The sequence below is a fragment of the Micromonospora sp. NPDC047548 genome, assembly GCF_040642975.1.
Lineage (GTDB): Bacteria > Actinomycetota > Actinomycetes > Mycobacteriales > Micromonosporaceae > Micromonospora.
In genome coordinates this window covers 339657-380347 of the sequence record NZ_JBEYTI010000001.1, presented here as the reverse complement: position 1 = coordinate 380347, position 40691 = coordinate 339657, and the positions used below count along the sequence as shown (strand labels likewise).

The 40691-nt window shown below is 74.0% G+C and carries 41 protein-coding genes and 2 pseudogenes (1 of these 43 only partly in view); 20 read left to right on the top strand and 23 right to left on the bottom strand.

Annotated elements, in window-relative coordinates; all coding sequences use genetic code 11:
* Window positions 1-246: 246 nt before the first annotated feature.
* Window positions 247-519: pseudogene (locus tag ABZ807_RS01805) on the top strand (AAC(3) family N-acetyltransferase); the annotation flags it as partial.
* A 571-nt stretch (window positions 520-1090) separates the two neighbouring features.
* The gene (locus tag ABZ807_RS01800; protein ID WP_357151445.1) at window positions 1091-1684 is read left to right on the top strand and encodes a hypothetical protein; all 594 of its coding nucleotides are present in this window, start codon (window positions 1091-1093) and stop codon (window positions 1682-1684) included.
* Window positions 1685-2392: 708 nt separating this feature from the next.
* Here the strand turns inward: ABZ807_RS01800 and ABZ807_RS01795 are convergent.
* Window positions 2393-2908, bottom strand: coding sequence for a hypothetical protein (locus tag ABZ807_RS01795; protein WP_357151443.1), 516 nt, complete (start codon window positions 2906-2908; stop codon window positions 2393-2395).
* Between the two features lie 99 nt (window positions 2909-3007).
* On the opposite strand from ABZ807_RS01795, the gene ABZ807_RS01790 reads away from it, so the two are divergent.
* Window positions 3008-3139, top strand: coding sequence for a hypothetical protein (locus tag ABZ807_RS01790; RefSeq protein WP_357151441.1), 132 nt, complete (start codon window positions 3008-3010; stop codon window positions 3137-3139).
* 16 nt (window positions 3140-3155) lie between these two features.
* Here ABZ807_RS01790 and ABZ807_RS01785 read toward each other — a convergent pair whose 3' ends face one another.
* From ABZ807_RS01785 to ABZ807_RS01745, 9 genes are all read right to left on the bottom strand, one after another.
* Complete coding sequence (locus ABZ807_RS01785; RefSeq protein ID WP_357151439.1) at window positions 3156-4415, bottom strand: MFS transporter; 1260 nt, start codon at window positions 4413-4415, stop codon at window positions 3156-3158.
* 138 nt (window positions 4416-4553) lie between these two features.
* Entirely contained in the window at window positions 4554-5432 is an 879-nt protein-coding gene (gene htpX, locus ABZ807_RS01780; protein ID WP_357151437.1) for a zinc metalloprotease HtpX, read from the bottom strand.
* Between the two features lie 276 nt (window positions 5433-5708).
* A complete protein-coding gene (locus ABZ807_RS01775; RefSeq protein ID WP_357151435.1) occupies window positions 5709-7184 on the bottom strand; it encodes an NADH-quinone oxidoreductase subunit N in 1476 nt (491 codons plus the stop codon).
* A gap of 133 nt (window positions 7185-7317) precedes the next feature.
* Window positions 7318-8820, bottom strand: a complete 1503-nt coding sequence (locus tag ABZ807_RS01770) for an NADH-quinone oxidoreductase subunit M (RefSeq protein ID WP_357151433.1) — start codon at window positions 8818-8820, stop codon at window positions 7318-7320.
* A gap of 114 nt (window positions 8821-8934) precedes the next feature.
* Window positions 8935-10860, bottom strand: coding sequence for an NADH-quinone oxidoreductase subunit L (locus ABZ807_RS01765; RefSeq protein ID WP_357151431.1), 1926 nt, complete (start codon window positions 10858-10860; stop codon window positions 8935-8937).
* Complete coding sequence (nuoK, locus tag ABZ807_RS01760; protein ID WP_357151429.1) at window positions 10857-11237, bottom strand: NADH-quinone oxidoreductase subunit NuoK; 381 nt, start codon at window positions 11235-11237, stop codon at window positions 10857-10859. The genes ABZ807_RS01765 and nuoK overlap by 4 nt, the downstream gene beginning before the upstream one ends.
* On the bottom strand, window positions 11234-11770 hold the full coding sequence (locus ABZ807_RS01755; RefSeq protein ID WP_357151427.1) for an NADH-quinone oxidoreductase subunit J: 537 nt from the start codon (window positions 11768-11770) through the stop codon (window positions 11234-11236). Before ABZ807_RS01755 ends, nuoK begins: the two co-directional genes overlap by 4 nt.
* Window positions 11770-12369 (bottom strand): NADH-quinone oxidoreductase subunit I, encoded by a 600-nt coding sequence (locus ABZ807_RS01750; RefSeq protein ID WP_357151425.1) that lies wholly within the window; start codon window positions 12367-12369, stop codon window positions 11770-11772. The genes ABZ807_RS01755 and ABZ807_RS01750 overlap by 1 nt, the downstream gene beginning before the upstream one ends.
* Before the next feature lie 145 nt (window positions 12370-12514).
* On the bottom strand, window positions 12515-12922 hold the full coding sequence (locus ABZ807_RS01745) for an ester cyclase (protein WP_357151423.1): 408 nt from the start codon (window positions 12920-12922) through the stop codon (window positions 12515-12517).
* A gap of 130 nt (window positions 12923-13052) precedes the next feature.
* On the opposite strand from ABZ807_RS01745, the gene ABZ807_RS01740 reads away from it, so the two are divergent.
* Window positions 13053-14084, top strand: coding sequence for a glutathione S-transferase C-terminal domain-containing protein (locus ABZ807_RS01740; RefSeq protein WP_357151421.1), 1032 nt, complete (start codon window positions 13053-13055; stop codon window positions 14082-14084).
* Window positions 14085-14196: 112 nt separating this feature from the next.
* On the opposite strand, the gene nuoH is transcribed toward ABZ807_RS01740, so the two are convergent.
* Together nuoH and ABZ807_RS01730 are read right to left on the bottom strand one after the other, a co-directional pair.
* Window positions 14197-15159, bottom strand: coding sequence for an NADH-quinone oxidoreductase subunit NuoH (gene nuoH, locus ABZ807_RS01735; protein WP_357106321.1), 963 nt, complete (start codon window positions 15157-15159; stop codon window positions 14197-14199).
* Window positions 15159-15920, bottom strand: coding sequence for an NADH-quinone oxidoreductase subunit C (locus ABZ807_RS01730; protein WP_357151419.1), 762 nt, complete (start codon window positions 15918-15920; stop codon window positions 15159-15161). The genes nuoH and ABZ807_RS01730 overlap by 1 nt, the downstream gene beginning before the upstream one ends.
* A gap of 107 nt (window positions 15921-16027) precedes the next feature.
* On the opposite strand from ABZ807_RS01730, the gene ABZ807_RS01725 reads away from it, so the two are divergent.
* On the top strand, window positions 16028-17074 hold the full coding sequence (locus ABZ807_RS01725) for a glucose 1-dehydrogenase (RefSeq protein WP_357151417.1): 1047 nt from the start codon (window positions 16028-16030) through the stop codon (window positions 17072-17074).
* Window positions 17075-17092: 18 nt separating this feature from the next.
* On the opposite strand, the gene ABZ807_RS01720 is transcribed toward ABZ807_RS01725, so the two are convergent.
* Together ABZ807_RS01720 and ABZ807_RS01715 are read right to left on the bottom strand one after the other, a co-directional pair.
* Complete coding sequence (locus tag ABZ807_RS01720; protein ID WP_357151415.1) at window positions 17093-18409, bottom strand: DUF2252 domain-containing protein; 1317 nt, start codon at window positions 18407-18409, stop codon at window positions 17093-17095.
* 157 nt (window positions 18410-18566) lie between these two features.
* Entirely contained in the window at window positions 18567-19145 is a 579-nt protein-coding gene (locus ABZ807_RS01715) for an NADH-quinone oxidoreductase subunit B family protein (protein ID WP_357151413.1), read from the bottom strand.
* Window positions 19146-19283: 138 nt separating this feature from the next.
* Between ABZ807_RS01715 and ABZ807_RS01710 the strand changes: the two genes are divergently transcribed.
* Both ABZ807_RS01710 and ABZ807_RS01705 read left to right on the top strand, forming a co-directional pair.
* A complete protein-coding gene (locus ABZ807_RS01710; RefSeq protein WP_357151411.1) occupies window positions 19284-19853 on the top strand; it encodes a SigE family RNA polymerase sigma factor in 570 nt (189 codons plus the stop codon).
* Window positions 19846-21036, top strand: a complete 1191-nt coding sequence (locus ABZ807_RS01705; protein ID WP_357151409.1) for a hypothetical protein — start codon at window positions 19846-19848, stop codon at window positions 21034-21036. Before ABZ807_RS01710 ends, ABZ807_RS01705 begins: the two co-directional genes overlap by 8 nt.
* Window positions 21037-21157: 121 nt before the next feature.
* Here ABZ807_RS01705 and ABZ807_RS01700 read toward each other — a convergent pair whose 3' ends face one another.
* Both ABZ807_RS01700 and ABZ807_RS01695 read right to left on the bottom strand, forming a co-directional pair.
* A complete protein-coding gene (locus ABZ807_RS01700; protein ID WP_357151498.1) occupies window positions 21158-21349 on the bottom strand; it encodes a hypothetical protein in 192 nt (63 codons plus the stop codon).
* 22 nt (window positions 21350-21371) lie between these two features.
* A complete protein-coding gene (locus ABZ807_RS01695) occupies window positions 21372-21686 on the bottom strand; it encodes an MGMT family protein (protein ID WP_357151407.1) in 315 nt (104 codons plus the stop codon).
* 13 nt (window positions 21687-21699) lie between these two features.
* Here ABZ807_RS01695 and proB point away from each other — a divergent pair, with 13 nt between their 5' ends.
* The 8 genes from proB (at window position 21700) to ABZ807_RS01655 (ending at window position 27216) form a co-directional block, all read left to right on the top strand.
* Window positions 21700-22857, top strand: coding sequence for a glutamate 5-kinase (proB, locus tag ABZ807_RS01690; RefSeq protein ID WP_357151405.1), 1158 nt, complete (start codon window positions 21700-21702; stop codon window positions 22855-22857).
* Between the two features lie 10 nt (window positions 22858-22867).
* Complete coding sequence (locus ABZ807_RS01685) at window positions 22868-24112, top strand: glutamate-5-semialdehyde dehydrogenase (protein ID WP_357151403.1); 1245 nt, start codon at window positions 22868-22870, stop codon at window positions 24110-24112.
* Between the two features lie 81 nt (window positions 24113-24193).
* On the top strand, window positions 24194-24592 hold the full coding sequence (locus tag ABZ807_RS01680) for a YbaB/EbfC family nucleoid-associated protein (RefSeq protein ID WP_357151401.1): 399 nt from the start codon (window positions 24194-24196) through the stop codon (window positions 24590-24592).
* Window positions 24593-24594: 2 nt separating this feature from the next.
* On the top strand, window positions 24595-24921 hold the full coding sequence (locus ABZ807_RS01675) for a PE domain-containing protein (RefSeq protein WP_357151399.1): 327 nt from the start codon (window positions 24595-24597) through the stop codon (window positions 24919-24921).
* A 28-nt stretch (window positions 24922-24949) separates the two neighbouring features.
* Entirely contained in the window at window positions 24950-25444 is a 495-nt protein-coding gene (locus ABZ807_RS01670; RefSeq protein ID WP_357151397.1) for a hypothetical protein, read from the top strand.
* Entirely contained in the window at window positions 25437-26054 is a 618-nt protein-coding gene (locus ABZ807_RS01665) for a hypothetical protein (protein WP_357151395.1), read from the top strand. The genes ABZ807_RS01670 and ABZ807_RS01665 overlap by 8 nt, the downstream gene beginning before the upstream one ends.
* Window positions 26051-26671: a hypothetical protein gene (locus tag ABZ807_RS01660; protein ID WP_357151393.1), complete on the top strand. Its 621-nt coding sequence runs from the start codon at window positions 26051-26053 to the stop codon at window positions 26669-26671. Before ABZ807_RS01665 ends, ABZ807_RS01660 begins: the two co-directional genes overlap by 4 nt.
* A gap of 29 nt (window positions 26672-26700) precedes the next feature.
* Window positions 26701-27216 carry an SUKH-4 family immunity protein gene (locus ABZ807_RS01655; RefSeq protein WP_357151391.1) on the top strand — a complete coding sequence of 172 codons (516 nt, stop codon included), beginning with the start codon at window positions 26701-26703 and terminating at the stop codon, window positions 27214-27216.
* Here the strand turns inward: ABZ807_RS01655 and ABZ807_RS01650 are convergent.
* The 6 genes and pseudogenes from ABZ807_RS01650 to ABZ807_RS01625 form a co-directional block, all read right to left on the bottom strand.
* Window positions 27200-28033 (bottom strand): squalene--hopene cyclase, encoded by an 834-nt coding sequence (locus ABZ807_RS01650; RefSeq protein ID WP_357151496.1) that lies wholly within the window; start codon window positions 28031-28033, stop codon window positions 27200-27202. The genes ABZ807_RS01655 and ABZ807_RS01650 overlap by 17 nt on opposite strands.
* A 98-nt stretch (window positions 28034-28131) precedes the next feature.
* Window positions 28132-29382 carry an adenylyltransferase/sulfurtransferase MoeZ gene (moeZ, locus tag ABZ807_RS01645; protein WP_357151494.1) on the bottom strand — a complete coding sequence of 417 codons (1251 nt, stop codon included), beginning with the start codon at window positions 29380-29382 and terminating at the stop codon, window positions 28132-28134.
* Window positions 29383-29423: 41 nt separating this feature from the next.
* The gene (locus ABZ807_RS01640) at window positions 29424-30257 is read right to left on the bottom strand and encodes a DUF3152 domain-containing protein (protein WP_357151389.1); all 834 of its coding nucleotides are present in this window, start codon (window positions 30255-30257) and stop codon (window positions 29424-29426) included.
* A gap of 83 nt (window positions 30258-30340) precedes the next feature.
* Window positions 30341-31210 carry a DUF3152 domain-containing protein gene (locus ABZ807_RS01635; protein ID WP_357151387.1) on the bottom strand — a complete coding sequence of 290 codons (870 nt, stop codon included), beginning with the start codon at window positions 31208-31210 and terminating at the stop codon, window positions 30341-30343.
* A 5-nt stretch (window positions 31211-31215) separates the two neighbouring features.
* Window positions 31216-32190, bottom strand: a complete 975-nt coding sequence (locus ABZ807_RS01630; protein WP_357151385.1) for an alpha/beta hydrolase — start codon at window positions 32188-32190, stop codon at window positions 31216-31218.
* 43 nt (window positions 32191-32233) lie between these two features.
* Window positions 32234-33613 (bottom strand): annotated as a pseudogene (locus ABZ807_RS01625) (hypothetical protein); the annotation flags it as partial.
* A gap of 1857 nt (window positions 33614-35470) precedes the next feature.
* Here ABZ807_RS01625 and ABZ807_RS01620 point away from each other — a divergent pair.
* Entirely contained in the window at window positions 35471-36109 is a 639-nt protein-coding gene (locus ABZ807_RS01620) for a TetR/AcrR family transcriptional regulator (RefSeq protein ID WP_357151383.1), read from the top strand.
* Between the two features lie 65 nt (window positions 36110-36174).
* Entirely contained in the window at window positions 36175-36402 is a 228-nt protein-coding gene (locus ABZ807_RS01615; RefSeq protein ID WP_088960194.1) for a DUF3107 domain-containing protein, read from the top strand.
* A gap of 57 nt (window positions 36403-36459) precedes the next feature.
* On the opposite strand, the gene ABZ807_RS01610 is transcribed toward ABZ807_RS01615, so the two are convergent.
* Window positions 36460-37107: a ferritin-like fold-containing protein gene (locus ABZ807_RS01610; RefSeq protein WP_357151382.1), complete on the bottom strand. Its 648-nt coding sequence runs from the start codon at window positions 37105-37107 to the stop codon at window positions 36460-36462.
* Between the two features lie 292 nt (window positions 37108-37399).
* Here ABZ807_RS01610 and ABZ807_RS01605 point away from each other — a divergent pair, with 292 nt between their 5' ends.
* From ABZ807_RS01605 to ABZ807_RS01595, 3 genes are all read left to right on the top strand, one after another.
* Window positions 37400-39061 carry a DEAD/DEAH box helicase gene (locus ABZ807_RS01605; protein WP_357151380.1) on the top strand — a complete coding sequence of 554 codons (1662 nt, stop codon included), beginning with the start codon at window positions 37400-37402 and terminating at the stop codon, window positions 39059-39061.
* Window positions 39062-39264: 203 nt separating this feature from the next.
* Entirely contained in the window at window positions 39265-40422 is a 1158-nt protein-coding gene (locus tag ABZ807_RS01600) for an SAM-dependent methyltransferase (protein ID WP_357151378.1), read from the top strand.
* Window positions 40423-40657: 235 nt separating this feature from the next.
* On the top strand, window positions 40658-40691 hold the start of the coding sequence (locus ABZ807_RS01595; protein ID WP_357151376.1) for a helix-turn-helix domain-containing protein. The gene runs 383 nt beyond the window's last position; only the first 34 of its 417 coding nucleotides appear in the window; the start codon lies at window positions 40658-40660; the stop codon falls past the right edge of the window.

Genomic DNA, 40691 nt, shown 5'->3' with positions numbered 1-40691 from the left:
CAGGATCGCCGCGCCCTCGCCCGAGGCCTTCGCCGCGTCGTACTCCGCCACGATGCGTAGTTTGTACTCCGCCGTGAACGTCCGCCGTTTCGGCCGTCCGCCCTGCTCACCAGGCGTACTGGGTAGTGTCACGATGATCCTCTTCCTGTCTCCCGGCAAGCCTATCCGCACCGAGAAGGCTGCCTCACCTCAGCCTGACAGACAGGGGAGTGGCGACAGGGGTCGCCGCCGCGTGCAGTCACAGGCTCGTCAGTGCGACAGCCAGACGGAACAAGCCAATGGATCACGTGGGTTGACGTCGTCACAAATGAGAGCGACTTCGATCGGCTGGGTGCCGATTTCGAGGCCACCGCTGCCGCAGTAATCGGTCAAGTTGGCGGTGCAAGGGCCCATCTGATGTCCCAGCCAGTTCTAGTCGACTTCGCGACCGCCTGGATGGCCGCCAACCGTCTCCCAAAGGACAGCGTGAGCAAGGAGCCCCTGGCTAGCGGTGAGGAGCCTGTGCTCGCATCCTCCTGAAGACAAGGACTGAAGTTGCGGCTCAATGGGCGGATCTCCTCGTCGGGCAGTCGTAGACCTTCCAGCCTCCTCGGACGGGGACAAGGTGGAGCGCCCTACCGGACGAACGACCTTGGCCCCGTCCGGGAAGGCTGGTAGCCCTCGTGGTGCCCGGCGAGGTGATCCGCGGCGGCATCTCTGAGGAGGGTCGGGGTTCGGGACAGAGCCCGAGGTCTTCGAGTCCTGGTCGTCCCCAAGCGTGGCCGGCCGGCCCGGCCGATGCCGGCCGGAGGTCGCCAGCAGGCCGGGGCCGGGCCGGCGCGGCCCGCTTTGCGGGTCGCCTTGACGATTCAAGAGCCGAACTCGTCAACCGCCGCTGTTAAGCCTTGCGACGCGTTCGGTGTGAACGAATGATCACTGTCGGCGGAGCTGGACCATCAAGCGGGCTGAGCTGCTGGAACACTCCGTGGCTGTCCGTCTACGTCCGCTGGCGTCCACATCCGTTGTCACTCAGTTCGTCACACCCATCAGGCAGGCTGGCAGTTCTGACTCAGGCCGGTGCAGCATCGGCCTCGCAAACCTGGAGGGAATCGTGGCGGTCACCGCCGATGATCTCGACGCAGCGATGTCCAGCGTTGTTGCCAGCCTACGACCAGCGACCGGCCTGGACTGGTCCGCGCGGGCAGGCAGCCTGGAGTGGGACTGCTGGCACACCGCCGAGCACATCGGTGACTGCCTGATGTCGTTCGCGGGCCAACTCGTGGCCCGGCCGGAGACGCGGTTTGTGCGCTTCATGGCAAACGCCGACAAGGACGCCTCCCCGGAAGAGGTACTGGAGTTCGCCGAGGCCGGTGGCCGTATTTTGGCAGCCACGGTACGCACGTCCGGACCGGATGTTCGGGCCTACCACCCCACGGGCCAAGCCGATCCGGTGGGCTTCGCCGCGATGGGGTGCGTGGAGACGTTGCTGCACGGCGAGGACATCGCCCAGGGCCTCGGCCTCGCCATCGATCCACCACGTGACGTATGCACCCGGGTGCTCGCTCGGCTGTTTCCCGAAGCGGCGCAGGAACTGGCCGGGGTGGACCCGTGGGCGGCACTGCGGTGGTCCACCGGCCGGATCGAGCTGCCAGGACGTCCCCAGATGAAGGAATGGCGCTGGCGGGGTGCTCCGCTGGGCGAATGACCCATGAGACGCGATGCCATCCCGTCTGCCGCCGACCCGCCCGTCTGGGGAGCGGGCCGCCGCCCGGTCCGCCACGTCAAGCGGACCTTTGTCGCACATACGGACGCTGGCGGGCCGGGCGGTGGTCTGCTCGGCTCGCCCGGGTCGTCGGCTGGCGGGATGGCCCTGCGCAACCACCCACGGACCGCAACGCGCGGACGGAGCCCCGGCCATCCTGGAGTCGTTGCGCCCCCGCCAGAGGCGCAGTGACCACACCCGGTCTGTCGCCGTGGCCCCGCCGCGCAGACCTGGCGTGCCTTTCCCTGCGCCGCGTCGCTCGGGCGCGGCGCGGCCGGCTGCCGGCCCGCGAACCTCAACCACTCTCGGCGCTACCGTCTGCGGCGGCCCCCGGGCTCCCCGCTATCCGCGCCGGCCGCCGGGCGTGTTGGGTGGCCGGCGTGGAGCGACAGCGGAGCGTCGGACGCGCGCCCAGGTGGTGGCGCATGCGGCCCGTCAAGGGCCGCCTCGAAGACGTACAGAAACTTTGAACCACTTCGCCGGCAGCCGGCTGTCCTGCGCCGGGTGATGGTTGACACCGCGACCTCGGATGATGCTTTACATGATCGCGTCGACCGTGCGACTCGCGGCGGATCCAGATGTTCTAACCATGGTCGGGAGCCTCATTGTCGGCCCGCAGCCCGAGGTAAGGTGCGGGAGCCAACTCCGTGCTTATCCCTGGCCTGACGAGACGATGCGCCACGGGCCATGGAGGCCCTGACGGTGCAGGTAGTAGTTCCTCCCGGTGCGGCCATCAAGCTGACCGGCTGCTGCCTCGTCGAATACGTGGATCGTGAACTGGGCGTCGACCCGAACAGTGCCATTGCCAGCCTGCGCCTCAGCACTGGGGACTCCGGACGTGACACTCACACCGTCGATGGCACGTACGTTGCAAGCAACCGAACGCGGGCCGTTCGGCGGCGGATACAGCTCGGCTGCAGCATCCCCATCGTGGGCGTCGAGTGCGCGCAGGTACGTTCGGACGACATCCTCCGGGGTCGCACCGTCGGGCGGAACGTCCACAGATGCGAACGACACCGCGCCCACCACGCAGTCCCACTTCTCGGGGAACGCGACCCGTATCCCGGCCAGTATCGCCGCTGCGGCGAGTACCAGGAACAGCGCGAACGCGCCGATACGTCGGCGAGGCGACGACAGGGAACGCAGGCCTGAGGTATCGATCGGCATGCCGGATCGTACGACCAATTGCCATTGCGAAGGACCGGCCAACGCTTCAGGCCAACGCACGCACATCGGGCATGCGCGGACGTCTCGCAGCGCCATGTCATGGCAGTCTCCGGAGCAGTTGCCGGAGGGTTCGGGGCCGTCCTCCCCGAGTACGACAGCTTCGACGTCGTACGCGACCGGCTGGAGCTGCTGCCGGGAGTGGACGTGGTGGTGGCGCCGCGCCAGCGGTGATCGTCCGGAGCGCCGGTCAGACCAGGCTGGGCTGCTCGGCGCGTACCGCTGTCGCCTCGGCCCGGGCGATCGGCCCGGCCGGCATCGCGGCCACCGCGGCCCCGACGGCGACGGCGGCCCCCGCGAAGAGGAACGCCCACGGCACGCCGCCGGTGTGGTCGACGATCAGCCCGGCCACCGCGCCACCGGCGGCGCTCGCCGCCACCGACATGGTCACCACCCAGGTGTACGCCTCGTTCAGCATGCCGCTCGGGGCGATCCGCCCGACCAGGGTGTTCTCCAGGGTGAGGGCGGGCGCGATGGTGGCCCCGCCGACCACCAGCGCGACGCCCAGCGCCGCTGGGGTGGGCATCAGGGCGAAGACGGCGAAGCTGCCGGCCACCGCGCACAGCAGCCAGGCGAACTGGCGGGTCATGTTCGCCGACGGCTTGCGTACGCCGAACCAGAGGCCTCCGACGGCGCTGCCGACGCCCCAGACGGCGAGCAGGATGCCGGCGAGGCTCTCCGGGTCGTCGGTGGCCTGGTTGCCGGCGAAGGCCGGCACGATCACCCCGGCAGCGCCGAACGCGATGCCGAGGCTGGCGACGCAGAGCAGCAGCGCGGGAAAGCCGCCCACCCGCAGCGGGCCGAGCCCCTTCGCGTGGTGCTCGCGCGGGTGCGGCTGCCAGCCGCGCATCACCCGCCCCAGCGCCACCGCCGTGGTGCCGACCAGGGTGACCACCGCGGCGCCGACCAGCGCGGCGGCGGCGTCGGCGACCAGCACGAAGCCGGCCACCAGCAGCGGGCCGAGCACGAAGACGATCTCGAAGAGCGAGGTCTCGGCGGCCAGCGCGGTGTTGCGCAGGTGGTATCGCCCGGAGTTCGGGCCGGTGAGGTCGTTCCAGGCGCCCCGGAGCGCGGCGGTCAGCGGCGGGTACGTGGCACCGGCGACCCCGGCGGCCAGGTAGATCAGGCCGAGGCTGCCGGCCTCGGAGCGGCTCGCCCAGAGCAGCCCAAAGAGCGCGAACGGGTGGGCGACGGCAGTGGTCAGCAGCACCGGGGTGGGACCGATCCGGTCGGCGATCCGGCCGGCCACGGGGCTGAGTGCGGCGCCGGATAGGGCGTAGATGCCCCCGGCGACCGCGGCGAGCGAGTAGCGCCCGGTGACCTGCTCCACCACCAACAGCAGCGCCAGCGGCGTCATGCCGATCCCGAGCCGACCGATGATGCCGAGGACCAGCAGCATCGGCGCGCCGGGGATCCGCCAGACGCCCAGGTACTGGCGCAGTGCGGCCACGCTCTACCTCCAGAAGGTGTAATGGGTGGGAGACGTTTCGACCCTAACGCCGGCCACCGCCTGACGGAAACGGTTAGTGCCCCCGGACACGGCTCCGCCCGCGTCCGGCGGACCGGACGCGGGCGGAGGTGTCGGACGTCAGCGCTGGAACTGCACCGGGCCGCTGTTGGCGGCCATCTGCTCCAGCCGGGCGACCCGCTCCTCCATCCGGGGGTGGGTGGAGAAGAGCGCGGCGATGCCGCCACCCCGCTTGAACGGGTTGTCGATCATCAGGTGGGCGGTGCTGGTCAACTGGCCCTGCGCGGGCAGCGGACGCGTCTGGGTGCCCATGTGGATCTTCTTCAGGGCGCTGGCCAGCGCCAGCGGGTCCCGGGTGAGCTGGGCGCCGGAGGCGTCGGCCTGGAACTCCCGGCTCCGGCTGATCGCCAGCTGGATCACGGTGGCCGCGATCGGGCCGAGGATCAGGGTGAGCAGCAGCACGGCCGGGTTCGGGGCGTCCTCGTCGTCGCCACCGCCGAGCGGGATGAACCAGGCGATGTTGGCCAGCATGGTGATGATGCCGGCCAGACCGGCCGCCACGCTGGAGATGAGGATGTCCCGGTTGTAGACGTGCGACAGCTCGTGGCCGATCACCCCGCGCAGCTCGCGGTAGTCCAGGATCTCGGTGATGCCGTGGGTGACGCAGACCGCCGCGTTGGCCGGGTTACGCCCGGTCGCGAACGCGTTGGGCTGCGAGGTCGGGCTGACGTACAGGCGAGGCATCGGCTGCCGCGCCTCGGTGGCCAGCTCACGGACCATCCGGTACAGCTCGGGGAATTCAGCCTCGCTGACCGGTTGCGCCCGCATCGAGCGCAGCGCCAGCTTGTCGGAATAGAAGTAGGTCACGCCGTTCATCAGCAACGAGACGACGACGGCGATGACGAGACCCCCGCTGCCACCGAACCAGTAGCCGACCGCGAGGATCAGCGAGGTCAACAGGCCGAGCAGCGCTGCGGTCTTCAGACGGTTGTGATGCACGATCGCTCCTTCGGTGCGCGGGCCACGCGGGACCCGCTGACCGTTCCAACGTCACCGGTACCCGTCAACCATCCTGCTCATGACTGTGAGTTGGCTGGAGGTCGCTGTACGCGGGCTGCCAGGCCCCCTTCTGGGCCGGGTTTGCGGCGGGTCGCGGGATCCGCCTGCCAGGACACCGCGACATGCCGCAAACCGCGCGGCGGGGCCGCCCAGGACGGCGGGACCGCGCGGTAGAGCCGCGCCCAGGACGGCGGGACCGGGGCGGGGGAAGGGTGGTCAGCGGGCGGCGAGGTCGAGGACGAGCTGCGGGGCGAAGCCGACCACCAGGGCGACGGCGGTGGCGAGGGCCAGCGCCACGGTGACCGGCCAGGCCACCCGGGTGACCGGCCGGCCGCCGGAGACCGCCGGCCCGGCGTACAGGGTGGCGGCGAGGCGCAGGTAGTAGGCCAGCCCGATCACCGCGTTGACCGCCACCACCAGGGCCAGCCAGCCCGCGCCGCCGGCCAGCAGCGACCGGACCACGGTGACCTTGGCGAACAGCCCGGCCAGCCCCGGCGGCAGGCCGGCCAGGCCGATCAGCGCCAGCGCGAGGGCCGCCGCCACCCACGGATGCCGGCGGGCCGCGCCGCGCAACTCGTCGACCGTGCCGCCGTCCGCGCCGGCCGGGCGCAGCGCCACCAGCGCCGCGAAAGCCGCCAGCTCCAGCACGACGAAGAAGACCGCGTACGCGACCGCGGCGGCGTACGCGACCGCCCGGGCCTCGTCGGTGCGCCCGGCGGCCAGCGCCAACGCGCCCAGCGGGGCCAGGATGTAGCCGGCCTGGGCCACCGACGACCAGGCGAGCAGCCGGACCGTACGCCGCTGGCGCAGCGCCACCAGGTTGCCGACCGTCATGGTCAGCACGGCGAGCAGGGCGAGCACCGGGCCGGTGACGTCGGCCGGCAACGCGCGCTGCACCACGGCGAGTAGGGCGACCACCCCGCCGAGCTTGGAGGCGGTGGAGAGATACGCCGCCACGGGCAGCGGCGCGCCGTCGTAGGTGGCCGGCGCCCAGGCGTGGAACGGCACCGCCGCCACCTTGAAGGCCAACCCGAGCACCACCAGCGCGACGGCGGCGGTGGCCAGCGGCAGGTCGAGCAACTCCGGGCGTTCGCCGAGAATCGCGCCGAGCCGGTCCAGGTGCAGCCCGCCGGTGACCGCGTAGAGCAGCGCCGCGCCGAGCAGGGTCAGGGTGGTCGCGACCACGCTGACCACGAAGAAGGTGACCGCCGCCTCGGCGCTGGCCAGGCTGCCCCGGCGCAGCCCCACCAGCACGTACAGCGGCAGCGTGAGCGTCTCCAGCGCGACGATCAGGGTGATCAGGTCACCGGCGGCGCCGAGCACCACGCCACCCGTCATCGAGCAGGCGAGCAGGAAGCAGAACTCCCCCGGCGGCGTCGGCCCGTCCCGCAGCAGCGGCCCGGAGAGCCCGAGCACCCCGAGGGTGAGCAGGGCGAAGACGGCGGCGACCAGGGCCGCCCGGCCGTCGAGGACCCAGGAGCAGTCGGCGCCGACGCAGAACGTCCGGCGGGTCTCCCCCGCACCGGCCAGCGCCGCCCCGACGGCGGTGGCGACGGCGCCCAGGGCGGCCACGGCCACCGTCGCGCCGCGCCGGGCGACCAGCAGGTCAGCCAGGAGCACGAGTACGGCGGTGCCGGCGGCCAGGTACGCCGGCAGCAGCGCCACGTTGTCCACGCTCTGCACGAGACTCATGCCGCCCACTCCCGCCGCACCCTCACCGGGCCGCCTCCGCCGGCGACCGCCGGGCTGCGTCGCCGCACGCCCCACCTCCACCGGCCGCCTCCGCCGGCGACCGCGAGGCTCCGCCGCGCGGCACTCCGCGCGCTCACCGGAGCACTCCCACCAGCGCGTCCACCGGGCCGGTGGCGAGCCCGAGCACGAGCGTGGGCACCAGGCCGACCGCCAGGGCGAGCAGCACCAGCGGCGTCCAGGCGGTCAGCTCCGCCCCGGCCAGCCCGGGCGCGAGGCGGCCCACCGCCGGGCTGGGCCGCCCGTGGGTGACCTGCCGCAGCAGTCGCAGGAAGTACGCGGCGGTGAGCGCCCCGCCGACCGCGGCCAGCACGGCCAGGGTGGTCCAGAGCGGGCCGCCCCGCCGGACGGCGGCGACCACGGCGAACGCCTCGCCCCAGAAGCCGGCCAGCCCCGGCAGGCCGAGCGAGGCCACCGCGGCGAAGCCGAGCAGCCCGGCGAGCCGGGGCGCGGTCTCCCGCAGCCCGGACAGCTCGGCGAGCGTTCCGGTGTGCGTACGGTCCTTGACCGCCCCGGCGAGGAAGAAGAGCAGCCCGGTGATCACCCCGTGCGCGATGTTGCCGATCAGGGCCGCCTGGATGCCGGTGGCGGTCAGCGTGGCCACCCCGAGCAGCACGAAGCCCATGTGCCCGACGCTGGAGTACGCGATCAGCCGCTTCAGCTCGTCCTGCGCGAGGCAGACCAGCGAGCCGATCAGGATCGCCGCGACGGCGAGCACGCCGAGCGCCGGGGCCGCCCAGCGGGCCCCCTCGGGGGCCACCCCGACCGCCACCCGGATCAGGCCGTACGTGCCCATCTTGAGCAGCACCCCGGCGAGGATCACGCTGCCGACGGTGGGTGCCTGGGTGTGCGCGTCGGGCAGCCAAGAGTGCAGCGGCCAGAGCGGGGCCTTCACCGCGAACGCGAGCCCCAGCAGGGTAAACGCGGCCAGCTGGGTGCCCCGGGACAACCCGGCCCCGCCGGTGAGCGCGACGATGTCGGCGGTGCCGGCGGCGGCGACCACCCCGTAGACGCCGACCAGCAGCAGCACCGAGCCGAGCAGCGTGTACAGGACGAACTTCCGCGCCGCCCGGCGCCGGTCGTCGCCGCCCCAACCCGCGATGATCGCGTACATGGGAAGCAGGACGACCTCGAAGAAGGCGAAGAAGAGGACCAGGTCGAGGGCGAGGAAGGTGCCGAGGATGCCCACCTCGACCACCAGCAGCAGCGCCACCAGCGCCCGCCCGGTCCCGCCAGCCGGCACCCGCCAGAGCGTGTAGCCGCAGCAGAGCAGGGTGAGCAGGGCGGTCAGCACCACCAGCGGCCAGGAGATCCCGTCCACGCCGAGGTGGAAGCGCAGGTCCAGGCCGGGCACCCAGGGCAGGTCGAGCTGGTGCCAGGGCTGCACCGCTGGCGCCGGACCGTAGCCGAACCAGCCGTGGTCGCCGAGCACCAGCAGCACCGCGCCGACCAGCGTCAGCGCGGCGACCGCCGTGCCGACCAGCCGGGCCGCCCGGTCCCCGGGCGTCGCGGCCACCAGGGCCGCCCCGACCGCCGGCAGGGCCAGCACCGCGACCAGCAGGAACTCTCCGAGGCTCACCGCTTCTCCTCGGTTCGCGACTGCGGGGCTCGCAACCCCGGCTCACTCCTCGCGCTCACGGCAGCACCTCGGTTCGCGACTGCGGGGCTCGCAACCCCGGCTCACTCCTCGCGCTCACGGTGCCCCTCCGATCAGCACGGCGGCCGCCCCGATCAGCAGCGCGCCGGCCAGTACCGCCGCCGCCGCGCGGGGCAGCGCCGCCCGGTGGAGCGCGGCCAGGCCGGCGCCGAGGCCGGACGCGCCCCGGCCGCTGCCCTCCACCACGCCGTCCACCACCACCTCGTCACCGGTACGCGCGACCCGGGCGAGCGCCCGCACCGGGCGTACGACGAGGGCGTGCTGGACGTCGTCGAGCCGGAACGCGGCCGCGAAGACCGGCCGCAGCGGACCCAGCGCGCGGGCCGGGTCGGCGGTGGGGTCCCGGCGCCAGCCGGCCCAGGCCAGCCCGGTTCCGACCAGCAGCAGCGCGGTCGGCAGCAGCAGCGCCGGCCCGAGGTGGACCAGATCGCCGGCGGCTTCCACCCCGGTCCCCGGTGCGAGGAGCCGGTCGGCGAACGAGGGCAGGAACGCGGCCAGCCCGAGCAGCGCGGCCGGGACCGCCAGCAGCAGCACCGGCCAGCGCATCGCGGCAGGCGGGTCGTGCGGGCGCAGCAGCGGCATCCGGGGCTCACCGAGGAAGGTGCGCAGCAGCAGCCGGGTGGCGTACCAGGCGGTGACCACGACGCCGAGCAGCCCGGTCAGCCAGACCAGCCAGCCGACCCAGGTCGGCGCGGGGCCGGTGCCGTCCAGCGCGGCGGCCTCGGCGACGGCGAGCACGCCGTCCTTGCTCCAGAAGCCCGACAGCGGCGGCACCCCGGCCAGCGCGCCGAGCCCGATCAGCGTGCACCAGAAGGTCACCGGCATGTCCCGGCGCAGGCCGCCCATCCGGGACATCAGCGTGGTGCCGACGGCGTGGATCACCGCGCCGGCGGCGAGGAAGAGCAGCGCCTTGAAGGCGGCGTGGGTGAGCAGGTGGAACAGCGCGGCGGCCGGCGCGCCGACGGCGAGCGCCCCGGTCATGTAGCCGATCTGGGAGACCGTCGACCAGGCGAGCACCCGCTTGAGGTCGTCCTGCGCGGTCGCCGCGACGGCACCGAGCAGCAGGGTGATCGAGGCCATCACCCCGAGCACGGCCAGTGCGGTCGGGGTGGCCTCGAACAGCGGGTAGAGCCGGGCGACCGCGTACACGCCGGCGGCGACCATGGTGGCCGCGTGGATCAGCGCGGAGATCGGGGTCGGGCCGGCCATCGCGTCCGGCAGCCAGGTGTGCAGCGGGAACTGCGCGCTCTTGCCGGCCACCCCGGCCAGCAGCAGCAGGCAGGCGGCGGTGAGGGTGCCGGTGGTGTGGTCGTGGGCGAGCACGTCGGCGATCCGGAAACTGCCCGCCGAGACGCCGAGCAGCGCGATGCCGAGCAGGAAGCCGACGTCACCCACCCGGGTGACCAGGAACGCCTTCATCGCGGCGGCCGGCGCCTCGGGCAGCCGCCGGTCGTGGGCGATCAGCAGGTAGGAGCAGAGGCCCATCACCTCCCAGCCGACCAGCAGCATGATCAGGTCGCCGGCGACCACCACCAGCAGCATCGCGGCGGTGAAGAGGCTGATCTGCGCCGCGTACGGCGGGTAGCGGTGGTCGACCTCGACGTCGTCGTGCGGGCCCCGCTTCAGGTAGGCGGTGGAGTAGACCTGCACGGCCAGGGCGACCGCCGCGACGGCCACCGCGACCAGGGTGGCGGCGCCGTCCAGCCGGACCCCGAGGGTGACCCGCAGGCCGCCCAGGTCGATCCAGGTGGCGGAGGTCTCGACCGGGTCGCCGACCTGGGCCAGCAGGACCAGCGCGATCAGCAGCGCCCCGGCCGCGCCGGCCACCCCGAGGCCGATCGCGACCCGCCGGGCCCGGTCCTCGCCGGTGGTCGCGCCACGCGGCGACGGTGGCAGCAGCAGGCCGGTCAGGCCCGCGACCAGGGGTACGGCCGGCAGCGCGGCCCCGAGCAGCCCGGTCACCGCCGCACCTCCGTCGGCTCGGCGGCCCCGGGCCCGGCCTCGACGGCACGCCCGGCCGCCGCCCCGACCGTGGCCTCGGTGAGCGGCACCTCGTCCACCGCGACGCTGGCCCGCAGCCGGTAGAGCTGGAGCACGATGGCCAGGCCGACGCCGATCTCGGCGGCGGCCAGCACGATCACGAACAGCGCGAACACCTGCCCGCCGTGCGGCAGGGCAGCCTTTGCCGTGGTGTCGGCGGTGACCAGGATCAGGTTGACCGCGTTGAGCATCAGCTCGACCGCCATCAGCACCAGCACCGCGTTGCGGCGGCGCAGCACGCCGTACACGCCGAGGCCGAACAGCAGCGCGGCGGTGACGTACGGGATGACCGGCCTCACCGGCGGCCTCCCTCGTCGCCGGTGGCCGGGGCGGGACGGCGGCCGATGTCGGGGCGGGAGAGCACGATCGCGCCGACCAGGGCGGCCAGCAGCAGCACCGAGAGCACCTCGAACGGCAGCACCCAGGAGCGGAAGACCTGCTCACCCAGGCGCTCGGCGGTGCCCGCCGCCGGCAGCTCCACCCGGGACCAGCGGAACGCGTCGACCAGCAGCACGGCCAGCCCCAGCCCGCTGCCCCCGCCGATCAGTGCGGCCGGCCAGCCGGGGCGGTCCAGGTCGTCGGAGGCGCCGATCGGGGCGCGGGTCAGCATCACCGCGAACAGCAGCAGCACCACCACCGCGCCGACGTAGATCAGCACCTGCACCCAGGCCACCAATTCGGCGGTGAGCACCAGGTAGTCCCCGGCCAGCGCGCCGAGGCAGACCACCAGGTAGAGGCCGGCCCGGACCAGGTGCCTGGTGCCCACCACGAGCACGCCCGCCCCGACCGCCACCGCGCCGAGCGCGAGCAGCAGCACGTCCGCACCCGTCATCAGGGCGTACCTCCTTCGGCGGCGGGGCCGGGCTCGGGGCGTACCACGGTGGGGCGGGCGGCGGAGGTGGACGGGCCCGCGGCCTTGCGTGCGGCGGTGGACTCCTCCTTGGCCGGCTCGCCGTTGTGGTCGTGCGCGGGCGGCGGCGGGACGGTCGCCATCCACTGGCCGAGGTGGTCCTTGTCGTGAAGCAGGTCCTTGATGTCGTACTCGGCGTACTCGAACTCAGGCGACCAGTAGAGCGCGTCGAACGGGCAGACCTCGACGCAGATGCCGCAGTACATGCAGAGCGAGAAGTCGATGTCGAACTTGTCGAGCACGTTGCGCTGGCGGGGACGGGCGGCGCCGGCCACCGCCACCTCCTCCTTGTGGGAGTCGATGTAGATGCACCAGTCCGGGCACTCCCGGGCGCAGAGCATGCAGACCGTGCAGTTCTCGGCCAGCAGCGCGATCACGCCCCGGGAGCGGGGCGGCAGCTCGGGGGCGACGTCCGGGTACTGCTGGGTGGTCGCCCGGCGGGTCATCGTCTTCAGCGTGACCGCCAGCCCCTTCACCAGCCCTTCGCCGGGAATGCCGCTGCGCTCGCTCATGCCGCTCATCCTGCCCTGTGGCCCGGGCGCGCGCGACCACCACCCTGCGCATTCCTGACCCGGGTCGGCAGGGCCTCCCGAACTTCGTTGATCATCTATGCCGCTCCGGCCGACCGTGGTGACCCTCGCCCCGCCGCCCGGGTCAGGCACCGGGTCAGGCCGGCGGCAGCATCTCCACGCCGAGCTGCTGGAGGAGCTGGAACAGCTCGTTGACGCTCCACACGTCGACGATCCGCCCTTGAGTGTCGAAGCGCAGGAACGTCGCCCCCGAGTAGCTGACCACCTGCCCGGTCGGCGGCACCGGGCCGAACCGCCCGGCCTGGGTGCCGGCGGCCCGCCAGCGCACCGCCACCCGGTCGCCGGAGGCCACCACGTCCACGATCTTGTAGCGGAGGTCGGGGAAGGCCGCCCGGCGGTCCCGGTGCCAGGCCAGCGTCGCCTCCGGCCCGGCCCCGCCGAGCCCCGGGCACTCCGCGCCGACCAGCTCGTACGCGGACTCCTCGCGCCCGCCGTTCCACACGTCGGCGACGAACCGCCGCGCCACCGCCTCCAGATCCGTCATCCGGGCAGCCTAGCCAGCCCTCGCCGGGGCGAAGGGCGGCCCTGCGACCCGGGACCGGCGGTCGCCGGGCCGGAACCCGAAAGATCGGCGAAGATGAGACGGAGACGACGGACCGACTCCAGGGGGCGACGTGGGCGAGACGGCAGGCGGGGCGACCGGTGGCAGGTACGTCGAGCCGGGCGGCGAGTTCTCCCGCGACCAGCGCTACATCATCACCCGGATCACCGCCGACGGGCGGAACGGCCACCCGGTCGAGCCGGGACGGTACCGGCTGGCGGTCAGCCGCGCCTGCCCCTGGGCGAACCGGCTGATCATCGTGCGGCGGCTGCTCGGGCTGGAGGACGCCATCTCGATGGCGGTGGCCGGGCCGACCCACGACCCCCGGAGCTGGACGTTCGACCTGGACCCGGGCGGGCGTGACCCGGTGCTCGGCATCGAGCGCCTCCAGGAGGCGTACTTCGCCCGCTTCCCGGGCTACGAGCGGGGCATCACCGTGCCGGCGATGGTGGACGTGCCGACCGGGCAGGTGGTCACCAACGACTACGGGCAGATGAGCCTCGACCTGTCCACCGAGTGGACGGCGTACCACCGCCAGGGCGCGCCGCAGCTCTACCCGGAGCGGCTACGCGACGAGATCGACGAGGTGAGCGCGGTGCTGTTCCGGGACGTCAACAACGGCGTCTACCGGTGCGGCTTCGCCGGCAGTCAGCAGGCGTACGACAAGGCGTACCACCGGCTCTTCGACCGGCTGGACTGGTTGACCGAGCGGCTGGCCGGGCAGCGCTACCTCGTCGGCGACACCATCACCGAGGCGGACGTGCGGCTCTTCACCACCCTGGTCCGCTTCGACCCGGTCTACCACGGCCACTTCAAGTGCAACCGGAGCAAGCTGACCGAGATGCCGGTGCTGTGGGCGTACGCGCGGGACCTGTTCCAGACCCCCGGCTTCGGCGACACGGTCGACTTCGACCACATCAAGCGGCACTACTACGAGGTGCACCGGGACATCAACCCGACCGGCGTGGTGCCGCTCGGCCCCGACCTGTCCAACTGGCTGACCCCGCACGGCCGGGAGGAACTCGGCGGGCGGCCCTTCGGCGACGGCACTCCCCCGCCACCCCCCGCCGAGCCGGTCGACCCCGCCCATACTCCCCTCCGCTGACCCCCGGTCCCGACCCCGTTCGCGGCATGTCGCGGTATTTCGGTTCTCGAGATGCCGCGACATGCCGCAAACGGGGTCGATCATGCGCGGGCCGGCCCGGCGGGGAGGGGCGCTACAGGGCGACGCGGACGGCGGCGGTGAGGACCAGCTGGGCCAGGGAGAGCGGCACCAGCACCAGCCAGCAGAGCCGTTGCAGCTGGTCCTCGCGCAGCCGCGGGTACGCCACCCGCAGCCAGATGATCACGAAGGAGACGGCGAAGACCTTCAGCAGCGTCCACAGCCAGCCGAGCTGGCCGTCGGCGAACGGGCCCTGCCAGCCGCCGAGGAAGAGCACGGTGGTCAGCGCGGCGATCACCACGATGCCGACGTACTCGGCGAGCAGGAAGAAGGCGAAGCGCAGGCCGGTGTACTCGGTGAGGTAGCCGAAGACCAGCTCGGAGTCGGCGATCGGCATGTCGAACGGGGGCCGCCGGATCTCGGCCAGCCCGGCCACGAAGAAGACGAGCATCGCGGGCGCCTGCCAGAGCAGCCACCAGGGCTGCCACGCCTCGACGATGCCGGAGAGGCTGAGCGTGCCCGCCGCCATCGCCACCGAGGCGGCGGAGAGCACCAGCGGCAGCTCGTAGCCGAGCAGCTGGGCCGCCCCGCGCAGGCCGCCGAGCAGGCTGTACTTGTTGGCCGATGCCCAGGCCGACATCAGCACCGCGACCACGCCGACGCCGACCACGGCGAGGACGAAGAAGAGGCCGATGTCCAGCGGCTGCCCAACCAGGTCGTCCGGGCCGAGCGGGATGACCAGCAGGACCAGCAGGTAGGGCACCAGGGCCACCACCGGGGCGAGCCGGAACACGGCGCGGTCCGCCTCGCGCGGCGTGACGTCCTCCTTCTGGACGAACTTCACCCCGTCGGCGACCAGCTGCGCCCAGCCGTGGAAGCCACCGGCGTACATCGGGCCGAGCCGGCCCTGCATGTGCGCCATCACCTTGTGCTCGGCCTGGCCAACCACCAGCGGCAGGGTGAGGAAGGCAACCAGCACGCCGCCGACCCGGATCACCAGCTCCAACCAGGTGGGCATCAGGCCGTACCTTCCTCGTCGCGCGCCGGCGGGTCCGCCGGCGCCGGGCCGTCGCCGGTCGCCCCGGGCCTCGGGGTACGCGCCGGACGCGCGCCCGGAGCCGGCCGGGCGGGCCGCTCCCGGGCCGGGCGGGCCGGAGTGCCGCCGCGGGGCCCCTCGCCCACCCCGGCCGCGCCGGCGGGCGTCGGCGTGGTGCCCCACTCCCCCGGCGCGGGTACGCCCGGCGGCCTGATCGGGCGGCGACCGCCGCCGGCCTCCGACTCACCCGGCTCCTTCGCCCCCGGCCAGGGCTTGGCCACCCGGGAGGCGAGCACGAACTCCTTGCGCAGCGGGCGTCCCTCGAACTCCGGCGGCAGCAGCAGCGGGGCCAGCCCCGGGTGGCCGGCGAAGTCGATGCCGAACATCTCGTGGGTCTCCCGCTCGTGCCAGGCAGCGCCCGGCCAGAGGTCGACCACCGAGGCCACCGTCGGCGACTCGCGGGGCACCCGGGTGCGCAGCAGCACCCCGTGCCGGCGGGTGGTCGACCAGAGGTGGACCACCACGTCGAACCCGGCGGCCAGCTCGTCGACGGCGGACAGCCAGTCGAAGAAGTCGCAGGCCAACTCGGCGTCGTCGCGCGCCGCGCGCAGCGCGTCCGCCCAGCTCGCGAGGGGTACGTCGACAGTGGCGCGGGCGTGGGACTGACCGCCGGAGACCGACGCGGTGGCCTCGACCGGCGCGAGCAGCGCGACCACCCGCTGGCCGACCTCTTCCGGAGTCATGCCGCTGATCCTATGGCCGGCGGCCCGCGGCCGTGTCAGGCCGCCCGGCGCGGGCTTCTCGCCGCTTTGCCCGGCGGGCGGACGCCGGAGGGGGGAGGATGGTCACCGTGCGCGCTGTCACTGTGACTCCCGGGGTGCCCGACTCGCTGCGACTGGTGGAGGACTGGCCCGAGCCGCCGCCCGAGGAGGGCGCGATCCTGGTCGAGGCGCTGGCGGTGGGCATCTGCGGCACCGATCAGGAGATCATCTCGGGCCATTACGGGGAGGCCCCGCCCGGGCAGGAGCGGCTGGTGCTCGGGCACGAGTCGCTGGGCCGGGTGCTGGAGGACCCCACCGGCACCCTGCGACCCGGCGACCTGGTGGCCGGCGTGGTCCGGCACCCCGACCCGGTGCCCTGCCCGAACTGCGCGGTCGACGAGTGGGACATGTGCCGCAACGGGCAGTACACCGAGCACGGGATCAAGGGCCTGCCCGGCTTCGCGCGGGACCGGTGGCGGGTGCAACCGAAGTTCGCCGTGGGCCTGGACCCGATCCTCGCTCCGGTCGGGATGCTGCTGGAGCCGACCAGCGTGGTGGCGAAGGCCTGGGACCACATCGAGCGGATCGGCGGCCGCGCCGAGTGGAAGCCGCAGAGCGTGCTGGTCACCGGCGCCGGCCCGATCGGCCTGCTGGCGGCGCTGCTGGCCATCCAGCGCGGGCTGTCGGTGCACGTGCTCGACCGGAACACCACCGGCCCGAAGCCGGACCTGGTCCGGGCGCTCGGCGCGACGTACCACACGGTGCCGGTAGCCGAGCTGGACTTCGCACCGGACGTGGTGGTCGAGTGCACCGGCGCGCCGGCGGTGGTGCTGGACGCGATGTGCCAGGCCGGGCCGATCGGCATCGTCTGCCTGACCGGCGTCTCCAGCGGCGGCCGGACCATCGACTTCGACGCGGGCGCGCTCAACCGGGAACTGGTGCTGGAGAACAACGTGGTCTTCGGCTCGGTCAACGCCAACCGGCGGCACTGGGAGCTGGCCGCCGAGGCGTTGGCCCGGGCCGACCAGTCCTGGCTGAAGTCGCTGATCACCCGCCGGGTGCCGGTGTCGGCGTACGCCGAGGCGTACACCCACACCGGCGGGGACATCAAGGTGGTGCTGGACTTCACCGCCTGAGCCGACGGACCCGAGCGGTCAGATGCCGGGGAGGCGGCCGTTGCGGAACAGGTCCACGAAGAGCTGGTGGTCCTCCCGGGTGCGGACGCCGTACGCGTGCGCGAAGTCGACCAGGTGGGCCACGAAACCCGCCTCGTCGGCGTCCACCGCCGCCACGATCGACTCCTCGGTGGAGTAGTCCACCAGGTCGTGACTGGACTCGTCGTCGGCGACCGAGTGCATCCGGGCCACCGCCCGGCCCAGGTCACCGAGGACCCCGGCCAGTTCGTCCGGCTCGTTCACGTCCGCCCAGTCCAGGTCGGCGGCGTACGGGGAGACCTCGGCGACGAGCTGGCCGGCCCCGTCCAGCTCGGTGAAGCCCACCCACGGGTCGGCGTGCGCCTGCAGGGCCCGCTGCGACTCGGCCGTACGGTGACCCTGGTGCCGGAAGTAGCCGCGGACCCGTTCGTCGTCGATGTGCCGGGCCACCGCGGGCACCTGCGCCTGCTTCATGTAGATCACGACGTCGTTCTCCAGCGCCTGGGTGTGCCCCTCCAGCAGCAGGTTGTACGACGGCAGCCCGGCCGAGCCGATGCCCACGCCCTTACGCAGCACCACGTCCTTGATGTGGGCTGAAACAGGACGCAGCCGCGGGCGCGATGCCGGCAACGTCTCCAGATAGCTCTCGAAGGCCGCGCAGACCTTCTCGCGGGTGGCCTGGTCGATCTCGAAGACCCCGTCGCCGAGGGAGAAGCGGCGCTCGTAGTTGTCGATGGTGGTGTGCGTGGCGAGCAGGTCCACCCGGGTGTTGAGCCGGGCCTGCTGGAGCACCCGGCGCAGCACGCCGTCGGCGTTGTCCAGGGTGATCGAGCCGATCGCGTCGTCCCCGCCCGCCGCGATGGCCCGCAGCTCGGTCAGGTACGCCCGGGCGAACCGGGCGACCAGGTCGCTGATCACCTGATCGGAGAGGGCCTTGGCGTAGCAGAGCAGGGCAACGCTGGCCGCGAGGCGCTTGAGGTCCCAGGTGAACGGCCCGACGTACGCCTCGTCGAAGTCGTTGACGTTGAACACCAACTGCCCAGAGCCGTTCATGTAGGTGCCGAAGTTCTCCGCGTGCAGGTCGCCGTGGATCCACACCCGGCTGGTCCGCCCGTCGAGGAACGCCTCGTCGGCGAAGTCGCCGAGTTGGTCGGCGTAGAACAGGGACGCGCTGCCCCGGTAGAAGGCGAACGGGGAGGCGGCCATCTTGCGGAACTTTCGGCGGAAGGCCGCCGGGTCGAGTGCCATCGACGCGCCGAACTCCTCGGTCAGCACGTCGATGATGAAGGCGGAACGCTGCTCCGCGGACTGGGTCATGGACCGCAGGCTAATCCCCGGCCGCCAGCCGGGGCGCTCGTCCGAGCGAGCCGATCCGGCGGGCCGGTCCGGCGGGCCGGTCCGGCGGGCCGATCCGGCGGGCCGGTCCGGCGGGCCGATCCGGCGGGTGGGCCGCCGGTCGGACCCCGGTGGCGGCTCAGGGCGCCGGCGGGCGTACCGGCGGGGAGGTGAGCGACGCCACGGAGCGGGGCGCGGCGTCCGGGTGCGGCGCGGCGTCGATCGGCGGGGCGAGCGGGTCGGGGCGGGCCACGCCGCCGATGCCGGCCTGCTCGGCGGCGATCTTCTCCTGGAGACGGAGGATGCCGTGCAGCAGTGCCTCCGGCCGCGGCGGGCAGCCGGGCACGTAGACGTCGACCGGGATGAGCTGGTCGACCCCCTTGGTCACCGAGTACGAGTCCCAGTACGGGCCGCCGCAGTTGGAGCAGGCGCCGAACGAGATGACGTACTTCGGCTCGGGCATCTGGTCGTAGAGGCGCTTGATCGCCGGGGCCATCTTGTCGGTGACCGTGCCGGAGACCACCATCAGGTCGGCCTGGCGGGGGCCGTGGGCGAACGGGATGACACCGAGCCGCATGAAGTCGTGCCGGCCCATGCTGGTGGCGATGAACTCGATCGCGCAGCAGGCCAGGCCGAAGTTGAAGACCCAGAGCGAGTAGCGGCGGCCCCAGTTCAGCACGAACCGGATCGGCTCGCCGAGCACCGCCGGCAACTGCACCTCGGGCCTCCCTCGCGTGTCCCCGATATGACAGTCAACCACAGCGCCGGAGGCGACCACCGGCGCAACCGCGGTCGGCGTCGACGCGTGTGACCGGCGTGGACCGTAGCGGCGGTCACCCTGCACGGGGAGGATCAGATGACGATGACGAGGGAGCCACGGCTCGGCGAGCCGCCACCCGAGCGGGCAGCGGACCGGCCGGAGCGACCGGAACGGCCTGGGGGTATCGACTTCGACCGGTTCTACCATGCGCACTTCCGGTCGCTGACGCTCCAGCTGGCCGCGTACTGCGGTGACCTTTCGCAGGCGCAGGACCTGGTCCAGGAGGCTTTCTGCCGGGCGTTCGCCCGCTGGTCGCGGGTATCCCGGTACGACGACCCGGTCGCCTGGGTACGCCGGGTCGCCTGGAACCTGGCCGCCAGTCGCTGGCGGCGGCTGCGGACCGCCCAGTCCTGGCTGCGGCGCCAGCGGGAGGAGCACGTGCCGGGGCCGGGGCCGGACCGGGTGGCGTTGACCGCCGCCCTGGCGGACCTGCCGACCGGCCAGCGCCGCGCGGTGGTGCTGCACTACCTGGCCGATCTCTCCGTCACCCAGATCGCCGTGCAGGAGGGCGTGCCGGAGGGCACGGTCAAGTCCTGGCTGCACCGGGGCCGGGTGGCACTGGCCGCGCAACTGGCCACCACCAACGAGGTGAACGACCATGACTGACTTCGACGACATCCTGCTCAGCGGCGAGTTCGCCGCGTTCCGCGAGGCGTACGCCCCGGCGGTCCAGCCGGCTGGAACGGCCGCCGTACGGGAGACGGTCCGCCGTCGTCGCCAGCGCACGGCGGTGGCCACCGCGGCGGCCGTGGTGCTCGCCGTGGCGATCCCGGTGGGCGCCGAGGCGGCCCTGGACCGGCGCTCCGGTCCACCGCCCGTACCGGCCGAGACCGGCGCCCCGACCCCGTCGGCGACGACGCCCTCGCCGACCCCGTCCCCGACGCCGAGCACGGCCAGGCCCACCCCGGCCGCGCCGGACGGCCGGATCAGCCGGGCCCAGCTCCTCACCGCCCGCGTCGACCTGCCGAGCTGGCCGCCGGGCCTCCCGAAGACCTGCACCACGGACCGGGTCCGCCTGCGCGAGCCGCAGAAGGACTACCGGCCGGAGGTCTGGGGCGACCTCCGCTACGGCGACCTGGACGGCGACGGCGCCACCGAGACGGTCGCCCTGGTCGCCTGCCGGTACGGCGAGGGCCTGGCAAAGCAGGTGCTGGCCTTCGACCGGGACGAGGCCGGGCGCATCGTCACCATGGGTCGGATCGTCGGCACCCACGAGGGAATGGATGACATCACCGACTTCACGGTCGAGGCGGACGGGCGCGTCCGGGCCCAGGTGGCGGACATCCAGCCCTGCTGCGGTACGCCGGGTTGGTGGCCGCAGAAGCAGTGGCGGACGTACGCCTGGACGGGCACGCGCTTCATCCAGACGGCCGGACCGACGAAGTTCGGGACGGACCCCCGGCTGACCGATCTCACCCTGACGGCGGGGGATCTCGTCCTCGGTCCGTCCGACGCCAGTGGCAGGCGGACCGGCTCGGTGAGCATCACCGTGGTCAACAAGGGTCCGGTAGACGTGCCCCGGCTCGGCTTCGATCTCGGAACGATCGGGGAGCCGGCCGGAGGCGACCTCTCGCAGTGCCGGATGGCGCAGATGTCCGGGCCCGAGGCCTGCCTCCTGGACGGCCTGCGGGCCGGGGGACGGCGGACATACACCTTCCGGTTCCTGATCGACCCTGGGCGCACCAGTGGACAGATGAGCCTGCAGGCCGTCCACTTCGACTCCCAGGACCGGTACTGGGGCGACCTGAAGCCGAAGGACAACAGCGTCGACCTGCGCACGGCGGGCTGAGCGCGATCGTCCGTGGACGCGGGGCCCGGCCGACGATCTCCCTTGCGCCCTGTGTCACCTAAGAGAAGGGGGGGGGCACGGAACCAGGACGGTTCCGTGCCCCCCTTGTCGCGGGCGGAGGTCACCAGGCGGGGCGTTGCAGCAGCCCGACGAACTCCACCAGCAGCCGCGTCACCGGGTCGACCGGCACGGTGCCGAACGCGCCGGTGGCCAGCGAGCCGAGGGCGTACCCGGCGTGCACCCGGCGCGGGAGCACGCCCGGGTCCGGCGCCCCGGCGACCGACGGGTCGACTTGAGCCGGCGGCGCGTCCATGGGGCTCACGTTGTGGCCGCGGTCACATCCCCTCGCCCGGCCACCAGCTCGCCGCCGCCATGTCCACCCCGGCGGGGCGCAGCGGGCAGCCCTCGGCCCGCAACCGGGCCCGCGCCTCGACCTCGTGGCCGGGCGGCAGCCGGCCGGCGGAGGTCACCACCCGGTGCCAGGGCACCCCTCCGCCGTGCCGGGCCATGATCGAGCCGACCAGCCGGGCCGAGGCCCGGCCGGAGCGCTCGGCGAGGGCGTCGGCCACCGCCCCGTACGACATCACCCGGCCTGGCGGGATCCGTTCGACCAACGCGAGCACCGTCTCCACGTACTCCTCAGGCGTCACGACCGGCCACGATATGGGAACGCGGCCGGGTCGCGCGGGACCGACCGCGCAGAATGGGCGGGTGCGCGAAGCAGTCACCTCGGCCCGGCGGATCGTCGTCAAGATCGGTTCTTCCTCGCTGACCACCGCCGCCGGTGGGCTGGACGACGCCCGGGTGGGCACCCTGGTGGACACCCTCGGCGCGCTCGCCGCCTCCGGCCGCGAGGTGGTGCTGGTCTCCTCCGGCGCGATCGCGGCCGGCCTCGCCCCGCTCGGGCTGACCCGGCGGCCCCGCGACCTGGCCACCCAGCAGGCCGCGGCGAGCGTCGGGCAGGGCCTGCTCATCGGCCGGTACGCGGCCGGCTTCGCCCGGCACCGGCTCACCGTCGGCCAGGTGCTGCTCACCGTCGACGACGTGACCCGGCGGGCGCACTACCGTAACGCGTACCGGACCCTGCGCAAGCTGCTCGACCTGCGGGCGGTGCCGATCGTCAACGAGAACGACACGGTCGCCACCGACGAGATCCGCTTCGGCGACAACGACCGGCTGGCCGCGCTGGTCGCCGCCCTGGTCGACGCCGACCTGCTGGTGCTCCTCTCCGACGTGGACGCGCTCTGGACCGGAGACCCGGTCCAGCCGGGCAGCACCCGGATCACCGAGGTACGCGGCGAGGGCGACCTGGCCGGCATCGATGTCGGCGGCGCGGGCCGCTCCGGCGTCGGCACCGGCGGCATGGTGACCAAGGTCGAGGCGGCCCGGATCGCCACCGGCTTCGGCATCCCGGTGGTGCTGACCGCCGCGCCGCTGGCCGGCGGGGCGCTGGCCGGCGAGCCGGTCGGCACGTTCTTCCATCCCAGCCGGCGGCGGCCCACGGCCCGGCTGTTCTGGCTCGCGCACGCCACCGCGCCCCGGGGCCGGCTGCACCTCGACCCGGGGGCGGTGCAGGCGGTGGTGGGGCGGCGCAAGTCGCTGCTGCCGGCCGGGATCACCGCCGTGGACGGCGCGTTCACCGCCGGGGACCCGGTCGACCTGGTGGACACCGAGGGCGCGCCGGTGGCCCGGGGGCTGGTCAACTACGACGCGGTGGAGCTGCCGGGGCTGCTCGGCCGCTCCACCGGGGAGCTCGCCGCGGCGCTCGGCCCGGCGTACGAACGGGAGGTCGTCCACCGCGACGATCTCGTGCTGCTGTGAGGAGTGGACGATGAGCGTCAGCGAGCAGGCCCGCCGGGCCCGGGGGGCAGCGGGCGCGCTGGCGGTCGCCACGCGTACCGCCAAGGACGCCGCGTTGCACGCGATGGCCGACGCGCTGGTGGCGCGTACGCCGGAGATCCTGACCGCGAACGCGGCGGACCTGGCGGCCGGGCGCGCGGCCGGGCTGAGCGCGGCCGTGCTGGACCGGCTCGCCCTCGACGCGGACCGGGTGGCGGGCATCGCGGACGCGCTGCGCCAGATGGCCGCGCTGCCCGACCCGGTGGGCGAGGTGGTCCGCGGCTCGACCCTGCCCAACGGGCTGGAGCTGCGCCAGGTCCGGGTGCCGTTCGGGGTGGTCGGCATCATCTACGAGGCCCGGCCGAACGTGACCGTGGACGCCGCCGGGATCTGCCTGAAGTCCGGCAACGCCGCGCTGCTGCGCGGCTCCTCGTCGGCGGCGAACTCGAACGCGGCGCTGGTCGCCGTCCTGCGGGACGCGGTCGCCGGGGCCGGCCTGCCGGCGGACGCGGTGCAGCTGCTCGACGCCAGCTCGCGCGACTCGGTCAAGGAGCTGATGCGGGCGCGCGGCCTGGTCGACGTGCTGATCCCGCGCGGCGGCGCGTCGCTGATCCGCACCGTGGTCGAGGAGTCGACGGTGCCGGTGATCGAGACCGGGGTGGGCAACTGCCACGTCTACGTCGACGCCGCCGCGGACGTGCCGAAGGCGGTGGCGGTCACCCTCAACGCCAAGACCCAGCGGCTGTCCACCTGCAACACCGCTGAGTCGCTGCTGGTGCACGCGGCGGTCGCGGACGCCTTCCTGCCGCCGGCGCTGGCCGCCTTCGCCAGGGCCGGGGTCACCGTGCACGGCGACGCCCGGGTGGCCGCGTTCTCCGACGCGGTGGTGCCGGCCACCGACGAGGACTTCGCCACCGAGTACCTCTCGGCGGACATCTCGGTCGCCGTGGTCGACTCGCTCGACGCGGCGGTCGCGCACATCCGCCGCTACGGCACCGGGCACACCGAGGCGATCCTCACCGACTCCGCCTCGGCGGCCCGGGAGTTCGTGGCCCGGGTGGACGCGGCGGCGGTGATGGTGAACGCGTCGACCCGGTTCACCGACGGTGGCGAGTTCGGCTTCGGCGCCGAGATCGGCATCTCCACCCAGAAGCTGCACGCCCGCGGCCCGATGGGGCTGCCCGAGCTGACCTCGACGAAGTACGTGGTCACCGGGGACGGGCACCTGCGCGCATGACCGTCCTTGGTGGACGGGGGCAGCCCGAGGGTGCGCGGGGCCGCTAGTCTGGGACCGGTTCGGCACGGCTGGGGAGGCGGCATGCTAGGCGAGAGCGCCCTGGAAGAGCAGCTTGCGCAGGCGCGCACCGCGCTGCGGGACGTGAGCCGCAGCGTGACACCCCGGGAACGGGTCGAGTCGGTGGGCGAGGCCGCCGACGGGCGGATCCGGGTCACCCTCGGCACCGACGGGCGGGTCAGCGCCGTCGACCTCGACCCCCGGGTGCTTCGCGAGGGGGCGGAACACCTCGCCGAGGAGTTGCGCCGGGCGGTGAACGCGGCCCTCGACGGGCAGGACGATCCGGCCACGTCTGAGCCGATGCCCGACCTCGCCGCGATGACCGCCACCGTCGAGCGCCTGCAGGACCAGGGCCTGCGGCAGATGCGCGAGATCAGCCAGGCCATCAGCGAGACCATGCGCAAGATCCAGCAGCGGAGCTGACCGTGGAACCACTCGACGTTGACATCGATGCGATACGCCACGGCGCGGACGAACTGGACCGGGCGAAGGAGGACGTCCGGCAGGCCTTTGAGGCGTTCCAGGCGGCGGTGGGCGGCTATGCGCAGGCGTTCGGCGGCGACGAGATCGGGATGCTGGTCGGCGTCGCTCACCAGGCCTGCGTGGACGCGCTGACCGAGTGCGTCAGCACCAACGTCGCCGAGCTGGCGAGCTACGTCGACGGCCTGCACGGGATGGCCGAGAGCTACCGGGCCGTCGAGGACGACGCCACCAGCTCCTTCCGGTCGATTCTCGGCAAGCTCGGCGGATGAGCGCGCCGCGCGTACGAAAGGATTCGCCATGGGTCTGACGCTTCCGGGCGAGCTCGCGTCGCTGCTCTCGATGATCGGGTACGACTGGCCGGAGTCCGACGAGACCGCGATCTTCCAGCTCGCCGGCGAGTGGACCGGGATGGCCGAGCGGATCAACGGCTCGGTCGCCCGGCTGGAGACGGCGGCGCGGACGGTGCTGGAGACCAACCGGGGCGAGAGTTTCACCGCTTTCGCCGACGAGTGGAACGACAAGGAGTCGGCCGCCCGCAACATCGCCGACGCCACCGACCCGACGAACGTCATCGCCATCGGGCTGATGGCTGCGGCGGGCGTGGTGCTGGCGCTGAAGATCCAGGTGATCGTGCAGCTGATCCTGCTGGCCATCCAGATCGCGCAGGCGATCGCGACGGCGGTGGCCACCTTCGGCGCGTCCCTGCTGGAGATCCCGATCTTCAAGATGATCACCGGGATGATCGTCGACCAGCTGATCGGGATGGCCGTGGACACGGTGCTCAATGGCTAAAAAGCGGACCAGCCCGCCGCGGCAGACCCAGGCCCAGGGGGCCCGGATCGTCTCGGCGTTCCTGGAGAACGCCGACGTGTTCCGCACCGCCAAGGCGGCCGGCAAGAAGGTCGACGGGCCGGCGGTGCTGGTGTTGAAGAACCGGCCCGACTTCGACAGGAAGGACTTCGACCGCAAGGCGAAGGACCTGGTCCGGCTCGGTCAGGAGGGGCGGCTGAAGAAGGCGCCGTCGGACCGGGACAGCAACAAGGTCTGGGACCCGGCGACGAAGAGGCGCCGCACCCGCACCAACATCTACCGCGACCGGATGATCCGCAACCTCACCAAGGACGGCCGCCTCACCTCGCAGAAGGGCACCCCGGACACCAACAAGTACCTGGCCAACAAGACGGTGGTGGACCGGCTCTACGCCGGGAAGGGGCCGATCAACGCCCGCGGCCAAGGCTACGACCCGGACCACATCCACGAGCTCCAAATGGACGGAACGGACACGTACGATAATCTCAGGCCGATGGACTCCCATACGAACCGGCAGCTCGGCAGCGACATCTCCGTGGCGCTGCGGGACGTCCCCGAGGGCACGCCGATCATCGTGAAGGTCATCCCGTGAGCAGCGCCGACCACGCCGCCGGCCTGGACCGGATCCGGGAGAAGCTCGACCTGCTGCGGCGGCTGGAGGCCGAGCGCGGCTTCGGTGTGGTGATCGGCGAGCCGGCGCCGCTGGAACCGCTGACCGAGCTGCCCGGTGTGGCCGAGGTCTACGGTCTCTTCGGCCGGCTGGAGGGGGACAGCTTCCGGTTCATGCCCCCGGAGCAGATTGTCAGCCCGGCGGCCTGGGCGGGCCGCACGGTGGACGAGAGCGACCCGATGGGCAGCCCCCTGCCGGTCGGCCACGAGGTGCACAGCATCCCGCCGCGTCTGCGTGCCGAGATCCGGGCCGGCGCCCCGATCTACCTGGACACCGAGGACCTCGACGTCTACTGGATGGAACCGGACGACTACCTGTTCCTCTACGAGCACCCCGACGAGGAACCGGAACTGACCGTCATCGCCCCGGACGTCGTCACGTTCTTCGACGAGCACGTGCTCGGCCCCGGCTACCCGGCGCTCGTCGGGACCGTCCTCGGGCCGGGCGTGGCCGAACGGCGGCTGCGCAAGGGGCCGCACGCCGGCGAGTACGCCGACAACTGGCGGCGCCTGCTGATCGCCGCCGGCCTGTCCTCCTGATCCCCACCGTCGACCCGCGAAGGACCGTCATGGCAGCTGATCCCCGGTTCACGGCACTGTGGAGCGAGGACGAGCTCATCCCGTACCCGCGCGAGGCGTGGCTGGAGGGGGGCTTCAGCCCCGACATGCTCCCCGGCGGCGACGAGATCCCGCTCGACGTGGCGGTCGTCTACACCGCACTCCTCGAGGGCGACATCGAGCTGTACGACACCATCCAGTTGAGCACCGAGGACGGCTCGCTGGACGTCCGGCTGATCGTGGTGGGCGCGGTGCCCGACAACCCCGAGCTGCTCTACGTGCTCGACCCGCGGACCGGGGAGATCCTCCAGTTCGACCTGGACCAGCAGGACATCCAGGCCGTCAACAGCAACTTCCGCACCTTCGTCGAGTTCCTGTACCAGTTCGCGCTCTTCGTCGAGGCCGACGAGGGCAAGGCGGGTCGGGCCGAGCGGGCCGAGTCGCTGCGCACCGTGCTGGAGAGCATCGACCGGGCCGCCTTCGCCCCGGACGGCTGGTGGCCGCTGGTGATCAGCCAGCTGAAGTGACCGCCGCCCGGCAGGCGCGGATCGCCCGCAGCGTGGTGTGCACGTCGAACTGGTGACCGTCGTCGCTGTCCCAGCCGCCGTCGCTGCGCTGGGTCTCGGCGAGCCGGCGGCGGGCCGAGACCAGCAGCCACTGCTCCTCGCCCACCTCGACCCGGCGCAGCGTCGCGGCCAGCCAGGCCACGTCCGCCGGGGACATCTGCGGGATCCGCTCGGCCAGCACCGCCTGGATGCGCGCCGACTCGTGGTACATCTCCTGCCGGTGCAGCAGCGCCGCGCTCAGCCAGCCGGCGGGCAGGAAGGACGGCCAACCGCCGTCCCCGCCGAGCTGCGCGGCGACGGACTGCGCCGCCGCCTGCACCACCCCGGCGTACGCGCCGCCGACGCGGTGGTCGAGCGGGCCGGCGGCACGGGCGTCGAGCCCGGCCACGGTCAGCCAGAAGCCGGCGTTGGCGGTGAGGTAGAAGCGGGCCTCCGGATCACCCGGCCGGGCCCACTCCGGGGCGAGGCCGGCCAGCGACGGGTCCTCGTCCCAGCCGCCGTCGGGCAACTGCCGGGCGGCGAGCCAGTCCAGCGCGTGCCGGGCCGCCGGGCGGCCGAGGGCGCCGAGGTCGTCCAACTCGGCAAGCCGGAAGCAGGTCGCGTCGACGGAGCCGACGGCATCGTCGAGGATTGCCGGCCAGCCGCCGTCGGGCGTCTGCCCGGCCTCGGCGGCGTCGAGCAGCCCGGCCGGCACCGGCGCGCCGGTGCGCAGCCGGGAGAGGCGGGCGCGGTCCACCGCGTCCCCGTGCGCCACGACGAAGCCGATAGCGGCGTCCATGTCCACCACGCCGGACACGCTACCTGCGGAAAGGTGATCGCGCCTCGGGGAATCGGCCGAGGTCGGGGCGGTCGCCGCACCCGACCCCGGCCGACCGGTCAGTACACGGGCAGCGAGGGATCGATCTGCTTGATCCAGGAGAGCACCCCGCCCTGAACGTGCACCGCGTCGCGGAATCCGGCCGCCTTCAGCGCGGCGAGCGCCTCGGCGGAGCGGACGCCGGACTTGCAGTGCAGCACGATCTGCTTGTCCTGCGGCAGCTTCGCCAGCGCCTCACCGGAGATGATGTCGCCCTTGGGGATCAGCGTGGCCCCGGGAATCCGAACGATCTCGTACTCGGCGGGCTCGCGGACGTCGACCAGGAAGACGTCCTTGCCGGCGTCCTGCCACTCCTTGAGCTCCAGCGCCGTGATGGTGGCGTCGACCACCGCCTCCTGCGCCTCCTCGGAGACCGCGCCGCAGAAGTCCTCGTAGTCCTCCAGCAGGTCGGTGACCGTCGGGTTCTCGCCGCAGAGCACGCAGTTCGGGTCCTTGCGGACCTTGATCTTGCGGTACGACATCTCCAGGGCGTCGTAGACCATCAGCCGGCCGACCAGCGGCTCGCCGATGCCGGCGAGGAGCTTGATCGCCTCGTTGACCTGGATCGAGCCGATCGACGCGCAGAGCACGCCGAGCACGCCGCCCTCAGCGCAGGAGGGGACCATTCCGGGCGGCGGGGGCTCCGGGTAGAGGCAGCGGTAGCAGGGGCCGTGCTCGGCCCAGAACACCGACGCCTGGCCGTCGAAGCGGTAGATCGAACCCCAGACGTACGGCTTGCCGAGCAGCACCGCCGCGTCGTTGACCAGGTAGCGGGTGGCGAAGTTGTCGGTGCCGTCGACGATCAGGTCGTACCCGGAGAAGATCTCGCGGACGTTCTCCCGGTCCAGCGCGGTGTTGTGGATCTCCACGCGGACCAGCGGGTTGATCTCGCGGATCGAGGCCGCTGCGGACTCGGCCTTGGATCGGCCCACGTCGGAGACGCCGTGGATGATCTGGCGCTGGAGGTTGGACTCGTCGACGGTGTCGAAGTCGATGATGCCGAGCGTCCCGACGCCGGCGGCGGCGAGGTACATCAGGGCCGGCGAGCCGAGACCGCCGGCGCCGACGCAGAGCACCCGGGCGTTCTTCAGCCGCTTCTGCCCCTCGACCCCGACGTCCGGAATGATCAGGTGGCGCGAGTAGCGGCGGATCTCGTCAACGGTCAGCTCGGCGGCGGGCTCGACGAGCGGGGGCAGCGACACGGTGGACTCCCCGGGATCGGCTGGTGGCGAACCGCGCCATTGTCGCTCGCCGGGAGGCCGGTCGGCCATGAGTAGGGACACGTCGCCCGGCATGCGGGAGCGGGAATAACTCAGACACCGGGGACGAGCGGGCCGGAGTGCCGGATCCCGTCGACGTACGGCCAGGCGTTGGCGACGCAGCCGTCCAGGCCGTACGTCTGTTGCTGCATCACCGGGGCCGGCTCACCGGGGCCGGGGCAGGCCTGGTGCTCCTCGCCGAACTCGTGCCCGACCTCGTGGTTCACCACGTACGTCCGGTAGACCGCCAGCGGGGCGCCGTAGTCCGGCACGGCGTCCATCCAGCGGGCCAGGTTGATGATCACCTCGCCGGGCAGCCGGCAGGAGGTGTACCGCTCGGTGCTCAACCCGCCCTCGGCGCACATCCGCTCGGAGGTGGCCGGAGTGGCCAGGTAGACGGTGAAGTCGGCGGCGGCGGCCTCGGGTACCCGCTGCACCCGCAGTTCGCCCGAGGCGATCCAGCTGCGCGGGTCGGCGAGCACCTCGTCCACGGTGGCGGCGAAGACGTCGGGGTCCTGCCCGGCGCCCTCCTCGACCGCCACCCGGTAGCGGCGCAGCGGGCCGTCGTACCCGCGCACCGGGGAGCGCCCGTCGGCGGCGGCGAAGCGGCCGGGGCCGCTGGTCGGGTACGCGGTCGGCGCGGCCCGCTCGCCGGCGCCGAACCCGTGCGCCTGCGGCAGCCGAGCGGACGGGAGCACGGGGTCGTCGGCCCGGACGAAGACGACGCCGGCGACGGTCGCACCGAGCGCCACCAGGCCGAGCAGGACAGCGCGCCGCCGGCGCCGGCGCATCCGGACCAGTCCCGGTCGGGCCTCGCCGGCGGGCGGCCGGGCCCGGTCGACCGGCTCCGGTTCGCCGCCCTCGGCGAGCGGGAAGAACGGGGTCACCCGATCAGCATGGCAGACCAATCGGGCAAATGAGTGCTTTTGCCGTGACTTACGTGAGCATGTTTCAGATCGCGCGACGGGGCTCAGACCGGACGGCCGCTGTACCGCCGTCCGTCGAGGTAGGGCCACGGATTGGCGGTGCAGCCGTCGAGGAAGAGCGACTGCTGCTGCATCACCGGCGCGGGCCGGCCCCGCCCCGGGCAGCGCTCGTGGTGATGCCCCAGCTGGTGGCCCACCTCGTGGTTGACCACGTACGCGCGGTAGAGCGACAGCGGCACACCGCCCCGCACGAAGTGCGGCACCGAGGTCCGCCACCGGTCCAGGTTGATGATCACCTTGCCCGGCGCCCGGCAGGACGTGTACGGCCGGCCGCCCACCCGGATGTCCACTCCCCCGGCCCGGCACATCCGCCCCGCCGTGGTCGCGGTGGCCAGGTAGACCGTGAAGTCGTACGCCTCACCCGCCGGCACCCGGCGCAACCGCAGCCGGCCGCTGTCCACCCAGCTCCCCGGGCCGGCCAGGGCCTCCTGCGCCTCGTCGGAGAAGGCGTGCACGTCCTCCCCGGAGCCGGTCTCCACCGCCACCCGGTAACGCTGCACCGTGCCGGCCCGCCCCAGCACCGGGCCAGGCCGGTCGTCGTACCCGAAACTGCCCGGCCCGGCGGACGGCACCGGGCCCGCCAGCTGGAGCACGGGGGCCGGGCTGGGCGCAGACGGGCTCGGGGTGACCGGCGGCGACGGCGACGGGGTGGCCGGCGCGGCGGTCGGCCCGGGAGCCGGCGTGTCGGCGGCGAGTGTGCCCGCGTCGGCCCCGGGACGGCCGGCGGAGAGCCTGCCGCCCGCACCGACCACCACCGCGAGCATCGCCAGCAGCAGCACCGTCCACCGACGGCCGGCGGCGGGCGCGCGGCGGCCACGGGCGCGCCGGTGGCTATGGGGGCGGGCCTGGGGCATCCGCGTCATCCTGCCACGTCCGACCGCCTCGCGCTGTCCTCCGTGTCGGCGAGCAGGTGCAGCACGGCGCGTGCCACCGTGCGCGGCACCTCCACCTGCGCGACGTGGCCGACCCCGGCGAGCATCAACAGCCGGCTGTCCGGGATCACCCGGGCCGCCTGCGGCGCCACCCGCACGTCCACCAGCTTGTCCTGCATGCCGCCCACCACCAGCGTCGGGGCCTGGATCGACGCCGCGATCCGCCACATCGACCCCGGCCCCGGCAGGTACGAGCGCAGGAAGCTGGAGACCAGGCCGCGGAACGTCCGGACGTACGCGGCGGCGTAGTGCGCCGCCTCGTAGCGCACCCGGATCTCCTCCAGCGCCTCCTGCCGGCGCTGCTCGCCGATCCGGCTCAGGTCGGCGAAGCACGCCTCCAGCACCTGCTGGACCATCACCTCCGGCGCGAGCTGGGCCAGCCGCCAGGCCGCCAGCCGCTCCCCGCGCGGGATGGCCAGCAGTGGCAACATCCGCCCCTGCAACGAGCGGCGGAAGTCCAGGAACGGCAGCGCCGGGGAGACCAGGGTGAGGGTACGCACCAGCTCCGGCCGCAGCCCCGCCACGTGCACCGCGATCGCCCCACCGAGCGAGTTGCCGAACAGGTGCACCGGCCCCCGGCCGGAGTGCTCGATCCAGCGGACCACCCGCCCGGCGAAGGCTGGGATCGTGTAACGCCGCCCCGGCTCGCTGCGCCCGAAGCCGGGCAGGTCGATGGCCTGCCCGTCGAGCCGGTGGGCGAGCAGGCCGGCCAGATCCGTCCAGTTCTGCGACGAGCCGCCCAGCCCGTGCACGTACAGCGCCGGCTCCGCGTCCGGGCCGGTGGCCGGGGTGTCGCGGACGTAGGTGACCGTGCCGTCGAGGCGTACCTCCCGGCCGGGCCAGGGCGGCGGGACGTGGTGCGGGGGCAGCAGACGGTCGGGCCAGAGGGTGGCGCGCTTCATGCCCCCAGTGTGCCCACCACGACCCGCCCCGACACCGCCCCGGTCAGGCCAGCAACGCCTCCAGGCGACGGTTGACGGCGGCCAGCGTCGCGCGTACCACCGCCTGCCGGGGGTCACCGGCGACCACCGCGGAGCCGGCGAGCTGCTCGACCCAGCCGTCGCAGACCAGCAGCACCACCACGGTGGCCACCTCGCAGCTGCCGAACGGCACCACCGCGGCGTGCTCGACGAAGCAGCGCCGGCGCTCCGCGGTGCCCTCGGCGCCCCGCAGCAGCTGGTCCACCGCCGCCGCGGCGGCCACCGCGCCGAGCCGCAGGACGTACCCGTCCACGGCCGGCCCGGTGGAGTGCCCGGCCGCAGTCTCGCCGCCGGCGAGCAGGCGTACCTCGACGGTGGCGTCGAGGCCGAACGTGCTCACCTGGACGTGGTCGATCACCACCCGGGGCCCCGGCGCGCCGCCGGTGTCCAGCGGTCGCGAGGGCGCCGTCTCCGTCGTGGTCAGCTGCCCGCCGGAGTACGACGTGCCGAGCGTGGCCGGGCTGCCGGTGGCCGGCGGCGCGGCGGACAGATTCGCCTCCTCCACACTGGCCCGGCCCCGGTGCGCGGCGACCTGCCGGCGACGGCGCGGCACCCCGGCGACCGTACCGGGATCCTCCGCCCGGTCGGGCGCGGAAACGGGGGTGGACGCGTCGGCCGCCGGACCGGCCCCGGGCGGCTGGTCGGCGAGGATGCGCCCGGTGGCGCGGCTCTCCCGCCCGGACGGGTCGGCCGGACCGCCCGACGGGTCGGTCGGACGGGACCGCCTCGGCGGGCCGGCCGGGTCCGGCCGGCGGACGTCGGCGGGGCGGGACTCCGCGTCGCGCGCCCGGGCCGCCGCCTCGCCGGGGCGCGGGTCGGCGCCCCGCGGCTCGGCCGCGCGGGTCTCGGCGGAGCGGCGGCGCAGCGGCGCCGGGGCGGGCACCGTGCCGGGCAGGTTTTGCGGGGCCGCGGCCAACCCCATCCGCTCCTGGAGCAGTCGGGCCACCACCCGGCTCACCTCGGCCGGGTCGGCCCCGTCGGCGAGGTCCAGTCGGAGGCTGTGCGCGCCGGCCGGGGTACGGCGCAGGGCAGCGTCCCGCACGCCGGCCACCTCCCGCACGGCGTCGAGGATGGCGTTGACGTCGAAGCCCTCCGGCCGCTCCCGCAGCGGGGCGGGCTCGTCGTCGCGGCGCAGATGGGTGGCGATGCGGGCGAGTTCCGGGGTCTCGGCGGGTGGCTCCACGGCTGGCGGCTCCGGCACGACGGGCACGTCCGGCTCGGCGGGGACGCGCTGCGGCAGCACCGCCTCGCCGGTGTCCGGCGTCCCGTCCGCCACGGCCGGCTCGGCCGGGGGCACCGGATCGGGGGCGGAGCGGCGGGCCGCGTACGGGGGTGCGCTCGTCGGGGCGGGCGCGGACGAGGTGCGGTCGAGGCGACTCGGCCCGCTCGTGGCGGGGTGCGTCGCGGCGCCGGGGCCGGTGGCGGTCGGCGGGTAGCCGGGCAGCTCCGCCGGGGCGGCGTCGGTCTCCACCGGCACGGACCGGAGCCGGAACGGCCGGTCAGCCCGGTCGGTGGTCGGGGCGGTGTCGGCGGCCGGCTCCTCCGTCAGGACGGGCGGCGGGCTGTGCGGCGCGGCGGCCAGGGGGCCATAGGACGCCGTGCCCGGTGACCCGGCGGTCGGTGCCGTGCCGTACGACGCGGTGCTCGGTGCCGCGCGGTAGGACCCGCTGGCCGGTGCCGCGCCGTACGAGGTGCCCGCCGGTGCCACGCCGTAGGACGCGCCGGCCGGCGGCGCGCTGGACGGCGCGGCGGCGGGCGGGGCGCTGGACGGCGCGGCGGCCGGTGGGGCGGCGGCGGGCGCGGCGGCCGGCGGGGCGCTGCGGGGGGCGACGGGGGACGGCGCGGCGGCGGACCGTTCCGGGACCGGCCGGTCGGTGGAGCCGGTCGACGCCTCCCGCTCGGCCTGGGCCTCCCGCTCGGCCCGGGTCAGCTCGTACGGCCGGGGCACCTCGGACGGCACCGGCCCGTAGGGCGGGGCGGGCTCGGCCCGGATCGGCTCGTACGGCCGGGCCGGCTCGGCGCGCACCGGCTCGTACGGCCGGGCCGGCTCGGCCGACCACTCCGGCGTCCGGTCCGGCCGGGACCGGCGGCCCGGCGGCGGCTCGTCCTCGCGGGCCCACGGCGGTGCCCAGCCACCGCCCCAGCTCGGGCGGTTCCAGCTCGGGCCGGACCAGTCCGGTTCGTCGGTCGGACGGTGGCCCGGACCGGCGAAGGGCTGCTCGGCGGCGTGCGGGGCGTCCTCGGCCCGCCGGTCCGGCTCTCCCCAGGCCCCCACCTCGTCGCCACCGCGGGCCCCCGCCGACTCTGTCGGGGAACCGGGGTGGAAACGGTCCGCCCAGGCGCGGGGCGCCTCGGGCGGGAACCCGTCGGTCTCAACCCGGTCGGCCTGGCCCCGGTCAGCCTGGCCCCGGTCAGCCTGGCCCCGGTCGGCCGGTGGAGCGTGGAAGCCCGGCGGGACCTCGAAGCCGGAGGCGGCGGTGCCGACCGGCGGGACCTGCACGGCCGGCGGCGCGGACGTGGGGAAGCCGTCCTCCGCCCAGCGGCCCGCCCGGGGCGGCTCCTCGGAGGAGTGCCCCGCCGCGGCATCCGGGTCGGCCGGCGCGGGCTGCTGCTCGGCCGGGGGCGCCGGCCGCTGCGCCGGTACGACCAGCCGGTCGCCGTCGGCGTCCCGCCGCAGGTCGGCCCCGAAGCGGGGCGCGTCGGCGGGCGGGGCGCTCACCGGGGACGGCCCGCCGCGCGGCGACTCCTCACCCGGGTGGCTGACACCGTTGAGGTGCGCCCGCCCGTTGCGCGGCGCGGGGGCGGGATCGGGGTCGGTCAGCGGCGCCGGCAGGTCGCCGTAGCGCGGGGAGGAGGCGTTCCAGCCGGTTGTCGGGTCGGGCCGGTGCCAGGCGGCGGCGGGGTCCCGGTACGCGGGGGCGTCGGCCCCGCCGGACCACCCGGTCGCCGGGGGTACCCACCCGCTGCCGGGACGGGCCAGGTCATCCTGCTGACCCGTCCCGTCACCGTGCTCTCCCGGGGTGGCGGCACCGGGTTGCCCTGAATCACTCACCGCGCGCTCCTTGGTCGCCCCCGCTGAGGCTACCGTGTGGTGACAGTGGCGATAAGTTACAGCGGCGGGCCAATTCCGGGACCGGGGTACATGCACCCGGCCGGTACGGGGTAAAAGTGCCGGCTCGTACGAAGAAACTCGGAGGTTCCCATGACCGCTGTGGGCAACGGTGCGCAGACCGCCGGCCGGCCCACCCGCCTGCCCCGTTCGGCGCGCCGTAAGCAGCTGCTCGCGGCGGCGCAGGAAGTGTTCGTCGCGCAGGGTTACCACGCCGCCGCGATGGACGACATCGCCGAGCGGGCCGGGGTTTCCAAGCCGGTGCTCTACCAGCACTTCCCCGGCAAGATGGAGCTCTACCTCGCGCTGCTCGACACGCACTGCGACGCCATCGTCGCCAAGGTGCACGACGCGATGCGCGGGACAAACGACAACAAGGAGCGGGTCGGCGCCTCGGTGCGCGCGTACTTCGACTTCGTCGACCACGAGAGCGAGGCGTTCCGCCTCGTCTTCGAGTCGGACCTGCGCAACGACCCGGCGGTCCGCCAGCGGGTGGAGCGGGTCGAGCAGGGCTGCATAGCGGCGATCACCGACACCATCATCTCGGACACCGGCGTCAGCCGGTCACACGCCGAACTGCTCGCCTCCGGCCTGGTCGGGGCGGCCGAGACCGCCGCCCAGTTCTGGTTGGCCGGCGGTCGCCAGGTGCCCAAGGCGGAGGCGGAGGCGCTGGTCGCAGCGCTGTCCTGGCGCGGGATCGCGAGCTTCCCGCTGCAAGGTGAGTCAGCCTGAACATCCGGCCCCGAGATCGGATAGCCTTCCCATCGGCGGCTCTTTCGCCCACCTGAGGAGGCACAGTGGAGGTCAAGATCGGCGTGCAGTACGCGCCGCGCGAGCTGGTTCTGGAGAGCGCGCAGTCGCCGGCCGAGATCGAGCAGATCGTGACCGACGCCTTCGGCAAGGACGAGGGGACGCTGTCCCTGACCGACGAGAAGGGCCGGCGGGTCATCGTGCCGGTCAACAAGGTCGCCTACGTCGAGATCGCCGAGGCGTCCCCACGGGCGGTCGGGTTCACCGTCCGCTGAGCCGGTCCGGCCCCCGCGGCGGGTACGCCCGTCGCGGGCCGGGACCGGCCGGTCCGGTCAGTTGTTCAGCCCGGCGGCGGCCATCCGGGCGGTGTGGTTGGCGGTGAGCCGCCGGAACATCGCCGGCACGTCTGCCCCGTCCCGCGCGATCAGCGCGGTCAGCGCGCCCCGGTCCGCCGCCGCGACCCGGCCCGCCTGGGACAGCGCCTCGCCGACGAGCCGGCGCGCCCACATGGAGAGCCGGTTGGCCACCCGTGGGTCGACCGCGATCGCCGCCCGTATCTGGGCCGCGGCGAACTCGGCGTACCGGGATTCGTGCAGCACGTCGAGGACGAGCTGCCGGTCCGGCTCGTCGAGCGTGTCGGCGATCCCGCTGAGAAAGTCGTCGGTGATCGCGTCGCCGACGTACGCCTTGGTGACCGCCTCCAGCCAGTCCTTCGGCTCGGTCGAGTCGTGGTACGCCTGCAACGGCGCGACGTACGGCGCCATGGCGTCGTCGGGCAGCGCCCCGAGCGCGGCGAGCCGGTCGGCGAGGCGCCGGTAGTTACCGATCTCGGCGGCGGCCATCTCGCTCAGCGCGGCCCGGCGGCGCAGGTCGGGGGCGAGCCGGGCGTCGGCGGCCAGCCGGTCGAAGGCGAGCAGCTCGCCGTAGGCCACCAGGCCGAGCAGGTCGACCACGGCCTCGGGTGTTGTCGGGGCGGACACGAGCGCAGGGTACCGCCCAAACCGGGCCACCCAAGGCCCACATGTAGTGGCGTGAGTCACAATTTTTACCCCCGGGAGAGACCTGGCCGCCGCGCTCCGGGACGGGTGGAGGGCCGCTCGGGTAGGATGGAGCAGTTGCCGCGGGCGCCGATCTGATCGAAGTCCTGCCTGCGGCGCGCGTGCGGCCCGGTCCGGCTCGGCGATCCGCCCCCCGACCGCGTGGCCCGCGCCACACCGATCGCGCCCTGAGGACAAGACGGGGCGCACCACGAGAGGGCACCCCCAGATCCAGATGAGCGAACAAATTCTCGAAGAGCTGGGTGGCCAGGAACTGGTCCCCACCGCCCCGGTCCGTCCGGAAGCTCCCACTTTCGCCGCGCTCGGCGCGCGGCCCGAGACCGTCGAGGCGCTGGCCGCGGCGGGCATCACCCGCGCCTTCGCGATCCAGGAGTACGCGCTGCCCATCGCGCTGCGCGGCACCGACCTGATCGGCCAGGCACCGACCGGCACCGGCAAGACCCTCGGCTTCGGCGTACCGCTGCTGGAGCGGGTCTTCGCGCCCGGCGAGGGCGGCGACGGCGTGCCCCAGGCGCTGGTCGTCGTCCCCACCCGCGAGCTGGGCATCCAGGTCGCCAAGGACCTCGCCGCCGCGGGCCGTACCCGGGGCGTGCGGGTGCTGCCGATCTACGGCGGCGTGGCGTACGAGCCGCAGATCGACGCGCTGCGCAAGGGCGTCGAGATCCTGGTCGGCACGCCCGGCCGGCTGATGGACCTGCAGAAGCAGAAGCACCTGCGGCTCGACCGGGTGCGCGCGCTGGTGCTCGACGAGGCCGACCGGATGCTCGACCTGGGCTTCCTGGACGACGTCGAGAAGATCCTGGCGATGCTGCCGGAGGACCGGCAGACGATGCTCTTCTCGGCCACCATGCCGGACCCGATCGTCGCGCTGTCCCGGCGCTTCCTGCGCCGGCCGGTGACGATCCACGCCGGGCACACCGCCGAGACCGGCCCGTCGCCGCAGACCCAGCAGCTGGTCTACCGCACCCACTCGATGAACAAGATCGAGATCGTGGCCCGGATCCTCCAGGCCGAGGGGCGCGGGTTGACCATGATCTTCACCCGCACCAAGCGGGCCGCCGACCGGGTCGCCGAGGACCTCGACTTCCGCGGTTTCGCGGTCGCCGCCGTCCACGGCGACCTGGGCCAGGGCGCGCGGGAGCGGGCGCTGCGGGCGTTCCGCGCCGGCAAGATCGACATCCTGGTCGCCACCGACGTGGCGGCGCGTGGGCTCGACGTCACCGGCGTCACCCACGTCATCAACTACGACTGCCCCGAGGACCAGGACACCTACACCCACCGCATCGGTCGTACCGGCCGGGCCGGGGCCACGGGCGTCGCGGTGACCTTCGTCGACTGGGACGACATGCCCCGCTGGCGGATCATCGACAAGACGCTCGGCCTGGAGATGCCGGAACCGCCGGAGACGTACCACACCTCCCCGCACCTCTACACCGACCTCGACATCTCCCCCGAGGTCTCCGGCACCCTGCCGACCGCCGAGCGGACCCGGGCCGGGCTCTCCGCCGAGGTCGAGGAGGACCTGGGCGGCCGGCCGCGGCGCGGCGAGGCCGGCCGGGGCTCCCGACGCGGCGAGGGCCGCGGTGAGGGCCGGGGCGAGCGCCGACGCGGCGGTCGCGCCGACGCGGGCACGCCGGCCGCCGAGGCGCCGGCGGACGCCGCCGCCGAGGAGGGCACCCGCACTCCGCGCCGCCGGCGCCGCCGCCGGGCCGGCGAAACGGTCGCGGGCGAGTCGATCGCGGCGGCCGCCACCGAGGCGGGCTCCCCGGAGCCGGCCACGGCCGCCGCCGAGGGCGAGTCGTCGAAGCCGCGCCGCCGCCGGCGCCGCCGTGCTGGCTCCGCTGCCGGTACGCCGGCCGACGCGATCGCCGACTGACCTTCGCCACACCCGACGTCCCCCGCGCCGAGCACCGGTCCGGGGGACGTCCCCTTTTTCGGTGGCGGGCGAGCGTCTCCGCCCGGTGCTTCCTAGCTGGGCGACACGCCGGGGCCGGTGCGGCGGCGTGGTGGGCGAGCGACGCGCGGCACCCTGCGGCGGCCTGCCGACGGGCGGCCCGGAGCAGGAAGGATGATGGTGGGATGCCCGAACCGTTGGACGCCGCCCTGACCGAGGTCCGGACCCTGCTGCTCGACCCCGCGTTGACCCGCGCGGTCGCCGCCGGCCGCCGCCGGGGGCAGCGCCCCTCGGTGGTCCGCGCCGAGCTGCGCCCGATCGCCCTCAAGGCCGGCCCCCGGTTGCAGATCTCCACCTCCGACGGCGCCCGGCCGTACACCCGCAACGTGGCCCCCGGCGCGGAGGCTGGCGCGGCGGTCGACGCGCTGCTGGCCGAGCCGTTCGGCAACTGGCACGTGGAGACGGCCGACGCCACGCTCCAGCTCCGGGTGACCAAGTCCGGCGAGGCGCAGGTGCACCGGGCCGCGGCGAGCCGGCCCGCGGCCGAGCCGGGCGGGCACGACCGTGCCAAGGAGTACCTGCTGGACCCGGGCGACCCGATCTTCGCCGAGATCGGCGGCTCGGCCGCAAAGCGCCGCCAGGTCGACGCGTTCCTGCGCGCGCTCGCCGCCACCCTTCCCGACGAGCTGACCGGGCCCCTGCGCGTGGTGGACCTGGGCTGCGGCAACGCGTACCTGACCTTCGCCGCCCACCGCTACCTCACGCAGCGGGGCCTCGACGTCGAGCTGGTCGGCGTGGACGTCCGCGAGGACCAGCGCCGGCGCAACACCGAGCTGGCCGAGCGGCTCGGCTGGGCGGACCGGGTCTCCTTCGTGGCCGGCACCATCGCCGACGCGGTGATCGAGCCCGCCCCCGACCTGGTGCTGGCGTTGCACGCCTGCGACACCGCCACCGACGAGGCACTGGCCCGCGCGGTGCGGTGGAACGCCCGTTGGATGCTCGCCGCGCCGTGCTGCCACCACGACCTCGCCGCGCAACTGCGCGCCCACCCGGCCCCCGCGCCGTACGAGCTGCTGACCCGGCAGGGCATCCTGCGGGAACGCTTCGCCGACGTGCTCACCGACTCGCTGCGCGCCGGCCTGCTCCGGCTGCACGGCTACCGGGCCGAGGTGGTGGAGTTCGTCGACTCCCGGCACACCCCGCGCAACCTGCTGATCCGGGCCCGCCACACCGGGACCGCGCCCACCGAGGGGCAGCGCGCCGAGTACCGCGACCTGGTCGACCAGTGGCGGATCGCGCCGCGCCTAGAGACGCTGCTGGCCGGGGCCGGCCCGACGACCTGAGACCGGCTGAGCCCGAGGCCGCCCGACGACCTGACGGTGGCGTCGGTCAGCGGCGCCCGTCGCCGCGCCGGTCCCGCCCCGACCGCTCGCCGGCCCGGGCCTGCACACCCCACCCCTCGAGTCCCGCGGACGGGACCTTCGGGTCGGTCGGTCAATTGCTCCGACGCCCTGCCGTACTACCCTGGGAGCGCGCACCGAATCTGGGCTCCGGCCGGAAAGGGACGACCCCGCAGGAATGGGCTCCGCAGAGGTATCACCACAGATGGCGT

What these genes read in the sequence shown, in the direction of transcription:
- ABZ807_RS01795 (WP_357151443.1), bottom strand. Translation starts at nt 2,908, where the DNA reads ATGCCGATCGATACCTCAGGCCTGCGTTCCCTGTCGTCGCCTCGCCGA.
- ABZ807_RS01790 (WP_357151441.1), top strand. Translation starts at nt 3,008, where the DNA reads ATGGCAGTCTCCGGAGCAGTTGCCGGAGGGTTCGGGGCCGTCCTCCCC.
- ABZ807_RS01775 (WP_357151435.1), bottom strand. Translation starts at nt 7,184, where the DNA reads ATGAGTCTCGTGCAGAGCGTGGACAACGTGGCGCTGCTGCCGGCGTAC.
- ABZ807_RS01755 (WP_357151427.1), bottom strand. Translation starts at nt 11,770, where the DNA reads ATGACGGGTGCGGACGTGCTGCTGCTCGCGCTCGGCGCGGTGGCGGTC.
- ABZ807_RS01750 (WP_357151425.1), bottom strand. Translation starts at nt 12,369, where the DNA reads ATGAGCGGCATGAGCGAGCGCAGCGGCATTCCCGGCGAAGGGCTGGTG.
- ABZ807_RS01745 (WP_357151423.1), bottom strand. Translation starts at nt 12,922, where the DNA reads ATGACGGATCTGGAGGCGGTGGCGCGGCGGTTCGTCGCCGACGTGTGG.
- nuoH (WP_357106321.1), bottom strand. Translation starts at nt 15,159, where the DNA reads ATGCCCACCTGGTTGGAGCTGGTGATCCGGGTCGGCGGCGTGCTGGTT.
- ABZ807_RS01730 (WP_357151419.1), bottom strand. Translation starts at nt 15,920, where the DNA reads ATGACTCCGGAAGAGGTCGGCCAGCGGGTGGTCGCGCTGCTCGCGCCG.
- ABZ807_RS01720 (WP_357151415.1), bottom strand. Translation starts at nt 18,409, where the DNA reads ATGACCCAGTCCGCGGAGCAGCGTTCCGCCTTCATCATCGACGTGCTG.
- ABZ807_RS01710 (WP_357151411.1), top strand. Translation starts at nt 19,284, where the DNA reads ATGACGATGACGAGGGAGCCACGGCTCGGCGAGCCGCCACCCGAGCGG.
- ABZ807_RS01705 (WP_357151409.1), top strand. Translation starts at nt 19,846, where the DNA reads ATGACTGACTTCGACGACATCCTGCTCAGCGGCGAGTTCGCCGCGTTC.
- ABZ807_RS01700 (WP_357151498.1), bottom strand. Translation starts at nt 21,349, where the DNA reads ATGGACGCGCCGCCGGCTCAAGTCGACCCGTCGGTCGCCGGGGCGCCG.
- proB (WP_357151405.1), top strand. Translation starts at nt 21,700, where the DNA reads ATGGGAACGCGGCCGGGTCGCGCGGGACCGACCGCGCAGAATGGGCGG.
- ABZ807_RS01685 (WP_357151403.1), top strand. Translation starts at nt 22,868, where the DNA reads ATGAGCGTCAGCGAGCAGGCCCGCCGGGCCCGGGGGGCAGCGGGCGCG.
- ABZ807_RS01680 (WP_357151401.1), top strand. Translation starts at nt 24,194, where the DNA reads ATGCTAGGCGAGAGCGCCCTGGAAGAGCAGCTTGCGCAGGCGCGCACC.
- ABZ807_RS01670 (WP_357151397.1), top strand. Translation starts at nt 24,950, where the DNA reads ATGGGTCTGACGCTTCCGGGCGAGCTCGCGTCGCTGCTCTCGATGATC.
- ABZ807_RS01665 (WP_357151395.1), top strand. Translation starts at nt 25,437, where the DNA reads ATGGCTAAAAAGCGGACCAGCCCGCCGCGGCAGACCCAGGCCCAGGGG.
- ABZ807_RS01655 (WP_357151391.1), top strand. Translation starts at nt 26,701, where the DNA reads ATGGCAGCTGATCCCCGGTTCACGGCACTGTGGAGCGAGGACGAGCTC.
- ABZ807_RS01650 (WP_357151496.1), bottom strand. Translation starts at nt 28,033, where the DNA reads ATGGACGCCGCTATCGGCTTCGTCGTGGCGCACGGGGACGCGGTGGAC.
- moeZ (WP_357151494.1), bottom strand. Translation starts at nt 29,382, where the DNA reads ATGGCCGACCGGCCTCCCGGCGAGCGACAATGGCGCGGTTCGCCACCA.
- ABZ807_RS01635 (WP_357151387.1), bottom strand. Translation starts at nt 31,210, where the DNA reads ATGCCCCAGGCCCGCCCCCATAGCCACCGGCGCGCCCGTGGCCGCCGC.
- ABZ807_RS01630 (WP_357151385.1), bottom strand. Translation starts at nt 32,190, where the DNA reads ATGAAGCGCGCCACCCTCTGGCCCGACCGTCTGCTGCCCCCGCACCAC.
- ABZ807_RS01620 (WP_357151383.1), top strand. Translation starts at nt 35,471, where the DNA reads ATGACCGCTGTGGGCAACGGTGCGCAGACCGCCGGCCGGCCCACCCGC.
- ABZ807_RS01605 (WP_357151380.1), top strand. Translation starts at nt 37,400, where the DNA reads ATGAGCGAACAAATTCTCGAAGAGCTGGGTGGCCAGGAACTGGTCCCC.
- ABZ807_RS01600 (WP_357151378.1), top strand. Translation starts at nt 39,265, where the DNA reads ATGCCCGAACCGTTGGACGCCGCCCTGACCGAGGTCCGGACCCTGCTG.